Source organism: Ruegeria atlantica, assembly GCF_001458195.1.
Taxonomy (GTDB): domain Bacteria; phylum Pseudomonadota; class Alphaproteobacteria; order Rhodobacterales; family Rhodobacteraceae; genus Ruegeria; species Ruegeria atlantica.
The window spans coordinates 1-56,993 of sequence record NZ_CYPU01000072.1 but is presented as its reverse complement, the minus strand read 5'-3'; the positions used below and the strand labels follow the sequence as shown (position 1 = coordinate 56,993).

General features: G+C 57.1%; 56 protein-coding genes and 2 tRNA genes (1 of these 58 running past the window's edge). 20 read left to right on the top strand and 38 right to left on the bottom strand.

Going from position 1 to position 56,993, the window contains the following annotated elements:
• The 5 genes from RUA4292_RS21280 to RUA4292_RS21260 all read left to right on the top strand — a co-directional run.
• Positions 1-476 carry the final stretch of an alanine/glycine:cation symporter family protein gene (locus RUA4292_RS21280; RefSeq protein ID WP_058279417.1) on the top strand. Its footprint begins 964 nt before the window's first position, so the window shows 476 of its 1,440 coding nt (coding positions 965-1,440); its start codon lies beyond the left edge, outside the window; it ends in the stop codon at positions 474-476.
• Positions 454-1,413: a glutaminase gene (locus RUA4292_RS21275; RefSeq protein ID WP_058279416.1), complete on the top strand. Its 960-nt coding sequence runs from the start codon at positions 454-456 to the stop codon at positions 1,411-1,413. Before RUA4292_RS21280 ends, RUA4292_RS21275 begins: the two co-directional genes overlap by 23 nt.
• Before the next feature lie 254 nt (positions 1,414-1,667).
• Complete coding sequence (locus RUA4292_RS21270; RefSeq protein WP_058279415.1) at positions 1,668-3,335, top strand: sulfatase-like hydrolase/transferase; 1,668 nt, start codon at positions 1,668-1,670, stop codon at positions 3,333-3,335.
• Positions 3,336-3,398: 63 nt separating this feature from the next.
• Complete coding sequence (locus RUA4292_RS21265) at positions 3,399-4,643, top strand: DUF3179 domain-containing (seleno)protein (RefSeq protein ID WP_058279414.1); 1,245 nt, start codon at positions 3,399-3,401, stop codon at positions 4,641-4,643.
• A gap of 48 nt (positions 4,644-4,691) precedes the next feature.
• Positions 4,692-5,444 carry an outer membrane protein gene (locus RUA4292_RS21260; protein ID WP_233493512.1) on the top strand — a complete coding sequence of 251 codons (753 nt, stop codon included), beginning with the start codon at positions 4,692-4,694 and terminating at the stop codon, positions 5,442-5,444.
• 20 nt (positions 5,445-5,464) lie between these two features.
• On the opposite strand, the gene RUA4292_RS21255 is transcribed toward RUA4292_RS21260, so the two are convergent.
• From RUA4292_RS21255 to RUA4292_RS21195, 13 genes are all read right to left on the bottom strand, one after another.
• Complete coding sequence (locus tag RUA4292_RS21255; RefSeq protein ID WP_058279412.1) at positions 5,465-6,190, bottom strand: MbnP family protein; 726 nt, start codon at positions 6,188-6,190, stop codon at positions 5,465-5,467.
• Complete coding sequence (locus tag RUA4292_RS21250) at positions 6,190-7,311, bottom strand: cytochrome-c peroxidase (protein ID WP_082637215.1); 1,122 nt, start codon at positions 7,309-7,311, stop codon at positions 6,190-6,192. The genes RUA4292_RS21255 and RUA4292_RS21250 overlap by 1 nt, the downstream gene beginning before the upstream one ends.
• Positions 7,312-7,326: 15 nt before the next feature.
• On the bottom strand, positions 7,327-8,625 hold the full coding sequence (locus tag RUA4292_RS21245) for a hypothetical protein (protein WP_058279411.1): 1,299 nt from the start codon (positions 8,623-8,625) through the stop codon (positions 7,327-7,329).
• A gap of 162 nt (positions 8,626-8,787) precedes the next feature.
• On the bottom strand, positions 8,788-9,345 hold the full coding sequence (gene comE, locus RUA4292_RS21240; protein WP_058275427.1) for a sulfopyruvate decarboxylase subunit beta: 558 nt from the start codon (positions 9,343-9,345) through the stop codon (positions 8,788-8,790).
• Positions 9,342-9,848 carry a sulfopyruvate decarboxylase subunit alpha gene (gene comD / locus RUA4292_RS21235; protein WP_058279410.1) on the bottom strand — a complete coding sequence of 169 codons (507 nt, stop codon included), beginning with the start codon at positions 9,846-9,848 and terminating at the stop codon, positions 9,342-9,344. The genes comE and comD overlap by 4 nt, the downstream gene beginning before the upstream one ends.
• 47 nt (positions 9,849-9,895) lie before the next feature.
• A complete protein-coding gene (locus RUA4292_RS21230; RefSeq protein ID WP_058279409.1) occupies positions 9,896-10,306 on the bottom strand; it encodes a universal stress protein in 411 nt (136 codons plus the stop codon).
• Between the two features lie 23 nt (positions 10,307-10,329).
• Positions 10,330-11,310 carry a zinc-dependent alcohol dehydrogenase gene (locus tag RUA4292_RS21225; protein ID WP_058279408.1) on the bottom strand — a complete coding sequence of 327 codons (981 nt, stop codon included), beginning with the start codon at positions 11,308-11,310 and terminating at the stop codon, positions 10,330-10,332.
• Positions 11,307-12,068 carry an SDR family NAD(P)-dependent oxidoreductase gene (locus RUA4292_RS21220; protein ID WP_058279407.1) on the bottom strand — a complete coding sequence of 254 codons (762 nt, stop codon included), beginning with the start codon at positions 12,066-12,068 and terminating at the stop codon, positions 11,307-11,309. The genes RUA4292_RS21225 and RUA4292_RS21220 overlap by 4 nt, the downstream gene beginning before the upstream one ends.
• Positions 12,061-13,368: a histidinol dehydrogenase gene (hisD, locus tag RUA4292_RS21215; RefSeq protein WP_058279406.1), complete on the bottom strand. Its 1,308-nt coding sequence runs from the start codon at positions 13,366-13,368 to the stop codon at positions 12,061-12,063. Before hisD (RUA4292_RS21215) ends, RUA4292_RS21220 begins: the two co-directional genes overlap by 8 nt.
• 12 nt (positions 13,369-13,380) lie before the next feature.
• Positions 13,381-14,709 carry a TRAP transporter large permease gene (locus RUA4292_RS21210; protein WP_058279405.1) on the bottom strand — a complete coding sequence of 443 codons (1,329 nt, stop codon included), beginning with the start codon at positions 14,707-14,709 and terminating at the stop codon, positions 13,381-13,383.
• 11 nt (positions 14,710-14,720) lie between these two features.
• The gene (locus RUA4292_RS21205) at positions 14,721-15,233 is read right to left on the bottom strand and encodes a TRAP transporter small permease (RefSeq protein WP_058275420.1); all 513 of its coding nucleotides are present in this window, start codon (positions 15,231-15,233) and stop codon (positions 14,721-14,723) included.
• Positions 15,234-15,344: 111 nt separating this feature from the next.
• The gene (locus RUA4292_RS21200; RefSeq protein ID WP_058275419.1) at positions 15,345-16,490 is read right to left on the bottom strand and encodes a TRAP transporter substrate-binding protein; all 1,146 of its coding nucleotides are present in this window, start codon (positions 16,488-16,490) and stop codon (positions 15,345-15,347) included.
• 23 nt (positions 16,491-16,513) lie between these two features.
• A complete protein-coding gene (locus RUA4292_RS21195) occupies positions 16,514-16,699 on the bottom strand; it encodes a hypothetical protein (RefSeq protein WP_058275418.1) in 186 nt (61 codons plus the stop codon).
• Positions 16,700-16,838: 139 nt separating this feature from the next.
• On the opposite strand from RUA4292_RS21195, the gene RUA4292_RS21190 reads away from it, so the two are divergent.
• Positions 16,839-17,864 carry a LacI family DNA-binding transcriptional regulator gene (locus RUA4292_RS21190; protein WP_058279404.1) on the top strand — a complete coding sequence of 342 codons (1,026 nt, stop codon included), beginning with the start codon at positions 16,839-16,841 and terminating at the stop codon, positions 17,862-17,864.
• Here RUA4292_RS21190 and RUA4292_RS21185 read toward each other — a convergent pair.
• Together RUA4292_RS21185 and RUA4292_RS21180 are read right to left on the bottom strand one after the other, a co-directional pair.
• The gene (locus RUA4292_RS21185) at positions 17,861-18,832 is read right to left on the bottom strand and encodes a LysR family transcriptional regulator (RefSeq protein ID WP_058279403.1); all 972 of its coding nucleotides are present in this window, start codon (positions 18,830-18,832) and stop codon (positions 17,861-17,863) included. The genes RUA4292_RS21190 and RUA4292_RS21185 overlap by 4 nt on opposite strands.
• A gap of 89 nt (positions 18,833-18,921) precedes the next feature.
• Positions 18,922-21,357: a GcvT family protein gene (locus RUA4292_RS21180; protein ID WP_058279402.1), complete on the bottom strand. Its 2,436-nt coding sequence runs from the start codon at positions 21,355-21,357 to the stop codon at positions 18,922-18,924.
• Positions 21,358-21,542: 185 nt separating this feature from the next.
• On the opposite strand from RUA4292_RS21180, the gene RUA4292_RS21175 reads away from it, so the two are divergent.
• Together RUA4292_RS21175 and RUA4292_RS21170 are read left to right on the top strand one after the other, a co-directional pair.
• Positions 21,543-23,063 (top strand): trimethylamine methyltransferase family protein, encoded by a 1,521-nt coding sequence (locus RUA4292_RS21175; protein WP_058279530.1) that lies wholly within the window; start codon positions 21,543-21,545, stop codon positions 23,061-23,063.
• 71 nt (positions 23,064-23,134) lie between these two features.
• Positions 23,135-24,103 (top strand): agmatinase, encoded by a 969-nt coding sequence (locus RUA4292_RS21170; RefSeq protein WP_058279401.1) that lies wholly within the window; start codon positions 23,135-23,137, stop codon positions 24,101-24,103.
• Here the strand turns inward: RUA4292_RS21170 and RUA4292_RS21165 are convergent.
• The 5 genes from RUA4292_RS21165 to RUA4292_RS21145 all read right to left on the bottom strand — a co-directional run bounded on the left by RUA4292_RS21165 (position 24,100) and on the right by RUA4292_RS21145 (position 29,906).
• Complete coding sequence (locus tag RUA4292_RS21165; RefSeq protein WP_058279400.1) at positions 24,100-25,074, bottom strand: arginase family protein; 975 nt, start codon at positions 25,072-25,074, stop codon at positions 24,100-24,102. The genes RUA4292_RS21170 and RUA4292_RS21165 overlap by 4 nt on opposite strands.
• Positions 25,075-25,128: 54 nt before the next feature.
• A complete protein-coding gene (locus RUA4292_RS21160; RefSeq protein WP_058275411.1) occupies positions 25,129-26,718 on the bottom strand; it encodes an ABC transporter permease in 1,590 nt (529 codons plus the stop codon).
• Positions 26,711-27,748, bottom strand: a complete 1,038-nt coding sequence (locus tag RUA4292_RS21155; RefSeq protein ID WP_058279529.1) for a quaternary amine ABC transporter ATP-binding protein — start codon at positions 27,746-27,748, stop codon at positions 26,711-26,713. Before RUA4292_RS21155 ends, RUA4292_RS21160 begins: the two co-directional genes overlap by 8 nt.
• A 78-nt stretch (positions 27,749-27,826) precedes the next feature.
• A complete protein-coding gene (locus RUA4292_RS21150; protein ID WP_058279528.1) occupies positions 27,827-28,777 on the bottom strand; it encodes an ABC transporter substrate-binding protein in 951 nt (316 codons plus the stop codon).
• 256 nt (positions 28,778-29,033) lie between these two features.
• Positions 29,034-29,906, bottom strand: coding sequence for a LysR family transcriptional regulator (locus tag RUA4292_RS21145; protein WP_058279399.1), 873 nt, complete (start codon positions 29,904-29,906; stop codon positions 29,034-29,036).
• An 85-nt stretch (positions 29,907-29,991) separates the two neighbouring features.
• On the opposite strand from RUA4292_RS21145, the gene RUA4292_RS21140 reads away from it, so the two are divergent.
• Genes RUA4292_RS21140 through RUA4292_RS21120 form a run of 5 tightly spaced genes read left to right on the top strand, consistent with a single transcriptional unit; the run spans position 29,992 to position 35,761 of the window.
• Complete coding sequence (locus tag RUA4292_RS21140; protein WP_233493511.1) at positions 29,992-31,455, top strand: aldehyde dehydrogenase family protein; 1,464 nt, start codon at positions 29,992-29,994, stop codon at positions 31,453-31,455.
• Entirely contained in the window at positions 31,455-32,432 is a 978-nt protein-coding gene (locus RUA4292_RS21135; protein ID WP_058279398.1) for a membrane dipeptidase, read from the top strand. Before RUA4292_RS21140 ends, RUA4292_RS21135 begins: the two co-directional genes overlap by 1 nt.
• On the top strand, positions 32,429-34,114 hold the full coding sequence (locus RUA4292_RS21130; protein ID WP_058279397.1) for a hypothetical protein: 1,686 nt from the start codon (positions 32,429-32,431) through the stop codon (positions 34,112-34,114). The genes RUA4292_RS21135 and RUA4292_RS21130 overlap by 4 nt, the downstream gene beginning before the upstream one ends.
• Positions 34,111-34,740 carry a DUF3726 domain-containing protein gene (locus RUA4292_RS21125; protein WP_058279396.1) on the top strand — a complete coding sequence of 210 codons (630 nt, stop codon included), beginning with the start codon at positions 34,111-34,113 and terminating at the stop codon, positions 34,738-34,740. The genes RUA4292_RS21130 and RUA4292_RS21125 overlap by 4 nt, the downstream gene beginning before the upstream one ends.
• Positions 34,741-34,750: 10 nt before the next feature.
• The gene (locus tag RUA4292_RS21120) at positions 34,751-35,761 is read left to right on the top strand and encodes an Ldh family oxidoreductase (RefSeq protein WP_058279395.1); all 1,011 of its coding nucleotides are present in this window, start codon (positions 34,751-34,753) and stop codon (positions 35,759-35,761) included.
• Positions 35,762-35,779: 18 nt separating this feature from the next.
• Here the strand turns inward: RUA4292_RS21120 and RUA4292_RS21115 are convergent, their stop codons facing one another.
• Positions 35,780-36,808 (bottom strand): LacI family DNA-binding transcriptional regulator, encoded by a 1,029-nt coding sequence (locus RUA4292_RS21115; protein ID WP_058279394.1) that lies wholly within the window; start codon positions 36,806-36,808, stop codon positions 35,780-35,782.
• A 113-nt stretch (positions 36,809-36,921) separates the two neighbouring features.
• Between RUA4292_RS21115 and RUA4292_RS21110 the strand changes: the two genes are divergently transcribed.
• Genes RUA4292_RS21110 through RUA4292_RS21090 form a run of 5 tightly spaced genes read left to right on the top strand, consistent with a single transcriptional unit; the run spans position 36,922 to position 42,859 of the window.
• Positions 36,922-38,433 carry a tripartite tricarboxylate transporter permease gene (locus RUA4292_RS21110; RefSeq protein WP_058279393.1) on the top strand — a complete coding sequence of 504 codons (1,512 nt, stop codon included), beginning with the start codon at positions 36,922-36,924 and terminating at the stop codon, positions 38,431-38,433.
• Positions 38,430-38,885: a tripartite tricarboxylate transporter TctB family protein gene (locus RUA4292_RS21105; RefSeq protein WP_058279392.1), complete on the top strand. Its 456-nt coding sequence runs from the start codon at positions 38,430-38,432 to the stop codon at positions 38,883-38,885. The genes RUA4292_RS21110 and RUA4292_RS21105 overlap by 4 nt, the downstream gene beginning before the upstream one ends.
• Before the next feature lie 44 nt (positions 38,886-38,929).
• A complete protein-coding gene (locus RUA4292_RS21100) occupies positions 38,930-39,889 on the top strand; it encodes a Bug family tripartite tricarboxylate transporter substrate binding protein (protein WP_058279391.1) in 960 nt (319 codons plus the stop codon).
• A 55-nt stretch (positions 39,890-39,944) separates the two neighbouring features.
• On the top strand, positions 39,945-41,366 hold the full coding sequence (gene sauS / locus RUA4292_RS21095) for an acylating sulfoacetaldehyde dehydrogenase (RefSeq protein ID WP_058279390.1): 1,422 nt from the start codon (positions 39,945-39,947) through the stop codon (positions 41,364-41,366).
• Positions 41,363-42,859 (top strand): AMP-binding protein, encoded by a 1,497-nt coding sequence (locus tag RUA4292_RS21090; protein WP_058279389.1) that lies wholly within the window; start codon positions 41,363-41,365, stop codon positions 42,857-42,859. Before sauS ends, RUA4292_RS21090 begins: the two co-directional genes overlap by 4 nt.
• Positions 42,860-42,912: 53 nt before the next feature.
• On the opposite strand, the gene RUA4292_RS21085 is transcribed toward RUA4292_RS21090, so the two are convergent.
• The 7 genes from RUA4292_RS21085 to RUA4292_RS21055 form a co-directional block, all read right to left on the bottom strand.
• The gene (locus RUA4292_RS21085) at positions 42,913-44,925 is read right to left on the bottom strand and encodes a DEAD/DEAH box helicase (protein WP_058279526.1); all 2,013 of its coding nucleotides are present in this window, start codon (positions 44,923-44,925) and stop codon (positions 42,913-42,915) included.
• 233 nt (positions 44,926-45,158) lie between these two features.
• Positions 45,159-45,233, bottom strand: a tRNA-Phe gene (locus RUA4292_RS21080).
• A 79-nt stretch (positions 45,234-45,312) separates the two neighbouring features.
• Positions 45,313-45,495, bottom strand: coding sequence for a DNA gyrase inhibitor YacG (locus RUA4292_RS21075; protein ID WP_058275399.1), 183 nt, complete (start codon positions 45,493-45,495; stop codon positions 45,313-45,315).
• Positions 45,492-46,514, bottom strand: coding sequence for a ribonuclease E/G (locus RUA4292_RS21070; protein ID WP_058279388.1), 1,023 nt, complete (start codon positions 46,512-46,514; stop codon positions 45,492-45,494). The genes RUA4292_RS21075 and RUA4292_RS21070 overlap by 4 nt, the downstream gene beginning before the upstream one ends.
• Positions 46,511-47,089 carry a Maf family protein gene (locus RUA4292_RS21065; RefSeq protein WP_058279387.1) on the bottom strand — a complete coding sequence of 193 codons (579 nt, stop codon included), beginning with the start codon at positions 47,087-47,089 and terminating at the stop codon, positions 46,511-46,513. Before RUA4292_RS21065 ends, RUA4292_RS21070 begins: the two co-directional genes overlap by 4 nt.
• A gap of 11 nt (positions 47,090-47,100) precedes the next feature.
• The gene (gene infA, locus RUA4292_RS21060; protein WP_005978431.1) at positions 47,101-47,319 is read right to left on the bottom strand and encodes a translation initiation factor IF-1; all 219 of its coding nucleotides are present in this window, start codon (positions 47,317-47,319) and stop codon (positions 47,101-47,103) included.
• A gap of 91 nt (positions 47,320-47,410) precedes the next feature.
• Complete coding sequence (locus RUA4292_RS21055; protein WP_058279386.1) at positions 47,411-48,286, bottom strand: carbon-nitrogen hydrolase family protein; 876 nt, start codon at positions 48,284-48,286, stop codon at positions 47,411-47,413.
• A 497-nt stretch (positions 48,287-48,783) separates the two neighbouring features.
• Between RUA4292_RS21055 and RUA4292_RS21050 the strand changes: the two genes are divergently transcribed.
• Positions 48,784-49,143 (top strand): CHAP domain-containing protein, encoded by a 360-nt coding sequence (locus RUA4292_RS21050; RefSeq protein ID WP_306346077.1) that lies wholly within the window; start codon positions 48,784-48,786, stop codon positions 49,141-49,143.
• 139 nt (positions 49,144-49,282) lie between these two features.
• Here RUA4292_RS21050 and RUA4292_RS21045 read toward each other — a convergent pair whose 3' ends face one another.
• From RUA4292_RS21045 to RUA4292_RS25035, 10 genes are all read right to left on the bottom strand, one after another.
• On the bottom strand, positions 49,283-49,876 hold the full coding sequence (locus RUA4292_RS21045; RefSeq protein WP_058279385.1) for a GNAT family N-acetyltransferase: 594 nt from the start codon (positions 49,874-49,876) through the stop codon (positions 49,283-49,285).
• Positions 49,869-50,267 (bottom strand): ketosteroid isomerase-related protein, encoded by a 399-nt coding sequence (locus RUA4292_RS21040; protein WP_058279384.1) that lies wholly within the window; start codon positions 50,265-50,267, stop codon positions 49,869-49,871. Before RUA4292_RS21040 ends, RUA4292_RS21045 begins: the two co-directional genes overlap by 8 nt.
• A 2-nt stretch (positions 50,268-50,269) precedes the next feature.
• The gene (locus RUA4292_RS21035) at positions 50,270-50,722 is read right to left on the bottom strand and encodes an arsenate-mycothiol transferase ArsC (protein ID WP_058275393.1); all 453 of its coding nucleotides are present in this window, start codon (positions 50,720-50,722) and stop codon (positions 50,270-50,272) included.
• Positions 50,723-50,725: 3 nt separating this feature from the next.
• Complete coding sequence (locus RUA4292_RS21030; protein WP_058279383.1) at positions 50,726-51,205, bottom strand: UPF0262 family protein; 480 nt, start codon at positions 51,203-51,205, stop codon at positions 50,726-50,728.
• A gap of 85 nt (positions 51,206-51,290) precedes the next feature.
• The gene (locus tag RUA4292_RS21025; protein WP_058279382.1) at positions 51,291-52,088 is read right to left on the bottom strand and encodes a hypothetical protein; all 798 of its coding nucleotides are present in this window, start codon (positions 52,086-52,088) and stop codon (positions 51,291-51,293) included.
• Between the two features lie 121 nt (positions 52,089-52,209).
• On the bottom strand, positions 52,210-53,511 hold the full coding sequence (gene hisD, locus RUA4292_RS21020) for a histidinol dehydrogenase (protein ID WP_058279381.1): 1,302 nt from the start codon (positions 53,509-53,511) through the stop codon (positions 52,210-52,212).
• Positions 53,512-53,571: 60 nt separating this feature from the next.
• Positions 53,572-54,039 carry a GNAT family N-acetyltransferase gene (locus RUA4292_RS21015; RefSeq protein ID WP_233493510.1) on the bottom strand — a complete coding sequence of 156 codons (468 nt, stop codon included), beginning with the start codon at positions 54,037-54,039 and terminating at the stop codon, positions 53,572-53,574.
• A 47-nt stretch (positions 54,040-54,086) separates the two neighbouring features.
• On the bottom strand, positions 54,087-54,563 hold the full coding sequence (locus tag RUA4292_RS21010; protein WP_058275388.1) for a DUF2948 family protein: 477 nt from the start codon (positions 54,561-54,563) through the stop codon (positions 54,087-54,089).
• Positions 54,560-55,828 (bottom strand): UDP-N-acetylglucosamine 1-carboxyvinyltransferase, encoded by a 1,269-nt coding sequence (gene murA / locus RUA4292_RS21005; protein WP_058279380.1) that lies wholly within the window; start codon positions 55,826-55,828, stop codon positions 54,560-54,562. Before murA ends, RUA4292_RS21010 begins: the two co-directional genes overlap by 4 nt.
• A 6-nt stretch (positions 55,829-55,834) precedes the next feature.
• Positions 55,835-55,990 (bottom strand): hypothetical protein, encoded by a 156-nt coding sequence (locus RUA4292_RS25035; protein ID WP_199520031.1) that lies wholly within the window; start codon positions 55,988-55,990, stop codon positions 55,835-55,837.
• A gap of 83 nt (positions 55,991-56,073) precedes the next feature.
• Between RUA4292_RS25035 and RUA4292_RS21000 the strand changes: the two genes are divergently transcribed.
• Positions 56,074-56,148: transfer RNA gene (locus tag RUA4292_RS21000), tRNA-Thr, on the top strand.
• Positions 56,149-56,993: the final 845 nt, after the last annotated feature.

Below are 56,993 nucleotides of genomic sequence, written 5' to 3'. Positions count from 1 at the left end.
CCATCGAACCGGACGGAGCCACCGGTATGCGGTTAACTCAGGATGCGGCAGCGGTCCATCTGGGTGAGATCGGCCGCCATTTTATCGCAATCGCAATCGTGTTTTTTGGCTTTACGTCGATATTGGGCAATTACTCATACGCAGAAAACGCCATGACGTTTCTGAAGTTGGAAGGCAAAGTGCCTATCTACATCTTGCGCCTGGGTTGTCTTGCCATGGTCGTCTGGGGCGCGGTGCAAGCGGTCAGCACAGTGTTCAATTTTGCAGATGCAGCCATGGGCGTAATGGCAACCATCAACCTGGTCGCCATCGTGCTGCTGTCGGGCACGGTGTACAAACTGACCTTGGACTATTTCACACAGCGCAGACAGAATCTTGAGCCCCGCTTTGTGGCAAGCAAATTCCCTGAATTTGACAAAGGCGTGGATCACTCAGTCTGGACGGAGGAGGCATATGCCGAGACCCAGCGTGATTGAAACCGGTGAGTTGCAGGTCATTTTGGATGACATCGCCGATCGCGTTGCCGGCATGTCGGAACGCGGGAAGGTCGCCCAATATATTCCCGAACTTGCCAGCGTTGACCTGAACCAGTTCGGCATCGCTGTCGCACCCATTGACGGCGCGCCTGTTTCGGCCGGAAATGCGGACACGCTGTTTTCCATTCAAAGCATTTCCAAGGTTTTTTCGCTGACAGAGGCCCTGCAACATGTGGGCGCGACCCTTTGGCAACGTGTGGGGCGCGAACCTTCGGGCGATCCGTTTAATTCAATCGTCCAGCTCGAACATGAACGTGGAATTCCCAGAAACCCGTTTATTAACCCCGGCGCCATCGTCGTGGCCGACGTTCTGCTAGAAGACCGAAGCTCTGATGAGGCGGTCAACGATGTACTGAACCTTTGCCGGACGCTCGCAGAGGATGCGTCCATTCAAGTGGATGAAGCCGTTGCAGACTCCGAGATGCGGACAGGGTCCAGAAACAGGGCACTTGCGCATTTCATGAAAGCCGAGGGAAACCTAAAAGCGCCGGTCGAAGACGTTCTGTCGCTGTATTTCCGCCAATGCAGCATCGCCATGTCGTGTCGTCAGTTGGCGGTTGCGGGCCGCTACTTGGCCGCCGCAGGCCAGAACCCTGCAGACGGTTCAACCGTTCTGTCCGCGCAGCGCGCCCGCAGAGTGACTGCGCTGATGATGATGTGTGGATCTTATGACGCCTCGGGCGAGTTTGCATTCCGCGTCGGGCTTCCCGCCAAAAGCGGTGTCGGCGGCGGCATCCTGTGTATTGTTCCAGGCGTCGCAGCGGTCACAGCATGGAGCCCGGGACTGGACGCAAAAGGCAACTCTCATTTGGCAAGCATTGCATTTCAGGAACTGGTCCGCGCGACCGGATGGTCGGTGTTCGGGCCAAGTGTTTGACTGCCGAAACACACGGTTCACCCACGCCGCTTCTCTCGTATATTTCGCGTGGTTTTGCGCAACCTTCTGGGGTTCCTCATGTCAGCCTCTAAGACACGTGGCATACGGCCCGCGTGTGACGGACTTTCCTAATAAATTGAGAGGTTACCTCCACCCGGCTTTTGCGACGTAGCGTTTCAACGGCAAATGTAATAATGTTTCAATATGACAAACAGCCTGCGCTGTGGAGTCGACATTCTGAAGGGGAGATTAGAATGAAATTGCAGTGTGTTTTTGTGTTGTCGATGGGCTTTGCCGCCTTATCAGCTGAAGCGCAGGAAAATCCAATTCAACACGATGCCGAGTATTACATCCTGAAGGCACAGCATGCAGAACAATGGGCGCAGGACGACTTAGCCGTAAACGAAGCGCTTGCCGCTTTTCGTGAGTCTAACGGTGGGAAAGCACCAAACATCATCAATATTCTTATCGACGATGTCGGCTTCGGCGACATGGGCATACCTGAACTTAACGCTGTGCGAGGATACGAAACCCCAAGTATCAATGCTTTTTCAGACGAAGCCATGCGGTTGGTCCGCATGTATACTGAACCTTCTTGCACTCCGACCCGTGTCGCACAGATGACAGGGCGATTGCCTGTTCGCATGGGAATGGGAAACACCTCGGTCGACATCTCCGGCTTTGGTTTGCCTGGGCAAGAGGTCACCTTGGCCGAGGTCCTGAAAGACGCAGGTTACGCGACCTCGCACATAGGCAAATGGCATATGGGGGATATCGCTGAAAGTTGGGCGATGAATCAGGGATTTGACTATGCCCAGCACGCGGTTCACCAACAGGGCCAGTTGGATATCTTCAATGATGATGGCGTGCGTGAACAGGTTTCGGTTGGTATAGGGGACTATGATCCAATCTACACTATCGACGGTTGGTTCCGCCCTGATCCGGCGGCGATGTTGACAGTAATTGAGGGCGAAGCCGGTAAACCTGTGCGTGAGATCCGCATGGAGCCCGGCGAACGCTGGGGGGCTGAAAAGTACGACCAGATGAATCAGGCGTTTCAAGACAAAACTCTGGACGAGCTGCGTCGCCTATCGGGCGGAGAGGAACCTTTTTTCCTTCAGTATTGGCCCATGATCCCAATCGACAGCACCCGGACCGGACGATTGGGACCAGAAAGCGCCAACGCGGGGCTTTTTGTCGACAAGATGCAACTTCTTGACCAATGGTTGGGTGAACTTTTTGAAGAGGTTGATACGCTGGGTGTTGCGGACAATACCATTGTGGTCGTGATGGGCGACAACGGGCATTTTACCAAATACTCCCCACAATCTGGTTTCTCGGCAATGATCTTTCGCGGAGGGAAAGGCGATACCAGTGAAGGCGGAATTCGTGTTGACGCTTTTATTCGCTGGCCCGGAATGATCGAGGCGGACGGGATGCTAAATAGTATCGTGCACGTCTCTGACTTGTATACGACCCTGGCGCGATTTGCCGGCGCAACCCAACATATTCCCCGGGATCGGCTGGTCGATGGTGTGGATCAAACCGCCGCCATCCTGTTTCAGGACGAACAAAAAGCCCGACGCGATAGCGTGATTGCCTATTCGATCCATACACCTCAGGCGATTATCAAGGATCAGCTGAAGCTGACTTTTCCAGGGTCGATCGAAAACGCTATCCTGGCGGATTTCTACAACCTCTACCGTGACACCCGCGAAGAGTACCCGGTTTCCACCGAAGTTGGCGCATGGGGCGGCGCAGAGTTTGTGCGTATTCTGGGGAGGCACATGGCCCGCAAAGAGAAATTCCCTGATACATCGCCCGCGTACGGCATCCCGTATGAAGGCATCGAAAACCTTCGCCCTGAAACGCAGCATGCGGTTGAAGCATTTAAGATCAAAGGTGCCTCTCCCCAACAGTAGGTCAGCGCCATTCGGGCATCGAACCCCTCGGGGCTTTTGAATTCGAACACTTAGGGTATCCACATGTTAGGTAACATCATTTTCGCTCTGGGTCTGGTTGTCTCGCTGGGTATAGGATTCGTCTATTTCCGCGATCTTGGCGACATTTCGCAAATGGTGCTTAGGGTTAAACGCAAAAACATGATCCGGTTTATCCGGCACGAATACCGCCTGATCGCAGTGGGGTTGAGCGGATTTGCCATCGCTACGCTTGCGCATTTCATTCTGGGCGGCGGCCCATTCTGGCTGTGGCTGGTCGCGGCGCTGCTGGTTTTAATTTTGTATGGCTTTCCCTATGTGTGGGTCCATCTGGGGCTGAGGAATCAACTCAACACTGCGGCCTTCTTTCCCATTTCCGAGGCGCGAAAATTCATAGGCCCGACCGCGCCGGTCATCGTTATCGAAAATAAAGGTCACGCCCGCGCGCACCCCGATGCGCAAATCATGCGGCCCCATTTGGCCGGCAATGCCGACGGGCTGGGTGGCGAAGATATCGTCATGACCTTTTGCGCGATGGCCAACCTTGGGCAAGGCTATGCCCCACGCATTGAGGGCAACCGACTGGATCTTGAAGTTCTGGCCCAACATGGCAACAACCTGATCCTGCGGGACAACGAAACCGGGGAACCGATCCAACAGATCTATGGATTCCGCGAGGCGGATCGCGATACTGGCGCGGATGGACCTGCCTGCCCTGTGCGCCCCAAAGCAAAGATGCAGCCCTGGCCCACGTATCGGATGACGTTCCGCGGATTTCAAAAAGCGTTTCCCGATGGTGAGGTGTATCTGAACACGCCCTCGCCCAACCCATTCTTGCGGCTGCTGGACATGGTGACCGAGATAACCTTTGGTTGGGGGATCGCGCGCCAGCATCAGGAAGATGCGCCAGTCATGGACAACATGGACAGCTCGGACAACCGGCTACCGAACAAGACCTATGTCTGGGGGATCACGATCGGCAACGACGCTGCCTGCTGGACCGATGATTTCGTGGTCGAGAATGACTGGATCGTAAACGCAAATGTCGGTGGGCGAGACGTGGTTGTCAGTCTGGACCCAAAATACGAAAGCCTTGGAGTTTGGTACAATGACAAAGGCCAGCCCATCACCCGCTGCGATTTCTGGGGAATGTCGGATCAAGGAAAACTGCAACGCGTCGAAACCCTGCGTGCCGGTGTTTTCTGGCATGTCTGGTCCGAGTTCTTTCCGGAAACCGATATCAACCGTGTCGGTGCGCGCGTACAACAGTCTGGCGAAGCCGCTGAATGAGTGAGCAATCAGATCAGATTGCCAAATTGGAACAAACGGAGGATCAAAATGGTCTTTAAGAGGGCAATAACAACCGCTGCGTGGGCCGTGGCGACCTGGATTCCAATGACAACTGCCGCTGTGGCGCAGCAGTCCGATTGGTCCTATGAGGCAACAATATACCTGTTCATGCCTGAAACGGAGGTTACGCAGGAAACAGCCCGCGGCACCGTTGATGGAACGCTGAGTTTCTCTGACGCGCTGAAGAATCTCGATTTGGCCTTCATGGGCGTCTTTGGTGCATCGAACGGGCGCTGGTCACTGTTGGCCGACTACAACTATGTGGACGTCTCTTTCAGCAATGACACGCCCGGTCCGGCAAGCTCTGGTCTTGAAACCTCTCTCACAACGCAATTTTTCAGCGGCTATGTTGGGTACCGGGCTTATACTACAGATACGTCCTACGTGGACTTGGTCGGCGGTTTCCGCTGGTTTCGGACGCAGACCGATTTCGCCGTCCTTCCCGGAGCAGCCCCCGGCCGGTCCGTCAATGTTGATGAAAGCTGGACAGACCCGGTCATCGGCGTCCGAGCCCGGGTCGCGTTCAACGACAGGTGGTCCGGCACTGGCTTTTTTGACTACGGCGGCTTCAGCAGCGACAGCGAAACATGGCAGGTCTTGCTGACTGCGGATTATGAAATCAACGACAGGTGGGTGATCCGCGGCGGTTATCGCTATATCTCTTTCGATCACGAGATTGACGGCAACGATTTCACGTTTGACCAGTCCGGCCCGTTGATCGGCGCGACCTATCGGTTCTGAGGGGCTTGCACGATCCGAATTCACCGAAACATCGGGGTCATCATGGTCGCGTAATTGTCGGCCAGCATGGCGGCGTCTTCGCGGTTGAATTTGACCGATGAGAGCTTTTGCAGATCAATTTGCGAAGGCCCGCCAAACAGCTTTGCAAGATCGACGTTCACGTGCAGGTCGGCATTGCCATCAGAACCGATATCCGGTGGCAACTGGATATCGACCTCTCGCGCGTTTTCCGAAAACCCAACGTGATAGACCAACGGCGAGACTTCTTCACCAATGCGCAGCGTTCCTTCCATCACGACGAATTTATAGCCGACCTCCCAATTCCATGCCATTTGACTGTTGGGATCAAGATCCCCGCGCACTTGGATCGAGCCATTGGCTTCTGGGTCTACGCCGATCATGAAACGGACGTGTTCAATGCTGCGCAGAGGAATGTCGTTCAGCCTGATCGAATGGATTGTTTCCGGATTGTCGAACCGGAGCAGGTGATAGCTGTCAGGCTCGGCAAACAGCGCCCCATCTTGCGAGAGGGTCAGGTTGCTAAGGTAAAACCGAAAGTCACGAACCCTGAACGTACCGGACCCGCCGGGGTTATCGTACACGAACTCATCAAATATCAACGGATCGTCACCCATCTTCGCATGAAAGGTCAAGGTGATCGACGTAGTGCGCTGAGGACCAAGAGCAAAGAACAGCGCTCCGCCAACGAACAACAGTATCGCTAGTCCCGTCATCCAAATACGCATCAGCCGTCTCCTTCGAACGGATTGGAAAACTGGGTGTTTGTTAGAAAACCCTCATCCGTCAGCGTGTTCAGGAACGCGATGATGGACTGAACCTCACCGGGCGTCATCCGCAGGCCCACAGTGTTTTGCCCGGCCTCTGGCGCATTGTCGGCCTCAAGGATCAAAGGGCTGAGCGTATCGCTGACGACAATCCCGTCATTGTAGTGATCCATGACCTCTTCCAATGTCTCGAACCGGCCATCATGCATGTAGGGCGCGGTTACTGCGATGTTGCGCAGTGTCGGCACTTTGAAGAAGCCCTTGTGCGCCGGATTGCCGGTCACGGCCATCAGGCCATCCGGCAGGTCGTCATCGGAATCCAGCCCATTGTTTGAAAACCCATCCAACGCGTCCCGAAACCCGGAAGTCAAAAACTGGCTGTGGCAGTCGATGCAGTTCCCACCACGCAATGAAACCTTGGTGTCCGGATGCGCCATGAATAGTTTGCGGCCATGTTCTTCCTGCGCGGTCAATCGCACTTCGCCCCGCAGAAACCTGTCGTATTTTGAATCCGTCGAAATCAGCATTCGCATGAAGGTCGACAACGCCCGGGCCACGTTTTCGGCGCTGACTTCCCCGTATGCCTTGCGGAACATCCGTCGATAGTCGCGGGATGCCTGCAGTTCCGTGATCAGCGCATCCAAGTCCTGGTCCATCTCGTCCGGGTGTTGAATCGGCATCAAAGCCTGCGCTTCCAACGACGTTGCGCGACCGTCCCAGAAGAACCGCTCTTGGCCCCAAAGAAGGTTGATCAAACTCATGGAGCTGAACTCCAGCTCTCCGCCCGACAATGCGGGCGACTTTGCCAGACCATCAGTGAAGGCAAGAGCCTGCATATGGCATGTCGCGCAGGACACCTGATTGTTGCCAGACAGGATCGGGTCGTAGAACAGGTGGCGCCCAAGGGCAAAGGCCTCTTCCGTCAGCGGGTTGTCCGGCGGCACAGCAAAGCGTCCGAAAACAAAAGGCGCCGAGAAGCCAGCAATCGGCGTCGCCGTCGACCCGCGTGCGCGGTCCCAGAAAACCCACGCCGTCGCCGCGACCATCACGGCGACGGCCGCTGTCAAAAACACCCGAAGCATAACGCCCCCAGAGCATTAATGGTGGTGCACAAAACCCGAACCAAACAGCCCTTCAACGTTGTCCACGCCTTTGTTGTAGCTCTCCTTGAAATTGACCTCGGCGATACGTTCGCCCGTCTCAAGATCATGGATCGTGATCGTGTGTGCGTTCAGGTCGGCAATAAAATCCACATCCGTTGGGTCGTCATCAGCTGCGTTGCCCAGATTGAGCAGGTTATTTTGAACGGCGATCAGGTCTCGGCCGGAAGCGGACGTGAAAAAGATCATGTGATGTGCACCCGGATCGGCAACGATGTCCGGCCCGCTGGACACAAGCTCGGGCAGTGCGGCCAGTTCATAGCGTTTCACGACACCCGGCAATCCATGAGAGATGAACAGCTCATCTTCAGTGCCATAGAACTCCAGCGGAACAGCGGTTTCATTGGCCACGCCACTGTATATGACTTCGGCTTCACCAAAGGTTTTGGAACCGGCGTCATAGGGAATTTTCCAGGTCTCGAACCCGAACATCGTATTGGCCAGAATGGCCGGTTCAATGTCAGCATGCATGTCAGGCCGTGCGAACAGCACCTCGACAGGTGAAGACGGAAAATCCAACGGCTTTTCGTTTTCCACCACGATGTTTTGGATGGGTTCAAGCGTGTTGAGGTCTATGATCGTCAACACATTTCCAACGCCAGTCGTCATATCGGGATGTATCGTCGAAGTGACCACCATGCGGTCGTCGAACGCAGATATCCCGTGTGGGTACATGATATATGGCTCACCCTCGCCGACTTGGCTTTTGCGTGCTTCGATAATTTTGACCACCTCGTTGGTCTGTGTGTCGAAAACACCGACCGAGCCGCCATCATCGCCTCCAGTGCCACCCATGAAGGTCACGAACATATACTCCTGCCCGTTCGACGTGGCCCACATGATGTCCTCGCCAACGATCTGCCCTTGGGTATCCAGACAGGTAAAGCCCTCAATCACCGGCGTTCCGCCGGAATCGTGGGACAGTCCAATTTCAGCCAGACTGCAGGATGGGTCCAACCCGGTCGAATAGAGACGCCCATTCGGGCTGTAGTAGAGGTGATGCAATGGATGCTGAATATCGGGCTGCTCAACTTCACTCAGTAGCTCTCCGAACTGGTCGGATTCCGGATCCAGCTCGACAATCGCGATGCTGTGATTTGTATCCAACGTCGGCAGACCGCGCAGCAGAACCATGCCCTGACTTTCCTCGCGGGTCTGAGACTGCGCCGGCGTTAGGCCAACCATCAACAGCCCGGCACCGATAAGTACACTCTGCGCAAGCAATTTGAATTTCATAATTTTCCCCCTTGCGATGAAACTTCTAAAAATGTTTTTGAAATTCACTTTACGTAGCGTCACATCACATTCAGGAAACTGCATCAAATTGAGGTGCAATCGACCAAAGAAACGCCGCCCCGAACGGGACGGCGTAAGCTGAATACCTGCAGGTCGACTTCTTTATGACGCTTGGACGGCCTTCATAAAGCGGTCGCGGATCACAACTGGGTCCATCGTGATTACCGGCATCTTGGCATTGCCGCTTTCGCACTTGCTGACGATGATTGTCATTTGGCCGCTGTCGAGCGCTGCCTGCAATGCGGCGCCAGTGTCTTCGGCCTGGCACTCGACCACATTCTCGCAACCACAGGCCTGCGCCACAGCCGCCAGCGATGTCTTTTTGCCCGCGTAAGTCGGCTGATCTCCGGTCGACCCATAAGATCCGTTATCGACAATCAGCAAGATGTAATTGTCAGCCACGTTGTTGGCGATGGTCGGCAAGGTGCCGAGGTTGGTCAGGATGGACCCGTCACCGTCGATTACGATGACCGGCTTTGGCTGAGACAAGGCCAGACCCAGGCCGATGCTTGAGGCCAACCCCATTGTGCCCAGCATGTAGAAATTGGTGGGCTGGTCGTCGATGGCGTGCAGCTCCTGGCTGGGAATGCCGATGTTGCAGACAACCAATTGATCCCGCAGGATCGGCGCGATTTCTTTCAGGATTTCAGAACGGATCATTGGTCGCCATAGCCTCCCCAGAAATTGGCGTCGGTCAGAATGGCGACCGGCTTGTTGCACATGAAGGTGTATTTCAGGATCGCATCCAGCTCCTCGACATCTGCCTGATGATGGAAGTGGTAGGTCGGGATGTTCATCTGTGCCAGAAGCGCCTTGGTATGCACCGCCATCTCGACCTGGCAGGCGACGGGTTCGCGCAACTCTCCGCGATATGAGATCAACATCGGCAATGGCATACGGTAGTATTGGATCAACGTCGCCAACGTGTTGATGGTTACGCCGATGGCAGTGTTCTGCATGATTATCGCGGGGCGTTTGCCGCCCATCCAGGCACCAGCACACAGGCCCATGCCTTCATCCTCTTTGTTCGACGGAACGTGAAAGATGTCTTCACGCGCATCGATTTCGTCGATGACGCCGGCCAATTGCTTGCACGGAACCGTGGTGACAAATGAGATGTCGTTGGCCACCAGATCGTCGGTGATCTTTTTGTCTATGTTCATGTCCGATATGTAAGTCCTGTATGGGCGCTATAGGCGCGATTGACGGGTTACAGCCCGCGGTGCACGTGCACGGCGCAAGGCGCATGACGGACGACACGCGAGGCGGTCGATCCCAGAAAATAATCGCTGACACCCGGTTCATGCGAACCGATGACGATGCAGTCAAATTTGTTTTGTGTCGCAAAGTCGATCACCGTGCGAGCCGTGTGACCTTTGACAATCTCGGCCTGAACACCTTCAAGCCCCGAAACTTTTTCCCGCAACAAGGTGCGTGCCGCGCGAAAGCCTTCGGCGACGACATCCTTGTCGAGATAGGCACTGACAGAGCCCTGAGGCATCTCGTAGACATGCAGGGCCACGATCTCGGCCCCTTCTGCCGACAAGGCTTTGGCGATTTCCAAAGTGTGCGGCGAAATCCCATGATCCAGCGCCATTGGGACGAGAATTTTTTTATACATGAATACCTCCGTTTCTGCCTGGACTAGACCCAGGGTGCGAGGATGATCTTAGGTGCGGCCACAGCACCTTTCCGCAAATCGCGAAAGGCGTCGGCAGCTTCAGACAAGGCCCGTTCCTGTATCCAGTTCAACGGGCCCAAACGGCCATCGAAAATCGCCTGCGCGGTTTTTCTGAAATCCTCGGCAGTATAAGTATAGGTGCCGATAAACGCGATCTCCTGCAAGGTCATACGACGTATATCCAAACCGCCAGCATCCTCACCCAACCCAACATGCACGATAACGCCGCCCGGCTGAACGTGATGGGAAGCGGCAGCACGGGTCGCAGAATACCCCACTGCGTCAACAACCAGTGAGAACGTATCATCCGTGGCTTCAACCACATTGAAAGAGCCCAAACTCTGTAAATAGGCGCGCCGCATATCATTCGGTTCGATGATGACAATATCGTCAACGCCGGCCGCCGCCAGTGCCAAAGCTGCCGCCACACCAATCGCGCCGCCGCCAATCACCAACGCATCACGCGCCATTCCCTGATGCAGCGCCTCAAGGCCCAAACGAACCGCATGCCAGCTAACCGCCAATGGCTCAGCCAAAGCGGCCTGCTGAAATGATACGTGGTCCGGCACCTCAACCAGATTTGCATCCGGCATTGCGACATATTGGGCAAAAGCCCCTTCACGCGGTGGCATCGAGATGATCTGCCGGATGGGGCACAGGTTTTCCCGACTTGCCTCACACGCCGGGCAGACACCGCAGTTGACCAAAGGATTGATCGTTACGCGCGTACCGTCGCGTGGACCTCCAACAATCGTCCCTGCGGCCTCGTGGCCCAGAATAAGTGGTGCAGGTCGGCGCGCGTCGTGACCCAAATAGGCGTGCATATCCGAGCCGCAAATCCCGACGGCCTCGACCCGGATCAATTGCTCACCTATGTCGGGCGCAGCATCTGGTACGTCCTCATAGGCCAAATGCTCAACACCCTGATAAACAAGCGCTTTCATTTCGCTGTAAACCCTCCGTCGACCATCAAAACTTGCCCTGTGACGTAGTCGGACGCCCGTGAGCACAGGAACAGGATCGGCCCATCGATATCCTCCATCTGCCCGTTCCGGTTCATGCAGGTTTGCGCCGCGTTACGATTTGCCCGGTCGGGGTCATCGAAAACGGCCTGCGTTAGCTCGGTCGGGAAAAACCCCGGCCCGATGGCGTTTGCAGTGATGCCGTCAGCGGACCAAGCCTCGGCCATGGCCCGCGTCAGTTGCCCAACCCCGGCCTTGCTGGCTCCATAAGCAATACCGCCCGGGAAAGCGCGCGTGGTCTGAAGCGAGGCGAAATTCACGATCCGCCCCCACCCCCGAGCTTTCATCGCAGGCACCAATGCCTGGCTTAGGAAGAACGGGGCGCTCAGGTTCAGCTCAAGCGTCTTGTCCCAGCCTTCGGCGGTCACGTCATCGGCCACTTCGCGCGTGTTGATGCCCGCCGCATGTACAATGATGTCCGGCGCGCCAAAACTGGCTGAGACCTCTTCGGTGAGCGATGCCATGCGCGACCGATCGGCCACGTCGGCAACAACTGTGGCCACGCTGTCGCCCCCTTCAGCTTGCAAATCTGCCAGTGCTTCCGGTCGACGGGCGACACCAACGACGCACGCACCCGCTGAGGCCAACACAATCGCCGTACGACGCCCAAGGCCCGCGCTTGCGCCGGTCACGCAAGCGACACGCCCGGTCAGATCGAACAACGCGCGCGGATCATTCATCGGCGGTCAGGTTGAACTGTTCGTCAGGGAAGTATTTGGCAAGGCGCACGTCTGCAGCCCGCGCATGCCCTTCCATGCCTTCCAGCCGGGAAATACGAGCGGTCGCCTCGGCAATGGATTTCGAGCCTTCGCGTGTAGCGCGCTGCCATGTGACGATCTTCATGTATTTGTGAACGCTCAAGCCGCCGGTATAGCTGGCCGCGCCGGATGTCGGCAGAACGTGGTTCGTACCAGTCGCCTTGTCACCGTAGGACACTGTTGTTTCTTCACCCAGAAACAGCGATCCATAGCAGGTCAACCGACCCAGCCACCAATCCAGGTCCTCGGCCTGAACGGTCAGGTGTTCGGGTGCATAGTCGTCCGAACAGGCCGCCATTTCTTCACGATCTGAACAGACGATAACTTCGGCATAATCGCGCCACGCAGCAAAGGCGTTTTCCCGGTTGAGTTCAGGCAGATCCTCGATCAGTGCTGGCACCAACTCCATGACTTTTTGCGCTAGGTCCCGGTCATCTGTCACCAACCAAACCGGAGAATTGTACCCGTGTTCCGCCTGGCTCACCAAATCGGTGGCAACTACATGCGCATCTGCGGCACCGTCCGCAAGGATCAGGCTGTCCGTCGGCCCGGCAATCATGTCGATGCCGACTTTGCCATAGAGAATACGTTTAGCCTCGGCCACAAACTGATTGCCTGGGCCCACAAGAATATTTGCGCTCGGCAGGCCGAACAAACCATAGGTCATGGCGGCCACGCCCTGAACGCCGCCCATGGCCAAAATGCTGTCTGCACCGCAGATATGCGCTGCATAGACAATCGCAGGCGCCACGCCTTCACCCGGACGTGGCGGCGAACAGGCTGTGATGTGGCGGCACCCGGCAACCTTTGCCGTAGTGACCGTCATGATCGCGCTGGCAATATGGCTATAGCGCCCGCCGGGCACATAGCAGCCAGCCGCGTCCACAGGGATGGCCTTTTGGCCGGCGATAAAGCCCGGGACAATTTCCATCTCGACGTCAGACACTGTGGATTTCTGCGTTTCAGCAAACCTGCGAACGTTGTCGTGAGCAAACCGAATATCCGCCTTGAGCCTTTCGGGAACAAGCGCGCAGGCGGCCTCGATCTCATCGGCGGTCATCAACACGTTGCCGTCAAACTTGTCGAACTTGACTGCGTATTCCAGCGCTTTGGCATCCCCGCCAGCCTCAATGTCGGCAAGGATTGTTTTCACTGTATCATGCACTTCCGTGGCATGAGATTGAGCCGTCAGGGTCGCCTTTTTCAGATAGTCGCGAGGCATATTCAGTAGGTCCTATTGGTAGATTTCAGGAAGCAAAGTGGTCGAAACCGCCGGAACGTAAGCAATCAGAAGAACTACGATCAGCATTGTTAATACGAATGGAATAGCACGGGCCGCAATCTTCAGAATGGACTCACCTGTAATGCCAGATACGACGAACAGGTTCAGGCCAAGCGGCGGCGTGATAAACCCGACACCCAGCGCGGTAATCATCATGATGCAGAATTGAATTTCGTTCATTCCGATGTTATCGGCCAACGGTTTAAGGATCGGGGCGAGTATCACGATGTTGGGGGTCGTTTCCATCACGCAGCCCGCAGCAATCAGGATACCGATCATCAGCAGGATCAGCAGGTACGGATCGTCGGTCAGCGAAGTGATCGAGGCGACGAACCCCTGAGGCACGCCCATGATCGCCAGCGCCTCGGCCAGGGGGGCCGAAAAGGCAATGATCGGCAGGATCACCCCGTTCACCTTGGCTGAGCTGACCAGCATCGACGGAAAGTCAGCCAGTGTCAGGGTGCGCATAATGAACCCCATGATGATGGTGACAACCACGGCGGTGGCACCCGCCTCGGTCGGGGTCAGGCGACCCGAGAAGATGCCGTAGAAGATAATTCCGGGCACGATAAACGCGTACCAGCCGGACTTCAGCGCTTTACCCAAATTGGCCAGCCACTCGCCCATGGTCATCAAGCCGCCACCCTCATAGGCGTACAGACGGTTCATGATGATGTTGGTGATCAGGATCGAAATCAGAATGGCCAGACCGGGGATCAAGGCAGCCAGGAACAAGGTCGACGCAGAAATCCCCAGAACGAGGCCAATGATGATATAGGCAATCGACGGTGGGATCAGGATGCCGGTACAAGCCCCCGCCGCGACCAAGGCGCAGGCGTAGGGGCGCGGATACCCGCTTTCGACCAACCGGTTGATGGTCATGCGACCGACAGCGGCCGCGCCAGCGGCATCCGAACCCGAAATGGCGGCGAACATGCCGCAAACCAGAACGGTGGCCGAGCCAAACCCGCCCTTGGCGAAGCAAGTCAGCGCCTCAGCCACATCCAGGAATTTACGTGATAAACCGGTACGGACCAGCACGTCACCTGTCAGGATAAACAGCGGCACGGCTGTCAGGGCAAAGGCGTCGATCCCGGTAAACAGACTCTCGCCCACCAGGCTCAGCGGTAGATCGCCCGACATGACCAACATCACGATGGCAGCAGAACCAATCGCCGCCCAAACCGGAACAGCCATGGCGATCAGCACAACGAACAGAATGACGGGCAGGTAAAAATCCCAGCCCAGTTCTACGGTTTGATTGAGAGTATTCCAGAGCATCTCAAATCCCCTCAGTCAAACAGCTTGTCACCTTCGAAGACGGGCGTGCCGTCGCGAAGGGATTTGATGTCACGCATAAAAGATTGGATCAGGCGCCAGATCATCAGCGCAAAACCGGTCGGCACCGCCATCAGGAACCAGACTTTGGACACCCGAAGGCCGTCAGTCACTGACCCGAACTTGGCCGAGACGTGAACCGCCTCATATGACCAATAAAGCGCGATCACAGCGACTGCGAACATCACAAGATCGCCAAAGATGTACAGCAGGGCCTTGGGACGCGGCCCGAGGTAATGCATGACGACATCAATCCGGATATGCGCCCGCTCTTTGACCGCCGCCGCAGCACCGATCCAGGCCAGATAGATGAAGGAATATCGGACGATTTCTTCTCCCCAGATCGAGGAATAAGCGAATATCTCGCGCCGCAGAACCTCGATGGCCATGGTGATGACCAGCATCACGTAGAACACCAGCAGCAGCCAGCGCTCGGCGTTGCGATCAATATTTCGGAGTAAGGTCATCGTGTTCCCTCGGCGACAGAACAGTCAGGCACGGCCATCTGTTTCGGGCCCTTTCAGGCCTGACTGCTGTTGAGTGATTGCGGACGCCAAAAGGACGCCCGCCGGTTTAGGTCATGCGTCGTGGACGTAGTACTTGCCTTGCGTCCCGGCCGCCTCGACAAGTTTCTCAAATGCGTCCATCGACCCAGCCAACTCTGTCTTGAACGGATCCCAATCGGCGTTTTGATAGCCGCCAACGCTTTCCCACTCGGCCAGTTGATCCGCGTTAAGCGAATGGAACTCCACTCCGGCCTTGTTTAGTTCGGCCATGGCAAAGGCACGTGCCGAGGGAACTTTGGAAAGGTTCTGATGGCTGGTCATTTCCGAACCCCACATGATGCCTTCCTGAACGTCCGGCGGCATCGAATTGAACCATTCGAGGTTACACGAATAAACCTGACTGTCCGGAACGGCCTGCGTAAAGGTCACGTGGCTGAGGATGTCCTTGAAGCCAAACACATACAGCGCTCCGACCGACGGATCGAGCGCATCCGCGACACCCTGTTTGATCGCCGAGGGGGTTTCACCCCAAGCAACAGGTGTCGGGTTCGCGCCGACCATACGATAATATTGCTGCAGCATTTTTGAGCCGGGCACGCGGAACTTCACGCCGCTCATGTCACCCGGCGTGATGATGGCATTACCACCCTGACGCACGGCAACGACGCGCGGGTCGATCACCACATAGAACAGGGCCTTGAACCCGGCGGCCTCGACTTTCGGGTGAACTTCGTTCTGCCATGTGTCGGAATGCACAAGGTTAGTGAACCGCTGGTTCGAACCGCACAGATACGGCATGTTGATAAGGTCAACGGTCGACGCGAATGGTGCGAAGTTGGACAGCGAATGCTGCGCTGCCTGAATGGTTCCGCCCTGCACCTTCTGCACCAAAGCACCACCGGCACCCAGCTGACCACCAGGCGCAAGCTTGACGTACACTTTGCCGTTTGTTGCGTTTTGGATATTTTCTTTCAGGTCAAGCTGCATGATCGGATAGCTGCGCGAAGCGCCTAACACGTATGCGGTTGCGACCGTCATGACATGGTCCGCTGCCTTTTCACGCTCACTTTCTTCTTTAGCTGTCTGCGCTACAGCTTCGGACGACCACAGGACGCCACCGGCACCTGCAACAAGCGCAGCAGTGAACGAACCACTGGCGCTCAGCTTCAGGAAATTACGACGTTCGACGGACGCCAGTTCATTTCTATCGTTTTTCATTTAGTGCCCTCCCAAGCAAAAAATCAGCCATCGCTTTTTGCGTCGCGAGCGGCTTCCTTTTTTAGAATTGCGACAACGAACAGGATCGACGCCGCGAACAGAACCAACATCTCTCCGACGTCACCAAGAAAGGCGCTGTTTGCAAAAGCCCCCAACGCCACGTTCGCAAAATAGACGGCAAACACGAGTGCGGACGCAGCAAGAAACATCTCTTGGACTCCCTTTTCAGATTCGGCCCAACGTCATTTGTAAGCGCTTACATTAAAAATGCAAGCGCTTACATAATTGCTTCCCTCTCACCGCAGTTGAGTTTAGAGTTATCAGCAAAAGCAAATTGCGAGTTTGGAAATGGCGAAATCCCGGTCGGCGCCGACACTGGATGATGTGGCAAAAATGGCAGGTGTTTCGACTGCCACTGTGTCGCGCTGCCTCAACAGTCCGGACCGGGTGGTCAAAGCGACCCGTGAACGCGTGCAGTCCGCAGTTGATGCGCTAGGGTACACGCCAAACTTTGCAGCCCGCGTAATGGCCGCCAAGCGGTCGTTCACCATCGGCGCGATCATTCCAACCATGGAAAACGCGATTTTTGCGCGGGGCCTTCAGGCCTTTCAGGAGGAACTGCACCAGCGCGGCTATACGCTTTTGGTTTCAAGTTCGGCCTACAAACCGGAAATCGAAGAAGAGCAAATCCGGACCTTGATTGCGCGTGGGGCCGACGGGTTGTTGCTGATCGGGCATGACCGCGATCCCGAGATCTATGACTTTCTGGACCAGCGGAATATTCCCGCTTTGGTCGCCTGGTCTTATCTGCCAGACTCCAAACTGCCTTCAGTAGGCTTTGACAATCGCGCGGCGATGTTCGACCTCGCCAGTCACATTATTGGGTTAGGGCACACTCGGATCGGCGTGATCTCGGCTCGCGTTGACGGAAATGACCGCGCCCGTCTCAGGGTTCAGGGCATCCGAGAAGCAGTCGCTGATCGTGGGCTTCAGGCCAACAATCTGACCGTTATCGAAACGTCGTATGAAATCGAAAACGGCGCCAAAGCCTTTAGCGACCTGATGAACGCCGCCACGCCGCCGACAGCAATCCTGTGTGGTAATGACGTGTTAGCCGTTGGTGCTTTGCGACAGGCGCAAAAAATGGGGCTCGATGTACCCAGCGATGTTTCGATCACGGGCTTCGATGATATCGAACTGGCCCGGATCGTCTCCCCGGCTCTGACCACAGTGCATGTCCCCCACCGTGAAATGGGGCATAAAGCAGCCCTGCAATTGATTGAGATGGTCGAAAACCAAACCGCAGGGACTGGCGAACAACTGGCGACGAGAATTGTAAATCGACCGTCGCTTGGTAAGCCCGCGTCGGGCTAAGCCGCTTCGCCCTCCATCGTGCGGAAGTCGTCTTTCAACCAAGGATGCTTGGCGCACATTGGGCGCGTAAAATGTTGCCGGATCAATTTCACCATAACTTTCTGGATCAATTCCGAGGTCGTCACGGGATACACTTCGGTCGTGAACAGCGACACGGTTCGCACGAAGTTTCTGCCGGGAAACGGCATTGCTTTGACGCTGTTATGGAACCGCTGAGTCCGATGAAAACAGGCGGCCGTTGTGATCGCCCAACCGCTACCCTGGGCCACCAAACCGATAATGGACTGATTGCACTCCAGTTCGAACCTGTTCGGCAAACTGAACTTGCTACGCGCCAGCTGGATCTCGATTTGCTTCCCGATCACGTAGTCCCTCGAATAACGCAGCAAAGGCAATTCCGCGTCCGGGTGAAACAGCTCTTCAGGCGACCCTTCAAAACTGTTGGGCAGCACGACCAGAAACGGGTCCCGCATCAACGGATATTCGATCAATCCTTCGGTTCGTCCCGGTGGTCGGGTGGCAACGCCTACATCCAGTTTATGTTCCTGTAGCTTGGCGAGGATTTCGTGGCTGGGGCGCGTATAATGACGAAAATTACAGCGCGGCAATGCCTGCGCCAGGAATCTAACCATATCGGGCGCGATCTGGTTATCGAAATCGTCAATAAGCGCCAATCGCAAGTCGGTCGCGTGTTGCCAGTTGCCCGTTCGGATTTCGGCCTCGCCCCGCTTTAGAACAGTCAAACCGTCGCGGACGTACCGCGCAAAGACCTCGCCTGCGGGTGTCAGGCCCATGGGTCTGCGCCCATGATCGACCAGCTCGATACCAAGCGTGTTCTCCAAGCTGCGCAGGTGGTTCGAAACTGTGCTGATCGACAGACCCGTTTCGGACGCGACCTGTTGGATCGATCCGGATTTGGCGATCAATTGGAAGATTTCCAACCATCTCAGGCTCAGCGATTTGGACATGGGTGCCAATCATTGTTTCGATTTGCTCGAAACTAGCCAAGCAAAGATTTGACCGCACGGCAATGCTGAATTTGACTTTGGGTTCAGGCTTACGCCTTCATCCGGTCAAAGCCCAGGTCATATGGGCATGGTGGAATGACCGTTGCGTGCACCCTCTGTCCGCAGCTGTCCAATTCCATTTCGGAGCCTATATCCGTGTAGACGGGGTCGACAAATGCATGCGCTAGGTTCAGCCCGGTGCGGTGCCCCCATTCGCCTGACGTGACGGTGCCGACCACCTGATCCCCCTGCATCAAGGACGCTCCGGGATGTGCAGGACCCAGGGTCGAGGAGACCTGAAGTGCCGCAAGCTTTTTACGTGGACCTTCCGATTGCCGTTTCATCAACGCGTCGCGCCCGACAAAATCACCCTTATTCAATCGGACGAACTTGTCCAATCCGGTTTCAAACGGATCGAACTCGGTGATCAGGTCTGCTTTCCAATGAAGAAAGCTCTTCTCCATCCGCATCGATTCAACAGCCCGCGCTCCGAACAGTTTCAACCCGTGCGCCTCACCTGCGTGCCGCAACGCCAGATAGGCCGCGTAGAGCGAGGCATTGGGCACGTGTATCTCATAAGCCAATTCACCGGAAAAGCTGAGGTTTATGACCGTAGCCGGAGCGATGCCAACGAAGCACTCACGCACATTGAGCCATGGGAAAACCTCGGCCGACCAATCCCCTCGGGCGCAGGCCGATAAGACGTCTCGCGCCTTCGGGCCAGCGAGCACCAATATGGTTTGATCATTTGTCAAACTGCGCAAATGAACGTCTTCATCGCCGTGCATGTGCTGACGCAGCCAATCCATGTCATGAAATTCGCTTGCTGCGGCTGAGCCATACCAGACGCGCGCCTCCCCCCGGTCGCTGGCCGGTATATTGGCGATCGTAGCCTCGGCTTTGATCATACCATGATCGTTCAGCAGGTACCCTAGCCCAACTCGCCCCTCGCGCCGGGTCACAAGCCCGCAGAACATCCGGTCCAGAAAAGCATGCCGGTCGTTTCCAGTGATTTCGATCCGGTTGAACCCGTTCACCTCGGACAGTCCAACACCCGATTGCACATTCCGAACCTCAGCGGCGACCACGTCAAATGTTTCGTCAAAACCGAAACTATGCGTCGGCGTGAACTCCGGCGAGGGTTTGAAATAATCCACCCTCTCCCACCCATTGACCACGGTGAACTCGGCCCCTTCCGCCGCCAGCACCGGAGTAAGAGGTGTGGTCTTGGCGGGACGCCCTGCTGGGCGATGTTCATGCGGAAAGTGGAACCGGAATTCGTTTTGATAATCTTCGATGGCCTTGAGCGCGGTCAATTCGAAATTTGCATGGCCAGTGAACCGCCGGGGGTCGAGGCACCACGTATCGTAACAAGCCTCACCATGCACGATCTGCTGGGCCAGCAGCCACCCATGCCCGCCCCCTTCGCCCAGACCTGCGCGCAGGCCAATGATACAAAAGGCGTTGCGTTTTCCGGGGATTGGGCCCACCAGCGGAGCCCCGTCGATCGTATAAGTAATCGGCCCATTGACCACGGTGTGAATGCCAACCTCCATTAGCGCTGGCATCCGCGCGAATGCGCCCTCCAACACGTCGGTCACGCGATCCAGATCGTCGGGGCAAAGGGCGTTCACAAAGTTCGGATCAATCCCGTCCATACCCCAGGTTTTGCAGTCCTGTTCGTAAAACCCGAGCAACAGGCCGTTTTTTTCCTGCCGGCAATAATAGTCGCTGATTGGACAACGCAGCAGCGGCATCCGGTGACCTGCGTCGCGTATCGCTTGTATCTCTTCGGTTAGGAAGTACTGGTGCTCCATCGACGAAACAGGATGATGAACGCCCATCATGGCGCCGACTTCGTTGACGCGATATCCGCAGGCGTTGACCACGATGTCGCAATCGATGTCACCATGCTCGGTCTGCACAGTCCAGGTGTCGTCGGCGTGCTGCTCCAGACCAGTCACTGGTGTATTCCGATAAACCTCTGCCCCTGCCTTGCGCGCCCGGCGCGCCAATGCCTGACACAACTGAGCGGGGTCAATATCGCCGTCCAGCGGGTCCCACAGCCCGCCGATCAGGTTGTCGGTTGAAATCAGAGGGTGTCGGCGGGCGCATTCGTCCGCGTCAATCACCTCGAAGTGCACATCCATACCCCGCGCCATGGATGTAAAGTGGCGATAGCCCTGCATCTGGCCTTCGGTGTTGGCGAGCCGTATCCCCCCATCCCCGTGGTGATAGTTGATCGGATAATCCGGATCGTCGGCTAATTCCTTGTACAATTGGATCGAGTGCGTTTTCAGGCCTACCATCGTCTGGTTCATGCCAAAGTTCGTTACCTGCGCGGCCGAATGCCACGTCGTGCCCGAGGTCAATTCGTTCCGTTCGACCAGCGCCACGTCGGTCCACCCCTCTTGCGTCAAATGATAGAGGGTCGAACATCCGGCGATGCCGCCACCTATCACAACGACTTTGGTACGCGACTTCATTGGCTTTGCTCCGTAAGATTTTGTCCAAGTCTTGCGGAAGAAAAGGCTGGGGCGACAACTGCGCAAATGCGGGTACAGGAAAATCGAAACTGCGATTTCGGATTCTGAAAAAGGCAATTCGCCTTTGATGCCGGGATGTTCCGCCCCTTACGGTGCAGGAAAGTGATAAAAAGGAATTGGACCGGATGTCATCAGAGGGTTCTAAACGCAGCGGCCGAAAAGCGCGGCATGCCCAGCGAGCAGCCAAACCGGTCGTAGACCCCTGCCCACCCGGCCAGAAGGGCGGCGCTTATAAACCTCTGAGCCAACGCGAGATCGAACAGATATACGATACAGCACTGCAGCTGTTGGAACGTTTGGGCATGGGAAACGTGCCAGACAGATTAGCGGCAGACCTCAAAACCGCAGGTGCGCAGGCGGGTCAGCAAGACCGGTTGCTGTTCCCGCGTGAAATGGTTCAGCGCGCAATCGATACAGCCCCCAAAAGTTTCGTGTTCCATGGCCGGGACGAAAACCGCTCGATCGAGGTTGGCGGCGACCGCGTGTTTTTCGGCACGGGTGGCGCCGCCGTTCAAACGCTGGACATCGACAGCGGTCTTTATCGCCCCTCTACGCTGGAGGACCTGCACGACTTCACAAGATTGCAGGACACGCTGGCCAATGTCAGCTGGTTCACCCGATGTTGCGTGGCCACAGATGTACCTGATGTATTCGATCTGGACGTCAACACCGCCTATGCGCTGGTGCGCAATACGACCAAACCAGTGGCAACATCGTTTACTCTGGCCGAACATGTCGGCCCCATTGTCGAGTTGCTGGATATCGTCGCCGGAGGGCCGGGTGAATTCGCCAAACGCCCCTTCCTGAAAGCTCATATCAGCCCAGTGATTTCGCCACTGCGGTATGGGGAGGATGCGGTTGATGTCGTCTATGAATGCGTCGCCCACAACATTCCCATGTCGTGCATCACGGCGGCGCAGGCCGGTGCCACGGCCCCGGCGACTTTGGCCGGGTTTTTGGCGCAATCGCTGGCCGAGACATTGGCCAGCCTTGTCATGGTCTACGCGATCAGACCCGGATTTCCGATGGTGTTTTCCAATTGGCCTTTCATCGTAGACCTCAGGACCGGGTCTTTTGCCGGCGGCAGCGGAGAGACGGCTGTTTTGAACGCGGCCTCGGCGCAGCTCACGAACTGGTTAGGTTTGCCCTCGGGCGTAGCCGCCTCCATGACCGACGCAAAGGCTGTCGACGCGCAGTACGGCGTTGAAAAAGGCATGACATCGCTTGCCGCGGCACTGGCTGGGGGGAACCTGATCTATGAAAGCTCAGGCATGACCGCATCGCTATTGGGCGCTAGTTTCGAGGGTTTTGTTCTGGATAACGAAATGCACTCACACACTTATCGGGCGCTGCGCGGGATTGAGGTGAGCGAGGAAAACCTGGGTTTTGACGCCATCTGCCATTCTGTTCTGGGTGACGGGCATTTTTTGGGAAGTGAACAAACCTATGCGGCGATGGAGCGGGATTACTTTTACCCCGAACTCGCCGATCGACAGGAGCCCCGCACGTGGCAAAATGATGGTGCGAAAGACGCATGGTCATCTGCCCGACATCACGCAAAAGAGGTTCTGGCCAGTCATCACCCACAATACCTGAGCGCCGAACAGGATACCGAAATCCGGAAACGTTTCCGCATTCTGATATAAAAACCACAGAGCATTCCCAACACTTCATTGGGCCGCTAGGGTCCAATGGGAATTGCGCGAAGGATAAGGCCATGACTAATTCATTTTTTCAGCCGGTATCGGCCATGGAGCTGGCCCGGTTTGCCGGCATCCCCTCGTTCATGCGTTTGCCCAGCCTGGACCTGGATCACGAACGGATTTTGGATGTTCAGGTCGGTCTCATCGGCATCCCGTGGGATGGCGGCACCACCAATCGCCCCGGCGCGCGGCATGGTCCGCGACAATTGCGGGACTATTCCACGATGATCCGCGCGATGAACCCGGCCACAGGCGTCGCGCCGTTCTCAATGGTCAATTGCGCCGATCTTGGCGACGTTGCGCCCAATCCGGTTGATATCGAAGATACTCTGAACCGGGTTACGGATTTCTACTCGACCCTACAGGCAAAAGGCATTGTTCCGCTCACCGCTGGCGGGGACCACCTGACCACCCTGCCCGTTTTGCGTGCGCTTGCCGCCGAAGGCCCCATTGGCCTGATCCAGTTCGATAGTCACACAGACCTGTTCGACAGCTATTTTGGGGGCCATAAGTTCACCCACGGCACTCCGTTTCGGCGGGCGGTAGAAGAAGGACTGGTCGACCCCAAACGCTTTGTTCAAGTTGGCATCCGGGGCACCGCCTACAACACCGAAGACATCGAGTGGGGCGAGGCACAGGGTATTCGCATCATCCGTATCGAGGAACTGTTTGATCGGGGCATCGACGACGTGATGGCCGAGGTGCGCAGTATCGTTGGGCAAGCACCAACTTATTGCACCTATGACATTGATTTTGTTGACCCAACCTACGCCCCTGGCACCGGAACGCCCGAGATCGGCGGACCAAACAGTTTTCAGGCGCAGCAGGTCATCCGCCGGATGTCTGGTGTGAACCTGATTGGCGCTGATCTGGTCGAAGTATCGCCCCCATTCGATCCGAACGGAGGCACCGCGTGGCTGGGCATTTCGCTGATGTTCGAACTGCTCTGCGTTTTGGCGCAGGCTGTGGACGCACGGCGCTAGCTGGCGTTTTCGGCGATCATCGAGATCATTTCGAACATCACCGCAGCTGCCGTAAGCGCGGTGATGTTGTTCGGGCTGTCCTTGGTTGGCATCATGCAAACGACGTCCCCACCCACAATGTTCAACCCGCGCGCGGCACGCAGAATGCCGACAGCCTCGTCAATATCGAAACCCTTCTCGCCCGGTTCCAGATTGGACACGGCAGGCGCGACAGTGGGATCAAGGCAATCCAGATCGAACGTGATATAGACCGGGCGGTCGCCCAGAATTTCTTTGGTCTGAGCCACGACGTCTTCCAGCCCGCGCTGGCGAAATTCACGCATGGTGACGATGTTGTAGCCATAGTCGTAGGACGGCTGCAGCCAGTCCAAGCTTCGCGGATGGCCCCTAAGTCCAATTTGCATGGATCGCGTGGGGTCGACCTGCCCCTGATCCGCCAGATACGCGCCCCAATGGGCCGCTGATTTCTTCGCCCCCAGGAAATGATCGACCTTGGTGAAGACGTCAGTATGCGCGTCCAAATGCAGAAAGCTGACAGGCTCTCCACCAGCCAGCTTGCCGCGACCCAGCGCTTGCACGATCCCGCCAGTGATGGAGTGGTCGCCGCCAATCGACACCGGGCGCGCACCGGCTTCATCGATGTCTTTGTAAAAAGCCGTAATCCGTTCGATGCAGTCTTCGTTATCGTTTGCCCGCGGAAATGGAACGTCGCCCACATCTGCAATCTTTGCGCTATTCCACGGATCAATTTCAAACACCGAATGTACCCGCCGCTGTACGGCCGAGACATGCCGCAAAGCACGCGGGCCCAAATGCTGATCCCGCTCGGTTGTGCCGTTGCCTGCCGAATGCGGCACTCCGACCAAAGCGATGTCCTGCCCTTCGGGACCTTGATTGGGGCACCGAAATAGGGTCGGTATCCCCCACCAATATAGATTGTCCATCATAGACTGTTCGTAACGGTCGGTCATCTGCGTCTCCGGTGAAAGAAAAACACCCCCGAAGTGAACCGGGGGCGTTTGCGTTCAGAGTTTCTCGTCTTCTCGGCGGAAGGCACCTTGAACGATACGGTCCATGACCATGGCCAGGAACAGGATGGCGAACCCACCCAGCAGACCCGGACCTTTGGCAGCGTATTGCAGCGCCTCAAGGATTTCCTTGCCCAGACCTCCACCGCCGATCAGCGAGATAATCACCACCATCGACAAGCACATCAGGATGGTCTGGTTCACGCCGGTCATGATCGACGGCAGGGCAAGCGGGATCTCAACATCCTTGAGCAACTGCCATTTCGACGCCCCAAAAGCCACGGCAGCCTCTTTGATGCTTTCCGGAACCCCGCGCATCCCCAGCGCAGTCAGGCGAATAACTGGCGGCATACCAAAGATGATCGTCGCCAAAATGCCCGGCGGGTTGCCTGTGCCAAAGAAAGCGATGATTGGGATCAAGTAGACAAAAGCCGGCAATGTCTGCATCAGGTCCAAAACCGGCTCGGCCGCCCGGTAGGCGCGCTTGGATTTGCCGAACCAGATGCCTAGCGGAATGCCAAAAACCACGCATAACAGCACCGCCGCGCCCACCAAGGCCACGGTTTCCATCGCCACATCCCAGTACCCCAGAAGCGCGATATAGGCCAACGAAGACGCGGTGAAGATTGCCACCCGTGGCCCTGCCGCGCGCCACGCGGTCACACAGATCACCAACATCACAACCGGCCACGGGGAACCGATCAATGCCACCGTCAACGCATCCAGAACAGATCGCACACCCGCCACGATACCGTCGAATACATCCCCGCCGGCTGCGGCGGCTGCATCTATTTGCGCCTCCATCCAGCTTGCCAGATTTGAGAACAACGTTCCGTTGCCTTCGCCCAATATCATCGCGGAGACTTCCTGCTCGGGGAATGCATCCAACAATGGGAGTGAGGCGTTGACGGTGAATTTGTAAACGATCAGCGGGCCAATTGCGGCCACCAAAACAGCACCCAGAACAGTGTTGCGGGTCGAGCGGCCGCTTTCGGTGCTAGCAGGATCTGTCCGCCAATTCGAGTACTGCTTTTCGTACACGCGGTCCGCATAAAAACCTTGCGCAAGTTTGAATACCAACAACATCAACAGGCCTGTAACCATGATGCCAAACGCCTCAGACTGGGCCGACGCCGCTTTCTCAAAACTGGCATCTGCGGCTTTCTGGATATTCGCTGCCAACTTGTTGAACCGGTCAATGTCCGCCTTTTCGGTGGCCGCAGTCGCACGTTCCAATAGCTCGTTCGCGCGGGTCTGCTGACGTTCAGCCCGTTCGGCCAGATCAGCGCCGGGGTTGCCCCAGGCACCGCGACCGATCTGAACCCAGGCGATGATTTCCAGGATCAGGAAGGTCCAGAACATCCCCCAGATCGCGCGGGACGCAGACCAGAATGGTCCCAAAACAGCCGCCCAGATGTTGAAGGTATTGGGAATACCGCTGGTCGCGTCATGGATTTTGTGAAACGCGTTGACGTAGTAGTCGCCGTTTGGACCGGTAAATTCGTGGATCGAGCGGTCCAGCGCCTCGCGGTCGACTTCGATATCCGATGCGGCCGTGACTTTTACTTCCGTGGTTGCATCAGTCATTTTTGCCCCCCTGAATTCCGCGCAGCAAACGCGGTTTAGTGACCACGCCTACATCAGCGCCAGCATCGGTAATGATGACCGGAAGGTCCGTACTGACGGCAAGGTCGATCAACTGGTCCAAATCCGCCCCTTCATCCGCGCGCGGCGCGCCATCGGTCGGGCCAGAGTAACTTTCGATCGACTCCATGATTGAATGCGCCTTGACCAGTTTGAGTTTGGAAATTCCCTGCACGAACTCTCGCACGTAGTCGTCTGCAGGGTTCATGACGATATCTTCCGGCGTACCGATCTGCACAATGACACCGTCTTTCATGATCGCGATGCGGTGACCTATGCGAATGGCTTCGTCCAGATCGTGCGTGATGAACAGCGTCGTCTTTTGTAGCTGCGCCACAAGAGCCTTGAACTGATCCTGCAGTTGCAACCGGATCAACGGATCCAGCGCCGAGAACGGCTCGTCCATCAACAAAATTTCGGGGTCCGAGGCCAGCGCGCGGGCAATCCCAACCCGTTGCTGCATGCCGCCCGACAATTCTTTGGGCAGGCGGTCTTCGTAGCCTGTCAGGTCTACCAACCCTAATGCGTGATCCGAAACCGCCCAGCGTTTCGATTTCGACACTTTGCGGATTTCCAGCGGGTAGGCGACGTTATCGCGAACCGATCGGTGTGGCATCAGTGCCATGTGCTGAAACACCATCCCGATTTGCATGGCCCGAATGCGACGCAGCTCGGCCTCGGAAATCCTGGAGACATCCTGCCCCAGAATTTCGATCTTTCCGGCGGTCGGTTCGATCAGGCGATTAACGTGTCGTACCAGCGTAGATTTGCCAGAGCCTGACAGGCCCATGATGCAGAAAATCTCGCCCCTTGGCACTTCGAAGGACGCGCCCTGCACGCCAACGACACAATTGAATCTTTCCAGAACTTCAGGCTTTCCGATGCCTTCATTCCGGACGGCTTCCATGGCTTCTTCGGCTTTTGCGCCAAAGATTTTCCAGACATCCGTCAGTTTAACGACTGTTTCGGTCATTTTTGTCCCTTTGGTGCAAAACAGGCCGCCGGGGCTGTCCCGACGGCCTGCCAGAGTTTCAAATCCGGTGGGCGTCAATCAATTTGACATCCAGCCCAGAACGGCATCTTCATTCGCACCGACCCATTCCTCTGCGTAAGCCAAAGGCTCTTGGCCTTCGATCACCAATGCAAATGTCATCGCCGAAACCGTGTCCGTATCCAGTTTCATGTTGGACAGCATGGTCGCCACTTCCGGATACTCTTCCTCAAGCGACTTTGCGAAGTGCAAATGCAGGTAGGCAAGATCCCAGGCAACGCCGGCCTCGGATTTTTCCAGCCAATCCGGGTCGTCTGTGGGCTGCAGCACGTTCCACTTGGCCGCGTCGTACGCCGGTTCTTCCAAGATCTGCATGTCATGCAGGGCAAACACATAGTGCGGCGTGTAGCAGAACCCAACCCACGGCTCGCCTGCCTTGATTGCATTGTCGAGATTTGCGTAAGCCACTGTCTCGTCAATTTCCGTCAGTTCAAAAACTTGGTCATAACCGTAGGATTTGGCCCGAATTTTTTCGACGTTGGTCGACGCCCATCCTGGCGCACCGATCCATAGCTCACCCTGCCCGTCACCGTTGCTGTCAAATAGCGCAGCATTGTCGGGATTTGTCAGGTCTTCAATGGACGTAATGCCATGTGCTTCGGCCGTTGCCTTGTCGACGCACATACCTTGGAAGGCTTCAACTCCGTTTGCGTTGAAGGTAACCGTGCCCTTATCTTTTACGTAGGTATCATGCAGGTTTTGCTGGTTGGGCATCCAAACTTCGGGGTGTACGTGCATGGCACCGGAGTCCATCGCCTCAAACACAATCGGGTTGGTGCCATTCTGAAGCTCAACCTCAAGACCGAGGTTCTGTTCGATCGCAACTTTCAAAATATGTGCCGTCGCATTTACCGAAGGCCAGTTCGGCACGCCGATCACGATATCAGCAGCAAGGGCGGGTCCGGCGATCACAGCGGATGCGCCTCCCAGTAACGTGGCTAATTTTTTCATTTGTGTCTCCATGTTGGACGTCTGCGGCGCTGTTTTTCTATGCCCGGGGGCCGTGGTGCACCGTGCAAACAAAGTCGGAAAGCCGATGCTTTCCCATTTTTGGGTCAGCCGCACGATGCGCCGACCCGGCAATAAAAATTGAAACATGGCGACGCGTCACCCATCAAGCGTTACGTCCAAGAAGCACTCAAATTCGATATTATCATAGAAATGTTTCGGCTTTGTCGAAAATTGGCCGTGAACTCGTACTCTGCCATCAGGCAGCGCCCAGTTCCAGAATGTAAGCGACCGCCTCTTCGGTCAGATGCTTGAACCGCGCATGTTCACTGACATAGAGGCAGACCTGGCGCTGATCGGGCAAATCCGCAATTTCGCGAAACGCCGTCGCCTCGGGCATGAAACTGGCGACCGATTGCGGCAACACCGTTACCCAATCCCCGGTCTTGACCATTGTGATAAGGGAATGGGTGTTGTGAACGGTAACATCCGCCTGCGCTTCGGATGCCCGGAACTTGGGCGATTGAATCAGATCGCACAGCGCGTTTCGTATAAACGGAAGTGTCAGGACTTCGTCAATTGTTGGCGTATTTGGCTGTCGTATCAAACGGTGATCAGAGGCGCATACCAGCCCAAACCTGTCTTCGAACAACGGAAGCGACCGAACTCCGTTCAGCGCGTGCTGACCTGAGGCGATGCCAATATCCGCTTTACCCTCAACCAGTGCGTCCAATACCTGCTGAGTATCTGTGTCGCGCAATTCGACTTTTACTCCGGGAAAGCGTTCTGTGACATAGGCCAGAACCTTAGGAAAAATCAGCGCCGCAACCGATGGAACGGACGCGATGCGCAGCAAACCGTGCTCTGCTTTTGCTGCGGCCATTACATCCAAGACGGCCTGATCGAATTGGCGGACTTGTTTCAATGCCACTTCGAAAACCTGTAACCCCAACGGGGACAACTGGTTTTTGCGCTCTCCTTCAAAGAGCTTTTTACCCAGATGATCCTCAAATTGCTTGAGGGTCATCGAGACCGCCGACTGCGTGCGGCCCAACCGGTCGGCCGCCTCGATCAGGTTGCCTGTTTGGGCAACGGTGCAAAAACACCGTAAGGTCTCGATCTTGATCGCCAAGCTTCACCTTTTTTGAAGTTTGCTCAATTTATTTGAGTTTGACTGATATCTACTCAAAAAGCCATTCTGCGCCAGACCAATTTTCATGACTCTGGGGCGCATCGTGACAAAACTGAACCTGATTGCTGGCGAATGGCTGGCGGGCGAGACCGAAATTGAAAACCGCAACCCTTCGGATCTGAGCGATCTGGTTGGCATGTTCGCACAGGCCAGCGCGGATCAGCTTGAGGCCACATTGGATCAGGCGCGTGTTGCACAGGCAGAATGGGCAGCCTACGGCCCCGAACGCAAGCAAGCGGTTCTGATGAATATCGGCAACGAGCTGATGTCGCGCGCCGAAGAGCTGGGCACTCTGCTGGCCCGCGAAGAAGGCAAGCCGCTGGCCGAAGGCAAGGGCGAGGTTTATCGCGCCGGTCAGTTTTTCACCTATTACGCAGCCGAATGCCTGCGCCAGATCGGCGAGAACGCCGACAGCGTACGTCCCGGCGTCGAGATTGACGTGCGCCGCGAAGCCGTAGGCGTCGTAGCCATCATCAGCCCGTGGAACTTTCCGACTGCGACCGCGTCATGGAAGATTGCTCCGGCACTTTGCTACGGCAACGCAGTTGTTTGGAAACCGGCGAATATCACGCCCGCCTCTGCTGTGGCCTTGACCGAAATCATCGAGCGGCAGGACATCCCCAAAGGTCTGTTCAGCCTAGTCATGGGCTCGGGCCGTTCGATTGGTCAGCGTCTGGTAGAAAGCCCAAAGGTCAACGCGATATCCTTCACCGGCTCGGTTCCGGTCGGAAAGGGCATCGCATCAGCTGCCATTCAGAACCTGACCAAGGTTCAGATGGAGATGGGATCCAAGAACGCACTGGCCGTTATGGATGACGCTGATCTGGATCTGGCGGTGACGCTGGCACTGGGCGGAGCCTTTGGCGGAACAGGTCAGAAATGTACCGCGTCCTCGCGTCTGGTCGTTCATGCCGGTGTGCACGATGCATTTGTCGAAAAACTTGTCGCGGGTGCGCAGGCCATGAAAGTCGGCCACGCGCTGGAAGACGGCGTTCAGATGGGGCCAGTCGTCAGCGAACAGCAGCTGAGCGAAAACCTCACTTATGTCGATCTGGGCAAATCTGAGGGCGCAGAATTGGCCTGTGGTGGTCAGCGGCTTGAGATGCCGCATGACGGGTTCTACATGTCCCCCGGCGTTTTCCTGAACACCAACAACGATATGCGGATCAACCGCGAAGAGATGTTCGCGCCGTTGACCAGCGTCATCAAGGTCGGCAGCTATGACGAAGCGCTGAGCGTGGTGAACGCAACCAACTTTGGACTGACTTCGGGCATCGTGACACAAAGCCTTGCGCGCGCAACGCATTTCCGCCGCAACGCACGCACCGGTGTTGTCACAGTCAACCTGCCGACCGCAGGCACTGACTATCACGTTCCGTTCGGCGGGCGCGGCGACAGCTCGTACGGTCCACGTGAGCAGGGTAAGGCAGCGGCTGAATTCTATACCACTGTTAAAACAGCCTACATCAGCGCGGGAACACCGGTCTGATGCGCATCGACGGGCTGCAATACGCCAATTGGTCTGAGAAGATCTTCCGCCAGTTGCGCGAAGGGGGGGTGGATGCGATCCACGTCACCATCTCGTATCACGAGAACTTCCGCGAAACGGTTCTGAACTTTGAAAAGTGGAACCGCTGGTTCGAGCAATACCCCAACCTGATCATGAAGGGCCGCTGGGCCAGTGATATCGACATCGCCCGGGAAACCGGGCGGACCGCTGTGTTCTTTGGTTTCCAGAACCCCTCGCCTATCGAAGATGATATCGGGCTGGTGGAAATCCTGCACGATCTGGGCGCGCGGTTCATGCAGCTGACCTATAACAACCAGTCGCTGCTGGCGACCGGCTGCTATGAGGCCGAAGACACCGGCATCACCCGCATGGGCAAACAGGTCATCAAAGAAATGAACCGTGTTGGGCTTGTCGTAGACATGAGCCATTCGGCAGATCGCTCGACCATCGAGGCCGCCGAGATGTCCGAACGCCCCATTGCCATTACGCACGCCAACCCGCACGAATGGTCCCCGGCCCTGCGCAACAAGCGCGATGCGGTGATCCGCGCAGTGACCGAAAACGGTGGGATATTGGGCTTTTCGGTCTACCCTCACCACCTGAAGGACAAGTCCGACTGCACGCTGGAGAGTTTTTGCGAGATGATCGCCCGTACGGCTGACAAATACGGTGCACAGCATCTGGGGATTGGAACTGACCTGTGTCAGGATCAGCCCGACAGCATCGTCGAATGGATGCGCGTTGGTCGCTGGACCAAGGAAATTGACTATGGCGAAGGTTCCGCCAGCAATCCCGGCTTTCCGCCAATGCCGAGCTGGTTCGAGGACAATCGCGACTTCGGCAATATCGAAACCGGGCTTCGCAACGTTGGCATGAACGCCGAAGAAATCTCAGGCATCATGGGCGGAAACTGGTACCGCTTTTTCGATCAGAACTTTGGACCAAAAACCGCATGAACCTCGTCAGTACTGATATCCCGCGACGCGATCCTGCGCAGGTTATGCGCCTGTCGCGGCTGGGGTCGCTGCATCAGTGCAGACTCAGCTTCATGCGGCAACTGACCCGGCGTATGGCGCGTGAGAACTGGGCCTTTATGCGCCCTGTTTTTGAGATCGACGAAAACGGCGTCGGCCACGCGGTCTACACGGCGCAAGGTCCGGATCGCGCCTATTCGCTGGTTGCGTTTGCCCATGACCTGCCGCCCGAACAACGGTCGGACCGGGTGATCGCCGAGGCGTGGGACGCCACATTCGCATTATTCGATGGCATCCCAACGGAGCAGGACATCCAACGCCTGTCCCAAAACGTGCCTTTGCAAGAAGCCGGGCGCGTAAGCGAAAGCGAGCTGTCACTGTCTCGTGCCAACCGGTCCGTGCGTTTGTGGAAACACGTGGTTGACAGGTTGGCTGCCGGACAACAGCCCGACTTGGAGCAAATCCATAAAGTCGGCTACCTGATGCGGACGACGGCCGTTTACGGATCGGGCAAGTTCGGCGCCGCAGATCGCGAGAAGATAGCGAACCGGCCAGAACTGCACGCACCGTTTCAGGCGGAAATGCTGTCGGTCTACCTGACGCGAACATTTGTCCGCGATCTGGTGCAACACATGGCCCTCGCCAAAGGCGGAATGCAGACGGCGGATCTGGACCCCGAGATTGCGCAGTGGCTGGGCATCGGTAACTCTACCGGCCTTGGCATGGCTCCGTTCATCGTGAACCACCCGGTGCTGTTCAACAATTGGATTATGACGCGCGAAGAAGCTTTGGCACGGGTGCGATCCCTGCAAACAGCGTCAGAGGATGAAGCCCGACACTTTCGTGAAATCTACGATCGCAGCAAACTGTCGATGTCGTGGTGGCGATCAGAACATCCGGTCCAGATTGAGAAGCTTGCGTCGCTGAATGCAGATCTTGCGGCAATTAACAGCTACCTGGATCAGAATGACCTGACGCAGGACCACCCTTGGGACAGGCTGATCCGATGGTCCGAAACCGCACTTGGCGAAGAAGGGCAGGAACTGCTCGCCTCACTTGTTCTGGAACCCTATGGCGATCTGGTGGACGGCCTGACCGGCTGTATGGCTGACGGAAATGCGCAAGCACAGGTTATCAACGGGGGTATGACCGTCGATCAGGTCCGCACCGCGATTCAGGACCGCTTTGGTTGGGCGCTGGATTTGGAATGGTCGGCAGAGGCAAACTGCGCGCGCGCCTGGTACGTGTCTGAAGAAAAACTGGAACCACGCTTGGGTGAACGGTTCGAGGAACCAATTGCCGAATACGAACAGCCCATTGCCCCGGCCAGAGACGCCGCGCTGGCTTATGCGGATCTTGAGAATTGGCAGGACGATAGGTCGATAGCCGAGTTCCTACTGCGCCATCCTGAACACCGTCACACGATCCGGCGTGCGCAGATCGGCCTTGTCGCGCCATATGGCGAGCTTCGCGACAACACAATCAGCGCCGGCGTCATGCCCATCGATATGCTCCGGGCCAAGTTATCCTTTTTTGGTGCTACGCATTTTGACCCACGCTCGGACCGCTGGGTGCGTATCTGCATGTATGCTGGCGCGCCCTACCCCGAAGACCTGAATGCCAAAACCGCAGATCTGTGGGTCTATCCGGAGCTTTCCCAATGAACGTCTCGTTGAATGAGGTCGAAGCCACCGCAAAGCGTGCGACCCGAGGAGCTGGATATAGCTGGGGCCTTGCTGAGGAAGCCGCGAAAGCAACGCGCTGGCTGTGCGCGCACGGGCAAAACGGTACCGGTGCTTTAGCTCAGCTGCTGCAACTGGATTTGGCGAGCACACCAAAGACACACGCCCCGTCTGATCTGAGCGGCGAATGGCAGAGCGAAAACCAGCTGTGCCCATTGGTGACCGGCGCATTATTGTCCGATTGTGCCCACCGCCTGAATTCATCCCCGATCTCAATAAGAAACGTAGCCGTACCCGCACTGCTGCTTCCATTTGCGGCCAATGCCGCACGCTTTCTAGCGACCTGCGTGAGTGTAGATTATGACCACGCACTAGCGGAAACCGACGGTTTTGATTTGTCCCTGGACGCGCCGATTCCGGACCGGGCACATCAGGTATCTGTGCACCTTGGTGGCCAACTTACCGCCCCCGCCCCACATCGAACACGGGCTGAACCCGATCCGACCGATTGGACGGTACTAAACCGGTTCGCCCACCGCACATACGCCCCTGCCACCGAGGAATCCCGCCTGCGCGGGGCCGGAGCGGGCTTATCCGACAACGATTGAAGAGGTCCCAATGATTGAAACCCGTACACTGACCCTTGAGCAGATCGAAGATCTCGCCTTCCGTGCGCTTGTTGCCGCAGGAACCGCTGAAGCCAACGCCCGGCCATTGGCCGTTGCGACGGCTGCAACCGAGGCGGATGGGGTCGCCAGCCACGGGCTGGCCTACATCCCGATCTATTGCGAGCACGTGCAATGTGGGAAAGTGGACGGAACAGCCCAACCGGAACTGTCGCGCCCGCGCCCCGGCGCAGTGAACGTGGACGCAGCAACCGGCTTTGCCCATTCCGCAATTGATATGGGTTTTGAGGCCCTTATCCCAGCTGCACGTGAACAGGGGATCGCGGCACTGTCGATCCGCAACAGCTATAATTGCGGTGTCCTTGGCTACCATACGTACCGTTTGGCGCAGGCGGGATTGGTGGGGTTGGGGTTCACCAACGCTCCGGCCTCGATCGCGCCTTCGGGCGGCGCAAAACCCGTCGTCGGCACCAACCCTTTCTCGATCGCCGCGCCTGGCGCGGACGGCCAGCCCGCCCTGCTGATCGACCAAAGCGCCAGCACGATTGCCAAAAGCGAGGTCATGAAACATGCGCGCGAAGGCAAACTGATCCCGGTTGGCTGGGCTCTGGACGCAGATGGCAACCCGACCACAGACCCCAACGTCGGCCTTAAGGGGTCGATGGCACCGTCAGGCGGCTACAAAGGCGTCGGTGTTGCCCTACTGACAGAGATTATGGCCGCAGCGTTGACCGGAGCGACCCTTGGCATCAACGCCTCGCCCTTTTCCGGCACCGCCGGCGGGCCGCCCAAGACCGGACAGTTTTTCATTGCGATAGATCCAACCGCAACCTCTTGCGATGCGTTTACTTCGGGGATCAGCGAGTTGGTCGGCGCAATCCGCGCACAGAACGGAGCGCATCTGCCCGGCGATGGGCGCGGTGGCAAACGCAGGCTGGCACAGACCGATGGTGTTGCCGTCAATGCGGCCACGCTGGATAAGATTGAGGCAATCATAGCCTAGCTATTCTGCCCAGGCCTGTCAGGTCGCCAGCGAACGGGTCGTTTGTCTGGCGACACATTCCAAATCACAGCGGATGCTGAAATGCTCTGGGTCATCCGACGTGATGAAATCGGTGAATTTCTCACCGGCCAGTGCTCCGATGTTTTCTGCGGGAATGCGGATGGTTGTAAGGCCGGGTTCGACGTCCGCTGAGCCTTTGAAATCCCCGATACCAATTATCGACAGATCATCGGGAACGCTTAGTCCAAGTTTTTGGGCAGCAAACAGCGCCCCCTGCGCAATGACGTCATTGCCACACAGCAATGCCGTCGGACGTTTCGGCGTCGTCAAAAGGGCCAAGGCAGCCTGCTTGGCCTGAGAAACACTGTACGGCGCTTGGGTTTCATGCTCATCAGGTACGGAAACCCCCTGTTCGCCCAATGCTTCATGCACTGCGGAAAGGCGGTGCTGTGCGCGGTCGTTCCCCTGAGTTTCGGGAAAGATCAACCCGATGTCACGGTGCCCCAGCTCCAGCAGGTGTTCCGCCGCCAATCGCCCAGCCAAATGGTTATCCGCACCAACGCAGGGCAAGGGTGATTCTTCTGAGAAATTCCAGATTGCCAGCGCGGGAATCTTTTGCTGTGTGATTAAGCGGTTGGTGGCGTCGGAATGTTCCAACCCGACTAGCGCCACACCGTCCACGCGATGTTCAAGAAACTTGCGAACCATCGCGTACTCCCGATCCAGGTCATACCCATGGGACGCCAGCAACAGGCTGAACCCTGCCTGGTCGATCGAATCCGAAAAGGCCTGAATGACCTCGGAAAAAATGGCGTGATTGATTGTGGGCACGACAAGGCCAATTGTTCCCGACCGTTTCCCATGCATCGTTTGGGCCGCGCGGTTGCGGATGTATCCCAAGCGCTGCACCGCTTTATTGATCTTTTTGCGAGTCGCCGGGTTGACCAGATCGGGGTGATTAAAGGTGCGTGAAACCGTAGACGGCGACACCTTTGCAGCCTTTGCAACAGCTACAATATCCACCTTACCCTTCTGAAAGTTAGCCATAATTTTACCCCAACCGGTCAAATTTATGAAAACATTTGCAATACTATTTTCATCCCCTAACCTGATTTGTCAACAAAGGTAAAAGTGCGAACGGACGGGTTGGGAGGCCCAGGATGGAATTCATTTACTACTTCGGAGATGTGTTCACGCCGATGTCGTTCCTGCTGCTTTTGGGCGGCACGATCGGAGGGTTAATTCTGGGCGCGACCCCCGGCCTGTCACCAACGATGGCGGTGGCCCTGTTGATCCCGTTCACCTTCCAACTTGAGGCCGCGCAAGGCCTGATCCTGCTGGGGGCAGCCTATACCTCGACCGTGGCTGGCGGCGCGGTCAGCGCCATCCTACTGAAGATCCCTGGCGCTCCGGCGAACATCGCCACCACTCTGGATGGCCACACGATGGCCCAAAAAGGCGAAGGTGCCCGCGCCTTGCAGCTGTCTTTTCTGGCATCGGCCGTGGGCGGAATTTTTGGCGTTCTGCTGCTGATCTTCCTGACGCCCGTTTTGGCGCAATGGGCGCTGGCCTTTGGACCATCGCACCTGTTTTGGCTGGCCATTCTAGGAGTGACGGTCATTGGCACGCTGGACTCGGCCTCAGTGGTCAAGGGTTTGCTGTCGGGCTGTATTGGGTTGTGGCTGGCGACCATCGGATTCGACGACATCATGGGTGCACAACGCTTTATCTTTCACCCCGCACTGGGCGGCGGCATCAACATAATCGCCGCGTTGATTGGCCTGTTTGCGATCCCACAGGTGTTGACCATGTTTGCCAAAGGGCGGCACAACTCAGGCGCCGAAGTGATCGAAGTGCAACGCCACTCGATCCTGGCGGCGTTCAGGGAACTGTTCAGCCGCACCCGAGCGCTGAGCATCGGAACGCTGACAGGTTCGATCATCGGCCTGATCCCTGGCGTCGGTGGACAGATCGCGGGCCTTGTCGCTTATGACCAGACCAAGAAGTTTTCGTCCGAAAAGGACAAGTTCGGCACTGGACATTCCGAGGGCGTGATTGCCGCGGAATCTGCCAACAACGCGATGGTTGGACCTTCGCTTGTTCCACTGTTGACGCTGTCCATCCCCGGCAGCCCGACCGCCGCCGTGCTGTTGGGCGGGTTGCTGATCCACGGGATTTTCCCGGGATCGGATTTGTTCGATAACCATCCGGACGTGGCGTGGACTTTCATCAACTCGATGCTGATCGGGCAGGTGCTGATGTGTATCTTCGGCCTCTATGTCGCGGGTCTTGCCGCACGCGTCGCACAGGTTCCGCAATCGGTTATGGCCGCCATCGTTCTGGCCCTTTCGGTCTTTGGCGCATACTCGGTTCAGGGTTCGATGGGCGACGTCTACGTGATGGCGTGCCTCGGCATCGGCATGTTCTTTTTGGAACGCCTCGGTTTCTCGGCTGCACCGTTGGTACTGGGCCTGATCCTCGGGCCAATCGCCGAGGCCAACTTCATCCAGGGTGGAATGATCGCTGACGCGACCGTCGGCAAGGCTTCGTACTTCATGACCGGTGGATTAAACCTGTTCCTGATCGCAGTGGTACTGGCCTCGATCGCCTATTCGGTTTGGATGGAACTGCGCAGTCGCTGCTACACCACCAAAGAGGAGGCACAGGCATGAACCGCTCACAGCACGTATTCGGGTCAGGTCTGGTCTTTGCAGTTGGCCTGTGGGTCGCATGGGTCAGTTACACGCAACAACCCGCCGAGGCATTCCTGTTCCCACGCCTGATCGCAACGGTCTTTGTGGTTCTGGCCGGATGGACATTTGGCAAAGCAGTTATGGGTCTGTCCAAAGTCGGAAACGGCGTGACGCGGACGATGTTCGTGAACTTGCTGCCGGGGCTGATCATCACGCTAATCCACGTATTTTGGGCGGCGAAGACGCTGGGGTTCTACACCGCAACAACCATCGCCTTTTTTACCCTGCTGTCGATCTACGACCCCGCCCCCCATTCCGAGGTCAAAACCTGGATCAAACGCGGGATCATCACGGCGGTCTTTGTGGCAGTGATGTACGGGCTCTTTGCCATGCTTTTGAACGTCTACACACCAAGAGAAATTCTGTTCTGAACACGCAAATGCGCGGATGAACCAAATCAGGGAGGAAACGCAAAATGAAACGATTGATTGCAGGGGCAGCAATGGCTCTGACGGGCCTGACGGGCGCGGCAATGGCCGAGGATTATCCCGAACGGCCGATCATGATGATGGTCAGTTACGGGGCCGGAGGCGCGACCGATTTTCAGGCACGGATCGTCACGATGACATCTGGAAACGAGGATGCGCTGGGAATGCCCATCGCCATCATCAACAAGCCTGGTGCCGGTGGGCGCGTTGGCTGGAACTGGTTCGCAACTCAGGCCGATCCGGACGGCTATACGCTGGGTGCCTACAACGTTCCTCATTTCATCGCCCAGTCGATCAAGGGTGGCGTCGAATACTCGACCGACAGCTTTGAACCCATCGCGAACTGGGGCGCAGACCCGGCCGTGTTCGTGGTTGGCGCCGACAGTGAATTCAACTCGATGGATGATGTTGTCGCCTATGCCAAGGAAAACCCAGGCAAGCTGACGGTATCCGGCGCGGGCCTTTTTGTGGGCCACCACATCGCGGCGCTGCAGATCGACAAGGCAGCCGGGACCAAGATGGCCTACATCCCGACCAAAGGTGGCGGAGCAGCAGCCATGAAGGCCGTCATCGCTGGTGAAGTCATGGGCGGCATCAACAACCTGTCCGATGCGTTCCGCGCACAAGAGGCGGGCAATGTGAAAATCCTCGGCGTTGCCGATCTTGAACGCAACACGTTCCTGCCGGATGTTCCGACGATGATGGAACAGGGGCTGGACGTGGACAACTCCTCGGTCAATTTCCGGGGTGTAATGGTGCCCAAGGGAACACCTCCTGAGGTGATTGAAAAATTGGCCGCAACCGTGCCCGAGATGTTCGCCAATTCTCGCGTTTCCAAGAAGATGGAAGCGGGTGGCTCGCCCATGCACATCATGACACGTGACGAAGTGATCGAGATGTGGGCGCAGCGCCAGCAGACGCTGAACGAATTGCTGGCTGGTCTTTAACCGACCCAAATCGGGGCGGGTAGAACCCGTCCCGGACAACCAATCGAGGACCAAAATGAACGCTCCAAACGACATAGCCCCCGAAATCGCCGAAGTGGACCGGATCGTGGCACATGCGCGCAAGGCTCAGGCTGCCTATGAGGCTACAGGCAGTCAGGCGCTCTATGACAAGGCGGCGCTGGCGGCAGGCTGGGCGATCATGGAACCCGCGCGCAATCAGGCGCTGGCAGAACTGGCGGTTGAAACCACCGGGCTGGGCAATGTCCCCGATAAGATCACCAAAAACCACCGCAAATCTCTGGGTCTTCTGCGCGACATTGCCGAGGCAAAGACATATGGGGTCATCAGCGACGATCCTGAAACAGGCATCACGGAAATCGCCCGTGCGATCGGCGTCGTAGGCGCGGTCGTTCCCTCAACCAATCCGGCCGCTACACCGGCCAACAACATCATTAATGCTCTCAAGGGTGGCAATGCTATCGTCGTCGCCCCCTCGCCCAAGGGCGTGGCATCCTGTGAGATGCTGCTAAGCTTCATACACGCCGAGTTTGAAAAGCTGGGGCTGGACCGGGACCTGGTCCAGATGATCCCCGCACCGGGATCAAAGGCCAAAACACAACGGCTGATGGAGACCTCGGATCGGGTGATCTGCACCGGTAGTCAGAACAACGTCCACCGGGCCCAGTCCTGCGGCACACCGGCCGTCGCGGTCGGCGCCGGCAATGTCATCGTGATTGTCGATGAAACCGCCGATCTGTCGGCGGCGGCGGCCAAGATCACAGCATCAAAGTGTTTTGATAATGCGACTTCGTGCTCGTCCGAGAACGCGGTTGTGGTGGTGGACGCAGTCTATGACGACTTCGTCGCAGCAATGGCGGCCGAAGGCGGTGCGCTTGTCCCTGCTTCAGATGCTGATGGTATCATTGCACGTCTCTGGCCGGACGGGCACCTCAACCGATCAGCGATTGCTCAGGACGCCGACAAGATGCTTGAGGCGTTGGGGATGGCAGACAAAGCGCCCGAAGGCACGAAGTTTCTGGCAGTAGAGACCGATGGGATCGGTCCTGATCATCCCCTGTCTGGAGAGAAGCTGAGCCGCGTTCTGGCGCTGTACCGAGCGTCGGACTATGCGGCTGCCAAGGCCACTGCAGCGCGTGTCCTAGCCAATCAGGGGGCCGGACATTCGGTCGGCATCCACACCAGCGACGACGCGCGCGCTATTGAGCTGGGCCGAGAATTACCCACCTGCCGGGTTATCGTGAACCAGGCCCATACCTTTGCCACCGGCGGCAGCTTCACCAACGGAATGCCTTTCTCACTGTCTATGGGATGCGGCAGTTGGGGCGGAAACTCTATCGACACCAACCTGCATTGGCGGCACTTCGTCCAGACCACCAAAATTGTGCGTGAAACAGCCCCACGCGAACCCGCGCTCGAGGATGTATTCGGCGCGTATTGGAGGGAGGCTGGCCAATGATGGAACCGCCCAAAGGAACGGTCCGCGATTGGCTGGACCTAAGAGCCGATCAGGGCGGAACCGGGTTTGTGTTTCCCGATGGCGCACAGGATCTGAGCTGGGCTGAACTGCGCGACTCGGCCAAAAACGCTGCAGGCATGCTAACCCGCCTTGGGGCGCAAAAAGGCGAAAGCGTCGCCCTTATCTATCCCAATTGCCGCGAAGCGCTTGTCACCTTGTTCGGCGTTCTCTATGGCGGATTCCGGGCAACAATGATCAATCTCGTCGCTGGCGACAGTGCCGTGGCCTACGCCCTTGAACACAGCGGCGCGCGCTTTGCCTTCGTGCACCCAGATCAAGCCGAGTTGTTCGACCGAACAGCCGGCCCTGCCGTGATCACACCTTTGCAGATCGCCGATGCTGGTGACGCAGATAGCCAGCTTTATGACCTGACGCCGGAAGATCATGCCCTTCTCATGTACACATCAGGCACAACCGGCAGACCAAAGGGTGTTGTTCATACCCATTCTAGCCTTTTGGCTGGCGGCTGGACCACCGCTGTCGCACATGAGCTGACCGACACGGATCGCGGTTTCTGCGTCCTGCCGATCTATCACATCAACGGTCTTTGTGTGACTGTGATGGGAACGCTCGTTTCGGGCGGGTCCCTTGCTATGTGCGAACGGTTTTCAGCCAGCCGGTTTTGGGACAATCTTGGAAAGACTCAGGCTACTTGGTTTTCGGTTGTGCCCACCATCATCTCTCATCTGCTGCAATCGGACACCAATCCGGACAGCCAAACCCGTCAGCGGTTGCGGTTCGGGCGCTCTGCTTCGTCCGCGCTGGCACCGGACGTACAACGGGCTTTCGAAGAACGGTTCGACGTTCCCATCGTCGAAACCATGGGCCTTACCGAAACCGCCGCGCAGATCCTTTCGAACCCACTTCCGCCGGGTGTGCGCAAGATCGGCTCACCAGGTGTTGCCTATGGAAACGACGCCGCGATCCGCGATGCGAACCAACAGCCCGTCCCACACGGAACCGAGGGTGAACTGGTCATACGCGGACCAAATGTGATGCTTGAATACCTTAAGGATCCGAAGGCGACCGCAGGCACGTTTACTGCCGATGGATGGCTTCGCACCGGCGATCTGGCGCGTATGGATGAGGATGGATACGTCTATGTCACGGGCCGCTTGAAAGAGCTGATCATCAAGGGCGGCGAGAACATCGCCCCGCGTGAGATCGACGAGGCGCTTTATTCCCACCCCGACGTTGTCGAAGCCGCAGCCTTTGCACGCCCCTGCCGTAGCTATGGCGAAACCGTCGAGGCCGCTGTCAAAATCCGCGACGGGTCCGAACTGACCTCGCTGACCCTTTTAGAAATTTGTGAGACCAAGCTGGGTCGGTTCAAATCCCCTGACGAGGTTCACATCCTGCGTGATCTGCCAAAGGGGCCATCGGGTAAGATTCAGCGCAACCGGATACTCGAAATCGTCGACGCTCGGACCTGAGCGTCGACGGGAATATGACCGCTGGCGCGTTGCCGCGGCCGCATTGAGCGGCGCTAAGTCTTGCGCCGTTTCGGCACAGCCTCTCCGCCCTTGCCCGCTTTCGCGGCTGAAACGCGGGCGCGATTCTTCTTGCTGCTGGGTTTTCCCTTGGGCGGCGGCGGGCCTTTGGTGGGTTTATCGCCGGGCTTTACGCTTCCGTCTTTGCTCTTGTTAGCGGGCGTTTTGTGGGTTTTCTTCTTTGCGCTCGTTGCCGTGAATTTAACATCCGGCTCGCTCAGTGACGAGTCGCGGTGCGGTGTCGAGCCATATTCTTTTGATCGGGTCTGTTTGAAACCGCGTTCCGCTGCTTTACTGGGCTTGCGATCTTCGGGCTTGGGTTTGCGGTTGCGGGGCGTCGGGGCATCGTTCCAATCAACCGGGGTGGTGTCCCCTTTGCGCGGACGCGGTTTACCCTTGGGTGGGCGGTTGGACCTTGGACGCTCAAACGCTGGCACGTCAGGCGCGCCATCCAAGCGCACAACGTCTTTCGAACCTTCGATTTTCATACCCGGTCCAACAGCCGCCAGAAAGCCCGCAACACTGGCTTCGCGGATCTCGACGTAAGACACATCATCGGCAATCCGGATCGCACCGATATCGTCTTTGGTCAGATCACCGGCCTTGCAGATCATCGGCAGCAAATGGCGCGGCGAAGCATTTTGGTTGCGACCTTCAGACAAGGAATACCAAACGCTCGGACCAAAGGCGGCCCGGGGTTTCGGGCGGTCCGCCGTCACCGGGGCCAACTCTTCCGGTGCTGAATGGCGCAATTTATACTGACGTAGATACGCTGCCGCTATTTGCTCAGGGGTAAACTTTTCGACCAGGTGCTGAACAGCACCCTGTTCACTTTCGGTAACTTCGACTTGCCAGTCATCCGAGGCGAGCATCCGCGCCTGATCCCGTTCGTTCACCTCATCCGAAGAAGGGGCGACGCCCCAATCCGCCGTGAGCTTTGCGAACTTCAGAATACGCTCGGCCTTTTTCCGCGATGACGGCTCGACCACCAGGGCGCTGACGCCCTTTCGCCCTGCCCGACCCGTGCGCCCGGAGCGATGCAAAAGCGTCTCGTGACTGTTGGGCAACTCGGCATGGATTACTAAATCGAGGTTCGGCAAATCAATTCCGCGCGCCGCGACATCTGTCGCCACACATACCCTCGCACGTCCATCGCGCATCGACTGCAACGCGTTAGAGCGTTCACTCTGCGTCAGCTCACCAGACAGTGCCACCACCGAAAACCCGCGGTTGGACAGCCGCGTGGTCAGTCGTGACACCGTCGCCCGGGTGTTACAGAAAACGATAGCATTGGGGGCTTCGTAATACCGCAGTGCATTGATGATCGCGTTATCCCCGTCCCGCGGCGCCACCATCATCGCACGATATTCGATATCGGCATGTTGGGTTTTCTCGCTGACCGTGCTCACCCGCTCGGCATCGCGCTGATAGCGCGTTGCCAGGTTAGCAATGGCGCGCGGGACCGTGGCCGAGAACAGCAACGTTTGCCGCTCTGCCGGAGTTTCATCCAGGATGAACTCAAGATCCTCGCGAAATCCAAGGTCCAGCATTTCATCGGCTTCGTCCAGAACCACAGCACGGATCGCGGTCAGATCAATGGAACCACGCATGATATGATCGCGCAGCCGCCCCGGAGTTGCGACAACAATATGCGCCCCACGCGCCAGAGCCCGGCGTTCATCACGCATATCCATGCCACCAACACACGAGGCCAGAAACGCACCAGCATCCGAGTACAGCCAGCTCAGCTCGCGCTTGACCTGCATGGCCAGTTCCCGCGTTGGCGCAACCACCAAAGCCAACGGCGCGCCGGACGCCCCGAACGTCTCATCTTCGCCCAGCAACTGTGGTGCGATCGCCAACCCGAACCCGATGGTTTTTCCCGATCCGGTTTGCGCCGACACCAACATATCGCGCCCTTCCAGCTCGGGCTGTGTCACGGCCTGCTGGACTTGTGTCAAAGTATCGTAACCCTTGCGGGCAAGCGCATCTGCGATGGTCTGTTTCACGGTGGTGTTCTTTGTATCAGCCGGGGGATACGTGCCTTGCGGTATTGCAATCAGCGCATCTTCCAAGGTTAAAGACCGCCTCTTAACGGGAGTCGCTGGCAATGTATAGCCGTGTCTTTTGTGGTGACCGAAGTAAAAAACCGCCGGTCACGTAGGTATCTTTTGATGAACTTGTCTGCAGTTTCAGCCAACTGTCAAAAGCCGATGCGAAACCAATACTTTACCAGATAAAGTGGTGCCCGGGGGCGGAATCGAACCACCGACACGAGGATTTTCAATCCACTGCTCTACCCCTGAGCTACCCGGGCACGGGAACGGCGTTTACCGTTGGGTGGAGGCCTTCTATGACTTGCTACAGGCAGTGTCCAGAGGCTTTTTCACATTTTTTCAATGTGGACGTTGTTGCTCTGGTTCGGGATCGGAAACTTCTGTTTCAACGTCCTCTTCCCGCTGCGATGGAACCGCGTAGGACCCGTTCAGCCACTTGGCCAGATCAATATCAGCACACCGCTTCGAACAGAATGGCCGAAACTCGGTTACAGACTTTTCTGCGCAGATCGGGCAGCTCATTTCAGCACTTCCGACAACGGGATACGGCCGCGTTTGCGCTGTAGCTCGTAGTGGCCAAGAGGGGTCCAACCTGCCAGCGTGGTTTCGACCAAATCTGCCTTCAACGCAGCGCGCAGAGAGGCCTCGAACCCACGGCGATCCTTTTTAGGCATTGGTGCTAGGTCCAGAGTGATTTGCCCCCCAAGACCGCGAACGCGCAAGGCACGGGCAAGCCCCTTGGCACAGGCGAAATTGACCTTGGTTCCGCCTGCCATCGACGTGTCGGACCCGGTGTTGACATCCACAGCGACCAAGGCCCGGGTGGGCTGAATATATAGATACCCGCCTCCGGGCAGTGGCTCGGAAATACCACGCGCCACGTCCAATGCATCCAATACGCCATGCGTTTCGAAACTGCCCGGCTGCGTCACAACCTCAGCCGGGTCGGTCCAGTCGCGCCAGGCCAGAACATGGGGTCCGTCGCCTTCCAGCAGCAGCTCGGGCTCAGTTCCCGGATCGTTCAAAACCTGATCCGCATGGGCCAGCATCGCACCGATATCTTCGGCGATTTCAGCCGCACCTTCGCCCTCACAACAGGACCGCAGGATCAGGCCATGGCTGCTGCCCTCCATGCTCTCATGAGCGATTTCAAGAAGGCGGTCACGCTCATCTTCGTCGTGGATGGAACGTGAGATATTCAAACCGGGCGCATCAGGCGTAACGATCGCATAGCGGCTTTTGAACAGAACCCGATCGGTCACTGGCAGCGCCTTACCGGGTTCGGCATAGCCCGTCACCTGAACCAACATCAGTACACCGGGTGCGAGCCCTTTGATCTGTCGTAGAAAGGCCGGACCGTCAGGTGTGGTCAGGAACATGCCGCCCTGCCCTTTGACCGGTCGGTCGGCACGGGCACGGTAAATCGTACCCGGCGCGGGCGCGTCAGCTGCAATCAGGAAATCGTCCAGCTGACCGTCGACCATAAGGGCGGCAGCTTCGCGGTTTTCGATGTGATCCAGAACAATGGTTCGACCCTTCATGACACCTCACGATACAGGGGATAGCCGATGCCTTGCAAAAGCGCGGCAGTCTCGGACAGGGGGAGCCCCACGATGCCGGTAAAGGAACCAGAAATCCAAGGGATGAAAGCCCCGGCAGGGCCTTGGATGGCGTAAGCGCCTGCTTTGCCCTGCCAGTCTCCGGTCGCCAGATAAGCGTTGATTTCAACGTCTGACAGGCGTTTGACCTTGACCTGAGACACCACATCACGTTGCAGAACGCGGTCCCCGCATCGTACGGCGACCGAGGTGATTACGCGGTGCCGTCGACCGGACAAAGCATGCAGGAATTCAGCCGCCTGGCCCGCGTCTTCCGGTTTTCCCAGAATACGGCGACCCAGTGCGACCGTGGTATCCGCGCAAAGAGTTACATCGTCGCCATCGGCCTGTACCGCCTGCACTTTTGCCCGCGTAATGCGATTGCAATAGGGCACCGGCAGCTCACCTTTCAGCGGCGTTTCATCAATGTCGGGTGCACGGATGGCATCGGGCTGCACGCCAAGCTGGGCCAATAGGTCCAGCCGCCTTGGGCTGCCCGATCCTAAGATAAACGCCATTGCGGCAGGCGTTACTTGAAGCGGTAGTTGATCCGACCCTTGGTCAGATCATAGGGGGTCATCTCGACCTGAACTTTGTCGCCGGCCAGAACACGGATGCGGTTCTTGCGCATCTTGCCTGCCGTATGTGCGATGATCTCATGGCCGTTTTCCAGCTCGACCCGAAACGTCGCATTAGGCAGGAGTTCCTTCACGACACCGGGAAATTCGAGCGTATCTTCCTTGGCCATGTTGTCTCCACATTTAAGTTGCTCCCGCAGAATCTGCGGGGATGTGCGCTTAAATGAGCCTATTTTGGCCCTATTTCAAGGGCGGAATCACCTATAGGGCGGATATTGTGACCGAATCGACTCGGGGTGATTGCTCATCCCAATGAGTTCGGTTGAGGACATGGCCATCAGACCGCACACCGGCGATGGCCGACATGTCGACCTCAGCATAAGTCCAGCCGGGTTGGTTCATGGTGCCTTCGGCCAGTACTCCGGTCGCGGGAAAGCCCTTGTCCGGTGGACCAAATATACCGCCAGTGCCGGTGTTCATATCAACAGCTTCGGACCATTCATAAGCGCCAACCAAAGACGACATTACCGTAACGCATTGATTTTCCAATGCCCTGGACATCGCGCCGATACGCACCCGCCAATAGCCTGACAACGCCTCGGTGCAGGATGGGACAAGGATAAGGTCTGCCTCGCTGAGAGCACGACCCAACAGCGGGAACTCACTATCGTAACAGATCAGCACCCCGATTTTGCCCAGCGCAGTATCGAACAGTTTCAGCGGGCCGCCAGGGGCAATATCCCACGACTCGCGTTCGAACCGGGTCATGATCTGTTTGTCCTGGTGGTCCTGTTTGCCATCTGGGGCATAGAATGCAGCCCGGTTCACAGGTCGACCGGGGCCATCCACAACCGGGGCCGATGCGCCCAAAATGTACGTCTTATACTCCTGCGCGAGGCGCCGGTGTAGATTTCGCACATCCTCCATCCGATCCGAGACCGCGTGGATCGAACGCTCCAGATCACCCGCCACTTCAGCCCCGTCGAGCGTCGACAGCTCCATTGCGCCATATTCGGGAAAAACCAGCAGTTCCGCCCCCTGCCCCGCAGCGTCCGAGACCCAGCCGTCTAGCTTGTCCTCATACTGCGCCCAGCTGTCGAGCCAATCTAGGTTATAGGCGGCAGTAGCGACTTTCATGGGCTATCCTTGCGGTCCAAACTCGGGCGAATTTATGTGTGAGTTCGCGGTCTGTATAGCCCCATCCTGTCAACGTGTGTATTGAACGAACAACTCCACTATGAGCTCAGTGCTGACCTCTTGTTCAAGCGCAACATCCGTCACAACGAGTGCATATGCGTCTTCCATCTCAGCCATTGGGTTAATAACGGCACAAGGAACTGGCAAAATCTTGCTGGAGAATTGGCAGGTCCCTTTTCATTTTCGGTCAAATTATCGTAGAACCCCGTTAGTCTTCGAACCGGCAATGAAGCATCTTGGAATACAGCGCCCACAAAACAAATACGATTTGGCCCCGCGTGTCCGGCACCGCCCGAACCGCGATTGCGGTGGCAGTTTGTTGTATTGTCTCCGCTTGCGCCGAGCGTCCAACCGATGCGGACCTCAATCCGGAACGTCAGTCAATGGCTTTGCGGGAGGTCGCGCAAAAGCAAGCCCGGGGGCAAAGGGTGTGGTGCGTGCCCTACGCACGTAACCTCAGCGGCATCCAAATTCGCGGCAACGCCAAGGATTGGTGGGGAAGGGCGCGCAGTGCATTTGAACGCGGCAATGAACCAGCTGTCGGTGCTGTGATGTCGTTTCGGGCAACCAGCGGGATGCCCCTGGGTCATGTGGCTGTCGTGTCGGATATTGTCACGGACCGGGAAGTCATCGTGAATCACGCCAACTGGCACCGAAACAAGGTATCGTTGAAAATGGGCGTCAGGGACGTATCCAAACACAATGATTGGACCTTGGTCCGTGTTGAAACCCAACCGGGCCGATATGGCAATTTCTACCCAGTGAACGGGTTTATCTATCCGAAAGATGACGGGTAGCTCAATTTCTCTTCGCGTCTGCCGCGAGGCATCGGAATGCGCCACGAGCGTTTCCCACTTCGGCCGTGAACCGCGGGCACTTACTGTTTGCGCGGGGAGGTCTAACGTCGATATCGTCCGCAGAGCAGACGAAAACTATCTACAAATCCCGCATCCAAAACTGCAGTCGCTTTGCTGTCTCGCCCTCTTCGCCAACATCCTTCCACGAAAACTGCGCGATCACACCAGGTAGCGGTTCGTATCCACGCGCGCGCCAGAAGGCATCCAGGGGGCGATTGTTTTCCGGTCGCATCGGGTGATCAACAGGGCGCTGCACGCTGCAAAAGGCGCATTTTCTGAAGCCCAGCTTGCGTGCGTGTTCCTCGCGTAGGTCAAAGAACTTATGGCCAACTCCCTGCCCCCGGTAATCCGAAAAAAGGACAGACTCGGCGCAATAGAAGACTTCGTTCAGGTCCAGACCAGAGCCATCAAAGGCGGCAGCGAAATCATCAGCGTGGTCGGTCAGTGGGGCACCGGTCGAAGCGCCTATCAGGCGGTCTCTGTAAAATGCCCCGACCACGATAGCCTTATCGCTGTCCCTGTAGGACTGAAGGTACTTCCGCTCGTAGTTGATGTCGCCGTCATACAGATACGGCCACGCCCAAAACACCTGGATCCGCAAACGCGCCACATCATCCAAGACATCCGTCAGCGCCGCCCCGGTCAGGGGGCGGACAGCTGTGACCTCAGCCATTCGAGACCTGCTTGGTCCAGTCAGCGAGGTTGTAGAACGTGGTGACGCGGGTAATTTTGCCGTCTTTCAAGTCAAAGAACGACCCGGCGGGCAAGCGGTAGGTCTGACCGCGGGCTTCGGGCAAACCCTCATCCGTTTGCAGATAGGAGCCGTTCACAGTGAACTCTGCCGCAGCACGAGTACCGCCTGCGGCCTCAAACACCACGATATCCGTTAGGTGTTCCTTGTAGCAGCGGTTCATATGGGCGCAAAAGACCGTGAATTTTTCCTTACCGGTGCGGATCTGGCCTTCGTTCACGTGATGCGCCACATCATCGGACAGGCAGGCCAGCATGCCGTCGACGTCACCGGCGTTGAAAGCGTCGAAACAGGTTTTGACGGTCTGGTTCATGGTCACTCCGTAGGTTCGCCCCAGCGGCCCTTCAGATGCTGAATGATCTGGTCGCGGGTCTGTCGGTAGTGAATTAACTTGTCTGCGCGGCTTTCGCCCAGTCCGGTAGGGTCCATTATTGGCCAATAATCGACATCCAAGTGAAAAATGCGCGTCAATTCCAGCGCCTGGCGTTGACTGGCCGGCGACAACGCAACGATCAGGTCGAACGAGCTGAGGTCGTCGCCCCATTCCTGCATTTCATCAAACGAGCGTGACCGATGACGGGACAGTTCAACGCCGACTTCTTGGCAGACCGCGATGCAGAACCCGTCAATCTCAAGGTCATTTCGCACACCGGCGGATTGTACGTAGGTGCCGGTGCCGTAGAACTTTTTCATGAGCCCTTCGGCCATAGGGGACCGAACCGCGTTATGGTCGCAACAAAACAGGACCGACTGCGGCAAAGGCTTCACGCGTCAGCCCCCGAAATGCAGCACGCAGATCAGCGTGAACAAACGGCGTGCGGTATCGGTGTCGATGTCAGCCTTACCTTCAAGACGTTCCTGTAAAACGCGGCTGCCTTCGTTGTGGATGCCGCGACGGGCCATGTCGATGGTTTCGATCTGGCTCGGCGGCAAGGTTTTTACCGCGTTGAAATAGCTTTCGCAGATCTGAAAGTAGTCTTTGACCACCTGCCGGAACGGTCCCAGCGACAGGTGAAACTCTGCCGCCTTTTCTTCGGCCTCGGTGGCGATATCGAAAACCAGCCGTTTGTCGCGGATCGACAACTGAACACGGTACGGTCCATCGGGCACGACACGGTCATCGCGCACAGGCAGCGCAAAGCTGTTTTCCTCCAGCAGATCATAGATCGCAACCTTACGCTCCTGCTCGATTTCGGGGGTCGGCGGAGGCAGGTTTCGATCATCTAGTTCGATGTGCGAGATACGAGTCATAAGGCGCGGTCCGTTCAGGTCGGGACAGACTTATAGCAACAAAATTAAATGGGCAACGCACACAGACCATTTCCTGACAAACTCACTACAACGGGTGATCCGAAGGGTCGATTCCGTGCTTCCGCAGCAGGGTATCGACAAGCGAGCCCTTGGCGATTTCACAATCCTTAAAAATCTTCCGGAACCAAGATCCAAAGAAATGCACGGACATCTTGTTCTGCCAGTCCAGAAACTCGAGCTCCGACATATCCGGATCGTTCCAGTGCTTTCTGTACCTGAGAGGGATCGCATAAAGCTCGGCGCGGGCAGAACACATATCATGTTCCGGCGTGTCATAAATGTAGTGAAAGAACAAAGGTGGCCCAAAGGTCGAAAGCGGCAAACTCCAGACAGTTGATCTGCCGAATATGTCGATGTAGTTCTTTCGCCGATCCTCTGCCCACCAGGGCGGAACAAGGTCACTGTCGAAAGCGAAATCACACATTTTTTTCAATGCCGGACTGTCGCTTGGCAAGGCAACAACACCATTCATCATACGTCGACGTTTCAAATTCGCCTTTGGAAACAAATAACCTTGTTTGGTCTCGAACGGTCTGTTCGCGTAGGCATCGGCATCCACCCAGATATAGTCGGTATCTTGCATAAGCTTCAGGCGGAACAAATCCGCGTGAACGGCAACGGATCGGGTGATCGGGTCGCGGTAAATCTCGGACGTATCAAATATTTCACGTGCGTCGCGCGCCTCAATGTAGTCCGGAATGTCCTCTAGGTCGCCATAGTGGTAGACGATCGGCTTCTGGTCCACATCCGCGAAGGATTTCAGGCACAAATGCTCCAGAAAACTAAACCGATTGCCGATCCAGAGTGTTGCCACGCGTTCCAAGTCTAGCTCCTATGTGTCAGGTCCTTCGGTCAAGGCGCCGTTGAACAACCGGTTGTTTCAAGTCCCTGCCTAGATAATCCGTGCAGGTTCGAGGCGGGCGTGACCCTTAGGCCATAAGGATTTAGCCGTTCAGACGCTTCAACCGCGCCGCTACTGAAAGTCCATGCGCCTCGAGGCTTTCGGATTGCGCCAGTTGCTCGGCTGCGGGTCCAATCGCACGCAGGGCTTCTGGTGTCATCTGGCTGAGGGTCGTGCGCTTGAGGAAGTCCATCACATTGAGACCAGAGGAGAAGCGGGCCGAACGAGCCGTCGGCAGCACGTGATTGGGGCCGCCAACATAGTCACCTATGGCCTCGGGCGTGTACTGGCCCAGGAAGATCGCGCCGGCGTGGACAGTCTTCGCGCTCAGCGCCAAGGGATCCGTCACGCACAGCTCAAGGTGCTCGGGTGCGATGCGGTTCGACAGTGCCGCCGCCTCGTCCAAATCACGCACAGTGATGATCGCCCCGAAATCGCGCCAACTGGCCCCCGCGATGGCGCGGCGTTGCAGGGTTTCGAGGCGTTTGTCGACGGCTTTGGCGACGGCCTGTCCAAACCCGGCGTCATCTGTAATCAGAATCGACTGCGCGCTTTCGTCATGTTCTGCCTGGCTAAGCAGATCCAGCGCGATCCAGTCGGGATCATTATCCTTGTCGGCAATCACCAAAATCTCGGACGGACCGGCAATCATGTCGATGCCAACCTTCCCGAATACGCGGCGCTTGGCGGCGGCTACAAATGCGTTGCCCGGACCCGTGATCTTGTCGACCGCTGCAATTGTGTCGGTGCCATAGGCCATTGCGGCAATCGCCTGTGCCCCGCCAATACGATAGATCGTGTCCACACCGGAAAGCTGCGCCGCCAGCAGGACCAACGGGTTCACTTGCCCGTCCGGTGTCGGCACGGCAATGGCCAGACGCTCAACCCCAGCGACCTTCGCGGGGATTGCGTTCATCAGCACGGAAGACGGGTACGATGCCAGCCCGCCGGGCACGTAGAGACCGGCAGCCGACACAGCAGACCAACGCCAACCCAGCATTGCGCCCGACGAATCTATCCACTCGTGATCCTCTGGCAACTGCTTTTCGTGATAGGATCTGATGCGCTCAGCGGCCAATTCCAGCGCGGCCCGATCTTCGGACGAGACCTGATCCACAGCCTCGGTGATCTGTTCAGCGCTGAAGGCCATTGTTTCGGGCGTCAGCTCCAGCCGGTCAAACTTGGCGGTCAGCTCGATCACCGCCGCATCGCCACGTTTCCTCACGTCATCGATAATCCCGGCGACAACGGCGTCCACATCCGGGCTGTCCTCGCGCTTGGCGGACAATAGTGTTTTGAAGGCGGTCTCGAATTCAGACGACGTCGTGTCGAGGAAAACAGGCATGTTCTGGCACTCCGGAGCGTTTGATCGGGACATACCGCCCAGATGGGCCGGCCTCAACCCTCAGTCCTGTAGGTGCAGCGATTTGCGCATACTCAGACAGGACACGTCATTGCGCTGACTGCATCCTCCGGTGGTTTCCCAGCCGTGCCGCGCATAGAAACCCTGTGCCGTTTGGGTGGCTTCAAGCTGCCCCTCGGTACAGCCAAAGGCGATAAGTTCCTGCTCAAGTGCCTTCAACAAAGCGCCGCCAATACCCCAACCAATGTGATCTGGATCGATATACAAAAGCGTGATTTCTCCGGCTTCGGTCAGCCCACCGACTGCCGCTGGCTGCCCGTTTTTCTCGGCAAGCCAGATTTGTGCCCCGTTCCTGATCCAGCCTCTGATCGTCTCCGGATCTTTGTTTGCGACCCATTGTGCGATCACCTTAGGATCATCCTGATGGTCCGCCGTGCAAAGCTCGGTAATTGACCGGACCAGAACACGGCTCAGATCGAACTCGTCGAAAACGGTCGCACGGCGCAGCACCAGACCCTGGGGGGGGGGGGCCGGTGAATGCCTGCGCTATGCCGCGCTTATTCCGGATGGTGCGGTGCCTGACCGGATGGGGCCTGATACGGCCGGGTCACGTCCTTGAGGGTGACATCCAGCGCCTCGACCGACAAGCGGATCGTACCATCTCCGGCAAGTGTTAGCATGATCTGCCCGGCACCGTCTTCGCCCGCTTCGAAATCAATCGACAGCAGAGACATCACCATTTCCTTGTCGCCGCGTTCGACCCCTTGGCTCGCCACAGACAGCACTGAATCGAAAACCAGAACCGACTGCACCCGTTCAAACGGGCGGTCGCGGCGGGCGGCGGCATCTTTGTCTTCCCAGCGGAACCGGTTCAGCAACAGGCCAAAGCGACGTTCAGAGGGCCGCCACGTCATCTCGGTGATTGGGAAAATCGCATCCTGCGCCAGGGTTGAGATCACCTGAAGGTCATCGGCGTCCTCGGCCCCCAGATTCAGTGGGGCTTCGCGTCCGTCTTCGAAACTTGCATCTGTCATTGGCCTTTGATCCGTTCAATCTTTGCGCCCACGCCTTCCAGCTTACGCACCACATGTTCATATCCGCGGTCCAGATGATAGACCCGGCTGACCGTCGTTTCCCCTTCAGCCGCCATTCCGGCCAGAATTAACGAGACTGAGGCCCGCAAATCCGTCGCCATCACCGGCGCTCCCTTCAGACGTTCAACCCCGGTCACGGTCGCCGTACCACCGTGCACTTCAATATTCGCGCCCATGCGCACCAATTCCGGGGCATGCATGAAGCGGTTCTCAAAGATACGTTCTTCCAGAACCGAGGTACCTTCGGCCGTGCACATCAGCGCCATCATCTGCGCCTGCAAATCTGTTGGGAAACCGGGAAACGGCTCGGTCACAACATCCACAGCATTAACACGACCGTTCTTACGGGCAACCTTCAGGCCAATTGGGGTTTCTTCAACCTTGACACCCGCCGCATCCAGCTTGGCCGCAAAAGACTCGACCAAAGCCATCCGACCACCCAGCAACTCAACTTCACCGCCGCACATCGCGGGGGCCAGCATATAGGTGCCTAGTTCAATCCGGTCGGTCACGACCTGATGTGTTGCACCATGCAGCCGATCTACGCCCTGGATCTCGACGGTCGAGGTCCCCTCGCCCGAAATCTGTGCACCCATCTTGCGCAGACATTCTACCAAATCGACGATCTCAGGCTCTCGTGCAGCGTTCTTCAGAACGGTCGTGCCTTTGGCCAGCGTCGCTGCCATGACGATATTTTCGGTCGCGCCCACCGAGGCAAAGCGCATCTCATGCACTGCGCCTTCCAGCCCACCCGGGGCTTTGGCGTGCAAGTAACCGTCTTTAAGCTCGATCTCGGCGCCCAGCGCCTCAAGCCCTTCGACATGCAGGTCCATCGGCCGCGCACCGATGGCACACCCCCCCGGCAACGACACAACGGCTTGTCCAAAACGCGCCAGCAAAGGACCCAGCACCAGATTGGACGCCCGCATCTTGCGCACGATCTCATAATCCGCCGTCTGGCTGGTCAGGTCATGGCTGGACATCGCCAGAACCTGCCCATCCTGCAGCGAGGACACTTCGGCCCCGAGCGATTGCAACAGCGCAGTCATTGTTTTGATGTCACTAAGTCGCGGTGCATTGGTCAGCGTCAGCGGTTCTTCGCTGAGCAACGTTGCGGGCATCAGCGTCAGGCATGCGTTCTTGGCCCCCGCAATCGGTATCTGACCGTTCAGCGGCCCGTTGCCCGTTACCAAAATCGAATCCATCTGCTCTTATCCCTCGTCCTTACCGGTCTTGTCCTCGGATGCCGCTCGCGCCTTGGCCTGCGCCTTGCGCCGCGCCATATTCGCCTTAAGCGCGGCCTTAAGCCGTTCTTCGCGCGCGTCCCCGGATTTACCGTCTTTTTTAGGTGAATTTTTGTCTGCCATTGTCTTTCTCTACAGGAGACAAAAAAAACCGTCCAGACACCCTTGCGCCGCGTTTCGTTTGAGTCTAATCACCCGCCCACAGCGCTGCTGTAGCTCAGAGGTAGAGCACTCCCTTGGTAAGGGAGAGGTCGAGAGTTCAATTCTCTCCAGCAGCACCATAAAATCAATAATTTACGAGATTTACTCTGCTGGCACCACATAAATGGCGACCACATGGCGACCACGCCTTAGCAAAATACGTCCGTTGTTAACGTCGCATGGTCGGGGCCTTGCCTTCATAGACGAGCTCCACCCCCCGCCCCTTGGCACCCCTTCAGCTGATCGAACGCAAGTCTGTGAGCCTCTCACACTTTCTGTGACGCGTTTTTCCAAGGCTACTTTTATTGGGGTAGGTCCACTAGCTGTTGGTTGGAGCCCGTCGAACTAGAGTTCTGGGTTCGAGTATCCCTTCGCACCAATAGCGGACGTTCAGGAAATTTGATTTTATGTCCGCATTGCGGGACTTTGCTGCCATTGACCCGCTTTCACCGAAGGACCGCAGACAGCCCCAATCGGTCAATCGTTCCAACGTCGGGGATGACGAAAGCAGACGTTTGTTGCGCCTTGGCTCATTGGTTGGTTTGCGGATAATTTGACCAAGGCGCTTGGCAGCGGAAATCCTGAAAGCGATGTATCGCATATTGGTGCTTTGTGCCAAATGGAGCCGCCGAGCCGCAATGCGACGCGCATGCCGTCCTATTGCCTTTCTTCTTTTTGCGGCTGTAGTCTTATTCGCAAGGGTCGTCGGGTGACCTGGTGTGAACGTCCATCCCGGGTAGGGAGATTATGAGAAAACCGGAATTGTTCAGAGATATTTCCTGTTGGCTGCTCGAACGCGCTTTAACGGATGCCGATCTTGACGAAACAGTGGCCGGTCTGGGGCGCAGGCTGGTGCAGGGCGGTGTGCCGGTATTTCGGATCAATTTTGGCTCGATGCTCCTGCACCCTGTCCTAGGCGCGCTGG

Coding starts and splice junctions, on each gene's coding strand:
- RUA4292_RS21275 (WP_058279416.1), top strand. CDS start 454: ATGCCGAGACCCAGCGTGATTGAAACCGGTGAGTTGCAGGTCATTTTG.
- RUA4292_RS21270 (WP_058279415.1), top strand. CDS start 1,668: ATGAAATTGCAGTGTGTTTTTGTGTTGTCGATGGGCTTTGCCGCCTTA.
- RUA4292_RS21265 (WP_058279414.1), top strand. CDS start 3,399: ATGTTAGGTAACATCATTTTCGCTCTGGGTCTGGTTGTCTCGCTGGGT.
- RUA4292_RS21260 (WP_233493512.1), top strand. CDS start 4,692: ATGGTCTTTAAGAGGGCAATAACAACCGCTGCGTGGGCCGTGGCGACC.
- RUA4292_RS21255 (WP_058279412.1), bottom strand. CDS start 6,190: ATGCGTATTTGGATGACGGGACTAGCGATACTGTTGTTCGTTGGCGGA.
- RUA4292_RS21250 (WP_082637215.1), bottom strand. CDS start 7,311: ATGCTTCGGGTGTTTTTGACAGCGGCCGTCGCCGTGATGGTCGCGGCG.
- RUA4292_RS21245 (WP_058279411.1), bottom strand. CDS start 8,625: ATGAAATTCAAATTGCTTGCGCAGAGTGTACTTATCGGTGCCGGGCTG.
- comE (WP_058275427.1), bottom strand. CDS start 9,345: ATGATCCGTTCTGAAATCCTGAAAGAAATCGCGCCGATCCTGCGGGAT.
- comD (WP_058279410.1), bottom strand. CDS start 9,848: ATGAACATAGACAAAAAGATCACCGACGATCTGGTGGCCAACGACATC.
- RUA4292_RS21230 (WP_058279409.1), bottom strand. CDS start 10,306: ATGTATAAAAAAATTCTCGTCCCAATGGCGCTGGATCATGGGATTTCG.
- RUA4292_RS21225 (WP_058279408.1), bottom strand. CDS start 11,310: ATGAAAGCGCTTGTTTATCAGGGTGTTGAGCATTTGGCCTATGAGGAC.
- RUA4292_RS21220 (WP_058279407.1), bottom strand. CDS start 12,068: ATGAATGATCCGCGCGCGTTGTTCGATCTGACCGGGCGTGTCGCTTGC.
- hisD (WP_058279406.1), bottom strand. CDS start 13,368: ATGCCTCGCGACTATCTGAAAAAGGCGACCCTGACGGCTCAATCTCAT.
- RUA4292_RS21210 (WP_058279405.1), bottom strand. CDS start 14,709: ATGCTCTGGAATACTCTCAATCAAACCGTAGAACTGGGCTGGGATTTT.
- RUA4292_RS21205 (WP_058275420.1), bottom strand. CDS start 15,233: ATGACCTTACTCCGAAATATTGATCGCAACGCCGAGCGCTGGCTGCTG.
- RUA4292_RS21200 (WP_058275419.1), bottom strand. CDS start 16,490: ATGAAAAACGATAGAAATGAACTGGCGTCCGTCGAACGTCGTAATTTC.
- RUA4292_RS21195 (WP_058275418.1), bottom strand. CDS start 16,699: ATGTTTCTTGCTGCGTCCGCACTCGTGTTTGCCGTCTATTTTGCGAAC.
- RUA4292_RS21190 (WP_058279404.1), top strand. CDS start 16,839: ATGGCGAAATCCCGGTCGGCGCCGACACTGGATGATGTGGCAAAAATG.
- RUA4292_RS21185 (WP_058279403.1), bottom strand. CDS start 18,832: ATGTCCAAATCGCTGAGCCTGAGATGGTTGGAAATCTTCCAATTGATC.
- RUA4292_RS21180 (WP_058279402.1), bottom strand. CDS start 21,357: ATGAAGTCGCGTACCAAAGTCGTTGTGATAGGTGGCGGCATCGCCGGA.
- RUA4292_RS21175 (WP_058279530.1), top strand. CDS start 21,543: ATGTCATCAGAGGGTTCTAAACGCAGCGGCCGAAAAGCGCGGCATGCC.
- RUA4292_RS21170 (WP_058279401.1), top strand. CDS start 23,135: ATGACTAATTCATTTTTTCAGCCGGTATCGGCCATGGAGCTGGCCCGG.
- RUA4292_RS21165 (WP_058279400.1), bottom strand. CDS start 25,074: ATGACCGACCGTTACGAACAGTCTATGATGGACAATCTATATTGGTGG.
- RUA4292_RS21160 (WP_058275411.1), bottom strand. CDS start 26,718: ATGACTGATGCAACCACGGAAGTAAAAGTCACGGCCGCATCGGATATC.
- RUA4292_RS21155 (WP_058279529.1), bottom strand. CDS start 27,748: ATGACCGAAACAGTCGTTAAACTGACGGATGTCTGGAAAATCTTTGGC.
- RUA4292_RS21150 (WP_058279528.1), bottom strand. CDS start 28,777: ATGAAAAAATTAGCCACGTTACTGGGAGGCGCATCCGCTGTGATCGCC.
- RUA4292_RS21140 (WP_233493511.1), top strand. CDS start 29,992: ATGACTCTGGGGCGCATCGTGACAAAACTGAACCTGATTGCTGGCGAA.
- RUA4292_RS21135 (WP_058279398.1), top strand. CDS start 31,455: ATGCGCATCGACGGGCTGCAATACGCCAATTGGTCTGAGAAGATCTTC.
- RUA4292_RS21130 (WP_058279397.1), top strand. CDS start 32,429: ATGAACCTCGTCAGTACTGATATCCCGCGACGCGATCCTGCGCAGGTT.
- RUA4292_RS21125 (WP_058279396.1), top strand. CDS start 34,111: ATGAACGTCTCGTTGAATGAGGTCGAAGCCACCGCAAAGCGTGCGACC.
- RUA4292_RS21120 (WP_058279395.1), top strand. CDS start 34,751: ATGATTGAAACCCGTACACTGACCCTTGAGCAGATCGAAGATCTCGCC.
- RUA4292_RS21115 (WP_058279394.1), bottom strand. CDS start 36,808: ATGGCTAACTTTCAGAAGGGTAAGGTGGATATTGTAGCTGTTGCAAAG.
- RUA4292_RS21110 (WP_058279393.1), top strand. CDS start 36,922: ATGGAATTCATTTACTACTTCGGAGATGTGTTCACGCCGATGTCGTTC.
- RUA4292_RS21105 (WP_058279392.1), top strand. CDS start 38,430: ATGAACCGCTCACAGCACGTATTCGGGTCAGGTCTGGTCTTTGCAGTT.
- RUA4292_RS21100 (WP_058279391.1), top strand. CDS start 38,930: ATGAAACGATTGATTGCAGGGGCAGCAATGGCTCTGACGGGCCTGACG.
- sauS (WP_058279390.1), top strand. CDS start 39,945: ATGAACGCTCCAAACGACATAGCCCCCGAAATCGCCGAAGTGGACCGG.
- RUA4292_RS21090 (WP_058279389.1), top strand. CDS start 41,363: ATGATGGAACCGCCCAAAGGAACGGTCCGCGATTGGCTGGACCTAAGA.
- RUA4292_RS21075 (WP_058275399.1), bottom strand. CDS start 45,495: ATGAGCTGCCCGATCTGCGCAGAAAAGTCTGTAACCGAGTTTCGGCCA.
- RUA4292_RS21070 (WP_058279388.1), bottom strand. CDS start 46,514: ATGAAGGGTCGAACCATTGTTCTGGATCACATCGAAAACCGCGAAGCT.
- RUA4292_RS21065 (WP_058279387.1), bottom strand. CDS start 47,089: ATGGCGTTTATCTTAGGATCGGGCAGCCCAAGGCGGCTGGACCTATTG.
- infA (WP_005978431.1), bottom strand. CDS start 47,319: ATGGCCAAGGAAGATACGCTCGAATTTCCCGGTGTCGTGAAGGAACTC.
- RUA4292_RS21055 (WP_058279386.1), bottom strand. CDS start 48,286: ATGAAAGTCGCTACTGCCGCCTATAACCTAGATTGGCTCGACAGCTGG.
- RUA4292_RS21045 (WP_058279385.1), bottom strand. CDS start 49,876: ATGGCTGAGGTCACAGCTGTCCGCCCCCTGACCGGGGCGGCGCTGACG.
- RUA4292_RS21040 (WP_058279384.1), bottom strand. CDS start 50,267: ATGAACCAGACCGTCAAAACCTGTTTCGACGCTTTCAACGCCGGTGAC.
- RUA4292_RS21030 (WP_058279383.1), bottom strand. CDS start 51,205: ATGACTCGTATCTCGCACATCGAACTAGATGATCGAAACCTGCCTCCG.
- hisD (WP_058279381.1), bottom strand. CDS start 53,511: ATGCCTGTTTTCCTCGACACGACGTCGTCTGAATTCGAGACCGCCTTC.
- RUA4292_RS21010 (WP_058275388.1), bottom strand. CDS start 54,563: ATGACAGATGCAAGTTTCGAAGACGGACGCGAAGCCCCACTGAATCTG.
- murA (WP_058279380.1), bottom strand. CDS start 55,828: ATGGATTCGATTTTGGTAACGGGCAACGGGCCGCTGAACGGTCAGATA.
- RUA4292_RS25035 (WP_199520031.1), bottom strand. CDS start 55,990: ATGGCAGACAAAAATTCACCTAAAAAAGACGGTAAATCCGGGGACGCG.